The 57,671-nt window shown below is 54.0% G+C and carries 55 protein-coding genes and 1 pseudogene (2 of these 56 only partly in view); 7 read left to right on the top strand and 49 right to left on the bottom strand.

Annotation, left to right across the window (positions count from 1 at the left end; genetic code table 11):
- Both J2I46_RS25710 and J2I46_RS25705 read left to right on the top strand, forming a co-directional pair.
- A protein-coding gene (locus J2I46_RS25710) for a DUF3500 domain-containing protein (RefSeq protein ID WP_207331953.1) crosses the window boundary here: on the top strand, positions 1-1,033 show its 3' portion. It extends 368 nt beyond the left edge of the window; only the last 1,033 of its 1,401 coding nucleotides appear in the window; its start codon lies beyond the left edge, outside the window; it ends in the stop codon at positions 1,031-1,033.
- Between the two features lie 123 nt (positions 1,034-1,156).
- Positions 1,157-3,442, top strand: coding sequence for a TonB-dependent receptor (locus J2I46_RS25705; RefSeq protein WP_207331952.1), 2,286 nt, complete (start codon positions 1,157-1,159; stop codon positions 3,440-3,442).
- 13 nt (positions 3,443-3,455) lie between these two features.
- On the opposite strand, the gene J2I46_RS25700 is transcribed toward J2I46_RS25705, so the two are convergent.
- From J2I46_RS25700 to J2I46_RS25600, 21 genes are all read right to left on the bottom strand, one after another.
- The gene (locus J2I46_RS25700; RefSeq protein ID WP_207331951.1) at positions 3,456-4,160 is read right to left on the bottom strand and encodes a pirin family protein; all 705 of its coding nucleotides are present in this window, start codon (positions 4,158-4,160) and stop codon (positions 3,456-3,458) included.
- 86 nt (positions 4,161-4,246) lie between these two features.
- On the bottom strand, positions 4,247-4,759 hold the full coding sequence (locus J2I46_RS25695; protein WP_207331950.1) for a hypothetical protein: 513 nt from the start codon (positions 4,757-4,759) through the stop codon (positions 4,247-4,249).
- 19 nt (positions 4,760-4,778) lie between these two features.
- Positions 4,779-6,605, bottom strand: coding sequence for a cytochrome c peroxidase (locus J2I46_RS25690; RefSeq protein ID WP_207331949.1), 1,827 nt, complete (start codon positions 6,603-6,605; stop codon positions 4,779-4,781).
- 221 nt (positions 6,606-6,826) lie between these two features.
- Positions 6,827-7,849, bottom strand: a complete 1,023-nt coding sequence (locus J2I46_RS25685; RefSeq protein ID WP_207331948.1) for a hemin-degrading factor — start codon at positions 7,847-7,849, stop codon at positions 6,827-6,829.
- Between the two features lie 15 nt (positions 7,850-7,864).
- On the bottom strand, positions 7,865-8,662 hold the full coding sequence (locus tag J2I46_RS25680; protein ID WP_207331947.1) for a heme ABC transporter ATP-binding protein: 798 nt from the start codon (positions 8,660-8,662) through the stop codon (positions 7,865-7,867).
- A gap of 3 nt (positions 8,663-8,665) precedes the next feature.
- Positions 8,666-9,754 carry a FecCD family ABC transporter permease gene (locus J2I46_RS25675; protein WP_207331946.1) on the bottom strand — a complete coding sequence of 363 codons (1,089 nt, stop codon included), beginning with the start codon at positions 9,752-9,754 and terminating at the stop codon, positions 8,666-8,668.
- A gap of 2 nt (positions 9,755-9,756) precedes the next feature.
- Positions 9,757-10,617: a heme/hemin ABC transporter substrate-binding protein gene (locus J2I46_RS25670; RefSeq protein WP_207331945.1), complete on the bottom strand. Its 861-nt coding sequence runs from the start codon at positions 10,615-10,617 to the stop codon at positions 9,757-9,759.
- 75 nt (positions 10,618-10,692) lie between these two features.
- Positions 10,693-11,043, bottom strand: coding sequence for a hypothetical protein (locus J2I46_RS25665; RefSeq protein ID WP_207331944.1), 351 nt, complete (start codon positions 11,041-11,043; stop codon positions 10,693-10,695).
- Between the two features lie 5 nt (positions 11,044-11,048).
- Positions 11,049-11,513 (bottom strand): DUF6686 family protein, encoded by a 465-nt coding sequence (locus tag J2I46_RS25660; protein ID WP_207331943.1) that lies wholly within the window; start codon positions 11,511-11,513, stop codon positions 11,049-11,051.
- A gap of 7 nt (positions 11,514-11,520) precedes the next feature.
- Entirely contained in the window at positions 11,521-12,156 is a 636-nt protein-coding gene (locus J2I46_RS25655) for an HmuY family protein (RefSeq protein ID WP_207331942.1), read from the bottom strand.
- Between the two features lie 48 nt (positions 12,157-12,204).
- The gene (locus tag J2I46_RS25650; protein ID WP_207331941.1) at positions 12,205-13,404 is read right to left on the bottom strand and encodes a PepSY-associated TM helix domain-containing protein; all 1,200 of its coding nucleotides are present in this window, start codon (positions 13,402-13,404) and stop codon (positions 12,205-12,207) included.
- Positions 13,401-15,497: a TonB-dependent receptor plug domain-containing protein gene (locus tag J2I46_RS25645; protein WP_207331940.1), complete on the bottom strand. Its 2,097-nt coding sequence runs from the start codon at positions 15,495-15,497 to the stop codon at positions 13,401-13,403. Before J2I46_RS25645 ends, J2I46_RS25650 begins: the two co-directional genes overlap by 4 nt.
- Positions 15,498-15,672: 175 nt before the next feature.
- Positions 15,673-16,209, bottom strand: coding sequence for a ferritin (locus J2I46_RS25640; protein WP_207331939.1), 537 nt, complete (start codon positions 16,207-16,209; stop codon positions 15,673-15,675).
- A gap of 65 nt (positions 16,210-16,274) precedes the next feature.
- Positions 16,275-16,640, bottom strand: coding sequence for a hypothetical protein (locus tag J2I46_RS25635; RefSeq protein WP_207331938.1), 366 nt, complete (start codon positions 16,638-16,640; stop codon positions 16,275-16,277).
- A gap of 272 nt (positions 16,641-16,912) precedes the next feature.
- A complete protein-coding gene (locus J2I46_RS25630) occupies positions 16,913-17,683 on the bottom strand; it encodes a dioxygenase family protein (protein ID WP_207331937.1) in 771 nt (256 codons plus the stop codon).
- Positions 17,684-17,724: 41 nt separating this feature from the next.
- Positions 17,725-17,892 carry a Sec-independent protein translocase subunit TatA/TatB gene (locus tag J2I46_RS25625; protein WP_207331936.1) on the bottom strand — a complete coding sequence of 56 codons (168 nt, stop codon included), beginning with the start codon at positions 17,890-17,892 and terminating at the stop codon, positions 17,725-17,727.
- Positions 17,893-18,022: 130 nt separating this feature from the next.
- Positions 18,023-18,727 carry a LytR/AlgR family response regulator transcription factor gene (locus J2I46_RS25620; protein ID WP_207331935.1) on the bottom strand — a complete coding sequence of 235 codons (705 nt, stop codon included), beginning with the start codon at positions 18,725-18,727 and terminating at the stop codon, positions 18,023-18,025.
- A gap of 76 nt (positions 18,728-18,803) precedes the next feature.
- A complete protein-coding gene (locus J2I46_RS25615; RefSeq protein ID WP_207332002.1) occupies positions 18,804-20,066 on the bottom strand; it encodes an alpha/beta hydrolase family protein in 1,263 nt (420 codons plus the stop codon).
- 84 nt (positions 20,067-20,150) lie between these two features.
- Entirely contained in the window at positions 20,151-21,263 is a 1,113-nt protein-coding gene (locus J2I46_RS25610) for a sensor histidine kinase (RefSeq protein WP_207331934.1), read from the bottom strand.
- A 170-nt stretch (positions 21,264-21,433) separates the two neighbouring features.
- The gene (locus tag J2I46_RS25605; RefSeq protein ID WP_207331933.1) at positions 21,434-21,787 is read right to left on the bottom strand and encodes a winged helix-turn-helix domain-containing protein; all 354 of its coding nucleotides are present in this window, start codon (positions 21,785-21,787) and stop codon (positions 21,434-21,436) included.
- Between the two features lie 51 nt (positions 21,788-21,838).
- Positions 21,839-23,065, bottom strand: a complete 1,227-nt coding sequence (locus J2I46_RS25600) for a tetratricopeptide repeat protein (RefSeq protein WP_207331932.1) — start codon at positions 23,063-23,065, stop codon at positions 21,839-21,841.
- Between the two features lie 118 nt (positions 23,066-23,183).
- Between J2I46_RS25600 and hpt the strand changes: the two genes are divergently transcribed.
- A complete protein-coding gene (gene hpt / locus J2I46_RS25595) occupies positions 23,184-23,717 on the top strand; it encodes a hypoxanthine phosphoribosyltransferase (protein WP_207331931.1) in 534 nt (177 codons plus the stop codon).
- 138 nt (positions 23,718-23,855) lie between these two features.
- A complete protein-coding gene (locus J2I46_RS25590) occupies positions 23,856-25,502 on the top strand; it encodes an ArnT family glycosyltransferase (RefSeq protein WP_207331930.1) in 1,647 nt (548 codons plus the stop codon).
- Positions 25,503-25,504: 2 nt separating this feature from the next.
- On the opposite strand, the gene J2I46_RS25585 is transcribed toward J2I46_RS25590, so the two are convergent.
- The 7 genes from J2I46_RS25585 to J2I46_RS25555 form a co-directional block, all read right to left on the bottom strand.
- A complete protein-coding gene (locus tag J2I46_RS25585; RefSeq protein WP_207331929.1) occupies positions 25,505-26,083 on the bottom strand; it encodes a GNAT family N-acetyltransferase in 579 nt (192 codons plus the stop codon).
- A gap of 154 nt (positions 26,084-26,237) precedes the next feature.
- On the bottom strand, positions 26,238-26,642 hold the full coding sequence (locus tag J2I46_RS25580; RefSeq protein ID WP_207331928.1) for a ketosteroid isomerase-related protein: 405 nt from the start codon (positions 26,640-26,642) through the stop codon (positions 26,238-26,240).
- Between the two features lie 107 nt (positions 26,643-26,749).
- The gene (locus J2I46_RS25575) at positions 26,750-27,052 is read right to left on the bottom strand and encodes a Dabb family protein (protein ID WP_207331927.1); all 303 of its coding nucleotides are present in this window, start codon (positions 27,050-27,052) and stop codon (positions 26,750-26,752) included.
- A 50-nt stretch (positions 27,053-27,102) separates the two neighbouring features.
- A complete protein-coding gene (locus J2I46_RS25570) occupies positions 27,103-27,825 on the bottom strand; it encodes an RluA family pseudouridine synthase (protein WP_207331926.1) in 723 nt (240 codons plus the stop codon).
- A gap of 117 nt (positions 27,826-27,942) precedes the next feature.
- On the bottom strand, positions 27,943-28,980 hold the full coding sequence (locus tag J2I46_RS25565) for a sensor histidine kinase (RefSeq protein ID WP_207331925.1): 1,038 nt from the start codon (positions 28,978-28,980) through the stop codon (positions 27,943-27,945).
- A 163-nt stretch (positions 28,981-29,143) separates the two neighbouring features.
- Positions 29,144-29,833, bottom strand: a complete 690-nt coding sequence (locus J2I46_RS25560; protein WP_207331924.1) for a response regulator transcription factor — start codon at positions 29,831-29,833, stop codon at positions 29,144-29,146.
- A 115-nt stretch (positions 29,834-29,948) separates the two neighbouring features.
- Positions 29,949-30,839: a YjiK family protein gene (locus tag J2I46_RS25555; RefSeq protein ID WP_207331923.1), complete on the bottom strand. Its 891-nt coding sequence runs from the start codon at positions 30,837-30,839 to the stop codon at positions 29,949-29,951.
- A 104-nt stretch (positions 30,840-30,943) separates the two neighbouring features.
- Between J2I46_RS25555 and J2I46_RS25550 the strand changes: the two genes are divergently transcribed.
- On the top strand, positions 30,944-32,095 hold the full coding sequence (locus tag J2I46_RS25550; RefSeq protein WP_207331922.1) for an AI-2E family transporter: 1,152 nt from the start codon (positions 30,944-30,946) through the stop codon (positions 32,093-32,095).
- Between the two features lie 73 nt (positions 32,096-32,168).
- Here the strand turns inward: J2I46_RS25550 and J2I46_RS25545 are convergent, their stop codons facing one another.
- Entirely contained in the window at positions 32,169-32,807 is a 639-nt protein-coding gene (locus tag J2I46_RS25545; protein ID WP_207331921.1) for an LON peptidase substrate-binding domain-containing protein, read from the bottom strand.
- A 73-nt stretch (positions 32,808-32,880) separates the two neighbouring features.
- Positions 32,881-33,357: a gliding motility lipoprotein GldH gene (locus J2I46_RS25540; protein WP_207331920.1), complete on the bottom strand. Its 477-nt coding sequence runs from the start codon at positions 33,355-33,357 to the stop codon at positions 32,881-32,883.
- A gap of 93 nt (positions 33,358-33,450) precedes the next feature.
- On the opposite strand from J2I46_RS25540, the gene J2I46_RS25535 reads away from it, so the two are divergent.
- Positions 33,451-34,095, top strand: coding sequence for a DUF1345 domain-containing protein (locus J2I46_RS25535; RefSeq protein WP_207331919.1), 645 nt, complete (start codon positions 33,451-33,453; stop codon positions 34,093-34,095).
- Positions 34,096-34,592: 497 nt separating this feature from the next.
- The gene (locus J2I46_RS25530; protein ID WP_207331918.1) at positions 34,593-36,113 is read left to right on the top strand and encodes a DUF4301 family protein; all 1,521 of its coding nucleotides are present in this window, start codon (positions 34,593-34,595) and stop codon (positions 36,111-36,113) included.
- Between the two features lie 149 nt (positions 36,114-36,262).
- On the opposite strand, the gene J2I46_RS25525 is transcribed toward J2I46_RS25530, so the two are convergent.
- From J2I46_RS25525 to J2I46_RS25435, 19 genes and pseudogenes are all read right to left on the bottom strand, one after another.
- Positions 36,263-36,469 (bottom strand): hypothetical protein, encoded by a 207-nt coding sequence (locus J2I46_RS25525; protein ID WP_207331917.1) that lies wholly within the window; start codon positions 36,467-36,469, stop codon positions 36,263-36,265.
- A gap of 274 nt (positions 36,470-36,743) precedes the next feature.
- On the bottom strand, positions 36,744-37,232 hold the full coding sequence (locus tag J2I46_RS25520; RefSeq protein WP_207331916.1) for an RrF2 family transcriptional regulator: 489 nt from the start codon (positions 37,230-37,232) through the stop codon (positions 36,744-36,746).
- 159 nt (positions 37,233-37,391) lie between these two features.
- Positions 37,392-38,699: a flavin-containing monooxygenase gene (locus J2I46_RS25515; RefSeq protein WP_207331915.1), complete on the bottom strand. Its 1,308-nt coding sequence runs from the start codon at positions 38,697-38,699 to the stop codon at positions 37,392-37,394.
- Positions 38,700-38,998: 299 nt separating this feature from the next.
- Positions 38,999-39,289: a hypothetical protein gene (locus tag J2I46_RS25510; protein ID WP_207331914.1), complete on the bottom strand. Its 291-nt coding sequence runs from the start codon at positions 39,287-39,289 to the stop codon at positions 38,999-39,001.
- A 92-nt stretch (positions 39,290-39,381) separates the two neighbouring features.
- Positions 39,382-40,158 (bottom strand): TIGR00266 family protein, encoded by a 777-nt coding sequence (locus J2I46_RS25505; RefSeq protein ID WP_207331913.1) that lies wholly within the window; start codon positions 40,156-40,158, stop codon positions 39,382-39,384.
- A gap of 141 nt (positions 40,159-40,299) precedes the next feature.
- Positions 40,300-40,656: pseudogene (locus J2I46_RS25500) on the bottom strand (DUF6855 family protein); the annotation flags it as partial.
- A 113-nt stretch (positions 40,657-40,769) separates the two neighbouring features.
- Entirely contained in the window at positions 40,770-41,285 is a 516-nt protein-coding gene (locus J2I46_RS25495) for a GNAT family N-acetyltransferase (protein ID WP_229379947.1), read from the bottom strand.
- Between the two features lie 29 nt (positions 41,286-41,314).
- On the bottom strand, positions 41,315-41,905 hold the full coding sequence (locus tag J2I46_RS25490) for a hypothetical protein (protein ID WP_207331912.1): 591 nt from the start codon (positions 41,903-41,905) through the stop codon (positions 41,315-41,317).
- 42 nt (positions 41,906-41,947) lie between these two features.
- Positions 41,948-42,841 carry an NmrA family NAD(P)-binding protein gene (locus tag J2I46_RS25485; RefSeq protein ID WP_207331911.1) on the bottom strand — a complete coding sequence of 298 codons (894 nt, stop codon included), beginning with the start codon at positions 42,839-42,841 and terminating at the stop codon, positions 41,948-41,950.
- 93 nt (positions 42,842-42,934) lie between these two features.
- Positions 42,935-44,014 (bottom strand): endo-1,4-beta-xylanase, encoded by a 1,080-nt coding sequence (locus J2I46_RS25480; RefSeq protein WP_207331910.1) that lies wholly within the window; start codon positions 44,012-44,014, stop codon positions 42,935-42,937.
- 108 nt (positions 44,015-44,122) lie between these two features.
- Positions 44,123-45,169, bottom strand: coding sequence for a glycoside hydrolase family 43 protein (locus tag J2I46_RS25475; RefSeq protein WP_207331909.1), 1,047 nt, complete (start codon positions 45,167-45,169; stop codon positions 44,123-44,125).
- Between the two features lie 69 nt (positions 45,170-45,238).
- Complete coding sequence (locus J2I46_RS25470) at positions 45,239-46,090, bottom strand: pirin family protein (protein ID WP_207331908.1); 852 nt, start codon at positions 46,088-46,090, stop codon at positions 45,239-45,241.
- 57 nt (positions 46,091-46,147) lie between these two features.
- The gene (locus tag J2I46_RS25465; RefSeq protein ID WP_207331907.1) at positions 46,148-46,960 is read right to left on the bottom strand and encodes an SDR family NAD(P)-dependent oxidoreductase; all 813 of its coding nucleotides are present in this window, start codon (positions 46,958-46,960) and stop codon (positions 46,148-46,150) included.
- Entirely contained in the window at positions 46,960-49,083 is a 2,124-nt protein-coding gene (locus J2I46_RS25460) for an alpha-glucuronidase family glycosyl hydrolase (RefSeq protein ID WP_207331906.1), read from the bottom strand. The genes J2I46_RS25465 and J2I46_RS25460 overlap by 1 nt, the downstream gene beginning before the upstream one ends.
- Positions 49,084-49,257: 174 nt before the next feature.
- The gene (locus J2I46_RS25455) at positions 49,258-50,634 is read right to left on the bottom strand and encodes a glucuronyl esterase domain-containing protein (RefSeq protein WP_207331905.1); all 1,377 of its coding nucleotides are present in this window, start codon (positions 50,632-50,634) and stop codon (positions 49,258-49,260) included.
- Positions 50,635-50,754: 120 nt separating this feature from the next.
- Positions 50,755-53,655, bottom strand: a complete 2,901-nt coding sequence (locus J2I46_RS25450; RefSeq protein WP_207331904.1) for a glycosyl hydrolase 115 family protein — start codon at positions 53,653-53,655, stop codon at positions 50,755-50,757.
- 113 nt (positions 53,656-53,768) lie between these two features.
- A complete protein-coding gene (locus J2I46_RS25445; RefSeq protein WP_207331903.1) occupies positions 53,769-55,046 on the bottom strand; it encodes a mandelate racemase/muconate lactonizing enzyme family protein in 1,278 nt (425 codons plus the stop codon).
- Positions 55,047-55,177: 131 nt separating this feature from the next.
- Entirely contained in the window at positions 55,178-56,128 is a 951-nt protein-coding gene (locus J2I46_RS25440) for an RraA family protein (protein ID WP_207331902.1), read from the bottom strand.
- A 276-nt stretch (positions 56,129-56,404) separates the two neighbouring features.
- Positions 56,405-57,671, bottom strand: the 3' portion of a protein-coding gene (locus J2I46_RS25435) for a sialate O-acetylesterase (RefSeq protein WP_207331901.1). 659 nt of this gene lie beyond the right edge of the window; only the last 1,267 of its 1,926 coding nucleotides appear in the window; its start codon lies off the right edge, out of view; the stop codon is at positions 56,405-56,407.

The raw sequence follows: 57,671 nt of genomic DNA, 5'->3' as shown, positions 1-57,671 counted from the left end.
CGCCCTCACCTTCGGCGGACAGAGCTGTTCTTTGTCGTTACCCGTATCGGCACCTGGCAGCACCACCACAACCACTACCGATTGCAGCACGGCAACCACAAGGGCCGCGAAAGTAGCCTGTGCAGCTGATGCTTTTCTGGCAACGCTGACAACTGCACAGAAAGCCACCGTTCAACTTGCGCTGACCAAAGCAAACGCCATCAAATGGTCGAACCTACCGGGCGGTGTCACCATCCGTAATGGCCTCGAATTCAGCACACTGACAGCTGTGCAGTTGGCGGCGGCCAAAGCTGTTATTGCGGCGGCGGCTGGTACTACAGCCAACGAAGGCTACGACGAATTCTTGCAGATCAACGCAGCCGACGACGTGCTGGCCACAAAAGCGGGGAGCGGGTATTCATCGGGTAAATACATCATCGCTTTCCTGGGAACCCCCAGCGCCACCGGCACCTGGATGCTCCAGTTCGGCGGTCACCACTATGCGCAGAACATCACGTATAACGCAGGGGCAGTAGCCAGCTCCACTCCATCGCATCAGGGCGTTGAGCCAAAGACCTGGACAACAGGCACAACAACTTACGCGCCGCTGAACACCGAACACGACGCCATGATTGCCATGCTGGCTTCGCTGTCGAGCGCACAGTTGGCTGCTGCCAAACTAAGCACCACGTTCAGCGATGTGTTGCTGGGGCCAAACAAAGACGGCCAGTTTCCCGCAACGAAGTTAGGGCTAGCCGTGAGCACGTTGACCGCTGCGCAAAAGCTGCTGGTACTGGCTGCCATCAAACCCTGGACCCAGGATGTTGACGATGCCACCGGAACGGCTATGCTGGCGATCTACGAAAAAGAACTCGACGCTACTTACATCGCCTATTCGGGCAACGCCGCGCTGACCAGCAACGCCGATTACGTCCGCATTGATGGACCAAGCGTTTGGGTTGAGTTTGTTTGTCAGTCAGGTGTCGTGTACCAGAACGAGATTCACTACCACACCGTTTACCGCGATCACACCCGCGATTATAACGGCCTGTAATTGGTTGTTCAAGGCACTAAACGGACAACTTGTCCTATATTCGTAATGGTGTTTGGGCGTAGGCTTCACGGACGATGCGTGAGGCCTACGTACCTGGCGAAGCGCCATTGGTAATTTTTTACGATGCGTTATCTTCTGCTTGTCTGCTTTCTTTTCAGTTTTTCAATGGCAGTGGCTCACCGGGGTGGGCTTGTCGGAACGGTTTCTGATCATGCAACGGGTTTACCGATACGTGGCGTGAATGTGACGTTGTGGGGCCTGGCTAAAACGGCCGTTACCAACGAACTGGGGCAGTACCGCTTTGCTAATCTGCCCGCCGCGCCGTATCGTATCGAAATATCGCACGTGGGTTATGCCCCCGTGAGTGTTACGGCGACCGTGCAGGATGATCGCCTAACGAGCGTTCAGACGCAACTGACAAGCGCCACGGTTCAACTCGGCGAAGTGACCGTTTCGGCCGGCCGGGCGCACGATCAGCAACTCATCAGCAGCCTGGATATCAAGCTTCGACCAATCACCAATTCGCAGGAGATCCTTCGGCTGGTGCCGGGGCTGTTTATTGGTCAGCACGCGGGTGGCGGTAAAGCTGAACAGATTTTCCTGCGTGGGTTCGACCTCGACCACGGTACCGATATCCGCCTGACAGTTGATGGCATGCCGGTCAACATGGTGTCGCACGCCCACGGGCATGGGTACGCCGATCTTCATTTCGTGATTCCTGAACTGGTCGAAGGGGTTGATTTCAAGAAAGGACCCTATCAGGCAGATAAAGGCAATCTGGCTACGGCTGGCTGGGTCGATTTCCGAACACGCACCGTGCTCGATCGATCGTTTGCCAAGCTCGAGGTGGGCCAATATGGAACGTACCGGGCTGTGGCGGGCGTCAATCTGCTGGGCAAATCCCATGGTGAGGCGTCGCAAAAAGAAAAGGATCAGTCGGCTTACATCGCTTCGGAGTATTCGTACAGCGACTCGTATTTCGACAATCCGCAGCGGTTCAACCGGTTTAACCTGACGGGAAAATACCATGGTCATCTGTCAGACAACACGGTGCTTACGCTTACCGGCTCAACATTCTGGAGCAAATGGAATCACTCCGGCCAGATTCCTGACCGCGCTATCGCTTCGGGTCTAACTGACTTCTTTGGTTCGATTGACCCGACCGAAGGCGGTGAAACCAGCCGAACCAATGCGAACGTCCAACTGGTGACCGTCACGCCGCGCAACCACGTCATTAAACAGCAGATCTTCTACAGCCATTACAATTTCGAGCTGTATTCCAACTTCACGTTCTTCCTGAAAGACACTGTAGATGGCGACCAGATCCGGCAAAAAGAACATCGCAACCTGTTTGGTTATAACGGCAGTTATTCCACCCAAACCGCATTGGGTAAGAGCCAATGGACCACCACGCTGGGAGCCCAATACCGGCAGGATATTACGAACGGAACCGAACTGTCGCACACCAGGAACCGCACCGAAACGCTAAACCGCATTCAATACGGCAACGTGAATGAGTTGAACGCCGCGCTGTATGCCGACGAGTTGGTTCAACTATCAGATCGGTTCACGGTCAACGCGGGGGTACGTTATGACTTGTTCCGAAGCCAGTACACCGATCTACTAACGGCCACGCCAACTACCAGACAGGCCACTCAGGGCATTTTGTCGCCCAAGCTGAACTTGTATTATACGGTTAACCCTGCCTGGCAGTTCTACCTGAATACAGGACGTGGTTTCCATTCCAACGATGCGCGGGTAGTGGTTGCGCAGCAGGGTCCGCTCGGGCGTACCGGCGAAATTTTGCCCGCCGCCTATGGTTCAGACCTGGGGGTGATTATGAAGCCCTTTCCGAAACTACTTATCAACGCAGCCGCCTGGTACCTGTGGTTGCAACAGGAATTCGTGTACGTAGGCGACGAAGGCGTTGTGGAACCCAGTGGCCGGTCGCGCCGGATGGGGATCGACCTGTCGGCGCGGTACCAGTTAACCCCGCACCTTTACGCCGACCTGGATCTGAACACGGCCAAACCCCGCGCCATTGATGCCGAAGTGGGCCAGAATTACCTGCCGCTGGCACCGGTCTTTACCTCAACCGGTGGCCTGTCGTTACAAACAAACTCTGGTCTGAGCGGCTCATTGCGGTACCGGTACATGGCCGACCGACCCGCCAACGAGGATAATTCGATTGTAGCGAAGGGGTATTTCGTCAATGACCTGCAAGTCAACTACGCCAAACGTACCTACACGCTGGGATTGTCGGTACAAAACCTGTTCAACGTGCGTTGGAAAGAAACGCAGTTTGCTACCGAAAGCCGCCTGAAAGGCGAAGCGGCCCCGATTACCGAAATTCACTTTACACCCGGAACGCCCTTCTTCGCCCGCCTGAGCTGGACGTATTTCTGGTAACGCGCAAATCATGTCAACACGTCGTAATCAGCAGTACGGCGTCGTTTGAGAGGGCTTCAAATTCCAGCACGTCGTCTTCCTGATAGGTCAGCGATAAGCCGTCTTTCTCGTGCATGAGCCGGTTCGCTACTTCGAAAGCGCCCTGCAACACAAAGACAAAAACGCGTTTAGGCTCGCCAGCCTGCACCGACTTGATCAGGTACGTTCCGTCGACCCGGCCCGCAAACCGACCAATAAAGCCTTGCGGTTCGCCGGGTACGTTGGACAGGAAAGGCAGCAATGTATTGGGCGTTGTCAGATCGAACACTACCTGGCGGACGGCTGGCGTCGTGCCGGTTTCTGAGCTGGCAAACCAGAGTTGCAGGTAGTTGATCAGTTCGGTCGGATACGGATTCGTGACGGTGTAGGTCATGCCCGCCCGCAACGATACTATGCCTGCCTGGCCAGGTTCCAGGAAATGCGTTTCCCCTTCGCTGACATACTCCAATCCGCCCACAATAGGCATCAGCACCACATCAGTTGGTTGTTCGACCGTCAGCGACAGGCTGGTTTCGGGCCGTAGCATGTCGTCATTCAGCAGGTAGAGTTTACCAAATGGCTCACGTCCTTCGGCAACGTATCGACCAAAATTGAAGGTGTGGTAACTTCTGAACGTATCGGTTTCCGAACGTCCCCGCCCATCGGCCAGAAAGATTTGTGCCTGCGATTGATTGTTCACTAGTTGATTGGTTAATTGGTTGACTGGTTGATTAGTTGACTGGTTCATTGGTCAGTTAACCGATCAACCAGTTAACCAATCAACAATCAGCTCTGAAATGACCAGATGCTTAGGTTGGGCTGCAGAGCAATCAGATCGGTTTGCACCAACTGCCCGGCCTGTAGGGCGTCGCGCTGATCACCGTAGGCAATCAGCAGTCGTCCGTCAATGGTATCGATCCAGGTGAGTGGATCGCTGTAGAAGAAGATAGCCACCCGATGCGCTTCCTTTTTTTCTATGTGCGAAGCCAGTATCTCGAACTTGAATTCAGTAAAGGGCAGGCAAAGAGACCCTAATTCGTTGGTCACGTCGGGAATTTGCTGGTTCAGCTGTTTCAAGTAACCCATGGCCACGCGGCTGGTCAGGTAGTGCAACTGTTCGGCTTTGGGTACGTTGTCGAGCAGTTCCTGAAAGGTCAGATGCGCGCTGTCGGGATTGTACAACTGCGCCTGCATGAAAAACTCCTGATATGTTTCGTCGAACACCGTTTTGTCCCACGGCTTCTGCGATGACGCGTCGATTATTTTTCGGTACGTCAGCCGGATGATTCCTTTACGCATACGTTGGTTTACAAGTGGTTTAAAGCGATTTCATGAACGCGACTAAAGCCCGTTTTTCGGTGGCCGTCAGGTTTAGCTTCTCTGGGGGAAGCGTCTGGTTCGGAAGCAAAAAGCCCAGACCGATGCCTCCACCTTTGTCATAAAAATCAACGACCTGTTCCAGCGTTTTGTATGCGCCGTTGTGCATATATGGTGCTGTTTGCCCAATACGGCGCAACGTCGGAATTTTGAACGCGCCCCGGTGAAAGTCGATCCCGGTAAAACTACCTCGGCCCGAATCAGGGCTCAACCGTGTGTTTGCGCTGCTGGCCGGCACACCGATCACTTCACTTTCAGTACGGCGATAGGCCGGCGGAAGCGTCCCGTTATACAGCGGAAAATAATGACAGGTGGCGCATTTACCCTTGCCCATAAATACGTTGAATCCCAGCTTTTCGCTAGCCGAAAGCGACGAGGGCAAGCCGCGTAGGTACCGGTCGCTGCGACTATCCAGGCTGATTAGGGAACGAACGTAGGTGGCCAGTGCGTGCCGAACGGTGTAGGCGGTCAGGCCATTGGGGTATTGCGTGGCAAACTGAGCCCGGTAATCTGCCTGCTTGTTCAGTTGAATCACGGCTTCAGCCAATGAACCACCCATTTCGAGCGAATTATGGATTACGTCGTTCAACTGCTGTTCGACGGAAAACACCCGCATATCCGAAAACTGGGCTGATTGCAAACCCGCGTTCCAAAGCGTGGGCGTGTTACGAACAGGATGAGTCGCTGCCGTTTGCCGGGCGGCGGGCGTCAGCAATTGAGGGGCCACCAGCCCATCCTGAAAGGCCTGGCCTGGCTGGTGGCAACTGGCGCAGCTACGGCCGCTGCCTGCCGCCGCCAGCATAGGCTCGCTGAACAGCCGTTTACCAAGCGCAATTCGGGCGGGGGTGATGGCCGGGTCGCTGTGATTGGCGAAATAAGTCGGGTCAAAGGCGTCCGGATCAGACAATGTTCGGGCCGACTGGCGGAGTAGCCGTTTTCCATCAACGGGTGGCAGGCCGAGCGCGCGGTACGCATCGAGCAACAGCCCGGATAAGGGATGAGCGCAGGTACGTATGAACTGCAGCCGGTCAAAATCAGTAAACGTTCGGGCGTTCTGCAGCGCCCGCTGAGCTTTTGTAATAGCCTGATCAATGCGGGTTGCTAAGGCGACGTTCCTCTCGGCTAGCGGATAACAGGCCAGGGTTTGGCGTATCCCATCGAGGGCCGCAACGGCCTCGGGCAATGACTGCCCGGCAACCGGCGAGTCGAACCCGGTGATGCCCAGCGTTTCCATCCGATAGACCTCCTGCCGCAGCGCGTCCATGATAAAGGCTTCATTCAACGGATTCTGCGCCGTTAGCGATCGAAGCTGGCTCATCGTCTGGTGCATGGCTTTCAACTGCTGTTGCACCTCGGCCCGGCGACTGGTATCGAACGGAAAGAGGAGCGGCTCAATGACCTGAAACCCTTCGGGCTGGAGAATTAAGGCAACACCATCGTCGATTTCGCCTTCAGGTACGTTAGGACCGTTCAGGTTCTTTGCCGACTGCAAAAAATAATACTCCGTCAGCGGCTCAATGTATTTATACGCCAGCCTTGCCCGACGAAACGACGCCTGTACAGCGGCAGCGGGCCGGTGAGTCTCGACCAGACGGGTCAACTCAGCCAGCGCCGAATCAAGATGCATCAGATTTCGCTGGTACAGGTTGCCGACCAATTGGACGGGTGGTACTTCTGAAGCAGGACGAGACACGCTGAAAAGCAGTGTGCTCAGGCTAACCAGCAGGACAGACCAGCACCGGGCTCGCCGTGAGAACGAAAGGGTCATGAAACAACTGTTAACGGACACGCTGACTAGTCTGTAAAAATAAACCAGAACAGGCTTGTTGGCGCTGGTTGGCTTTCGATAGAACGATTTACCTCAATTACCCCCAACCCCCTGAAGGGGGCTAACGCTCCGCAAGAGCAGGCCTGTAGCGCATTGGCCCCCTTCAGGAGGTTGGGGGTAATCGGGGTAAGCCTACGTCCGCGAGATTGCTTAATTAAACGCTAGATCACCTCGTCAATCACAGCCCGCCAGCTGTCGAGTTCGGGCTTACCGGGTTTGCGTTCACCGAATACCAGTGCCACGTTCTGACCGTCTTTATCGAATAGCTCCAGCGCCGTCACCACTCCGTCGGCAGTTGGCTTTTTGGTTACCCATACCTGATCGACGAGCGTTTCGTTGAGGTGCAGGTTAAATTCAGGGTCCAGTACATTGTACCAAGGCCCCATCTGCACCAGTTTTTTCACCAGCCCGGTATGAATCTGAATGCACCCCGGATTGGAGACAAACACCATGATCGAGACGTCGCGCTCAGCAACCGTGGCAAACACCTGTTTCAGCACATCCATCGATAGCCGTTGAGCGTGCCCTTCGGGAGCCAGCCGTAACCCTTGCAGCCGCCCGACGCCATACTGCCGAAGCAATCCGAAAAATTCGTGCGTGTCCTGCATAGCCAGCCAACTTGCCTGGAAACCAGCTACATCGATATCCGAATCGGCCTTATCTACGACCTTTCCATCAGGAACCGTAACGGATATACTGTCAGATTGATCGTCGGACCAGAAGTCGGTTACCAGTTTTCCGTAGGCAATCAGGTCTGAGTCGTCGGTCAGGTAAATTTTGTGGACAGCTTCGCCCTGCGCATCAAAAAATTGAAGGCTTCGGCGGTCATTCTCATTGACGGCGAATCCCCACTGCCAGCGCTGCATGAACAGGCGCAGGTCAATATCAGGCCCCAATACCAGGCCTACGTGGTTGGTAAACGATACGTTTTCGTACACGCCTTTGCGTTCATGCACCAGTGCATCGTTACGGGTCAGGGCCATCACCTTCCCCAGCGTCGGCACCTGTTTGAGCAGGTCACGAAAATCGCCCGCCAGCCGCACAACCGTTTCGCCGACGCCCGTAACGAGCAGTTCGGCTTCACTGACGCCTAGTTGGTTCGCCGCATCGCGGATACGAGATTTAGGGTTTTGCTGGCGAAAATCAGCCCAGCGCGTTTTGAGTGAGAGTGTGTCGGTAGTCATAATGTAATGCGTTGTTTAGTGGCTAAAAGCAGCCTGGAAGTTGGGTATAGGAACAATCAGTGGACACTGATGACAAGGGTTATCGAGCAGTTGTACAGGTAAACCAAACACCCGCTCGATCAGGGGTGCCGTTAGCACCTTGCGTGGGGTGCCGTAGGCTTCGCGTCGGCCAGATTTGAGCATCAACAGCTGGTCGGCATATTGAGCCGCCATGTTCAGATCGTGCAATACGGCTACCACCGCGTGGCCCCGGCGAGCCATCTGGCGGGCTATATCGAGCATATGGTGTTGATGAAGCAGGTCTAGTCCGGTGGTGGGTTCATCGAGCAACAGCAGAGCGTTGGGTACGTCCCAAACCTGCGCCAGCACCCGGGCAAGCTGCACCCGTTGCTGTTCGCCACCCGATAGAGTCGATACAATCCGGTCGCTGAACGCGCGCATGCCTACAAGGTCAAGGGCGACTTCGGCAATTGCATAATCGGCCACGGCCGGGTGTGCTCCGTAGTGTGGATAGCGCCCCATCAGCACCAGTTCACCCACCCGGAACGGAAACGTCATGTTGTTTTGCTGATGAAGCATGCCCCGGAGCAAGGCCAGTTGTTCGCTGGTATAACGCAGGAGCGGTTTTCCCTGCAGATCGAGTGTGCCGGAAGCCGGGCTGAGCTCACGCGCGCAGAGCTTGAGCAAGGTAGATTTACCCGCGCCGTTGGGCCCTACAATGGCGAGCAGTTCACCCGCCCGTGCCTGCAACGAGACACCGTTGAGCAGCACTCGGTTTCCGATTCGGTACGACAGTTGATTGGCTTGCAGCATGAGTTAAGTCGTTGCGCGTTCCTTGATCAGCATCCACAGAAAAACGGGCGTACCCAGCAGCGCGGTCAGAATGCCGATGGGTAATTCGGCCGGAGCCACGATGGTACGAGCCAGTGCATCGGCGGCGGTCAGCACGATGGCCCCGCCCAGCGCCGAGCCGATCAGCAGGCGCCGATGGTCAGAGCCAGCCACCAGCCGGATCAGGTGCGGAATAACCAGGCCGATGAAGCCAATGATCCCCGCCACGGCGACCGACGTACCCACGGCCAGCGTAGCCAGCACAATGACCCGGCGTTTCAGACTGGTCACGTTGACACCCAGCATAGCGGCCTGACTTTCGCCAAGGGCCAGCAGATTCAATGACTTGGCCAATCGGGGCAGGCCCAGCAGCACTACCATGGTAAACGGTAGTATGGTCAGCACGGTAGTCCAGCTGGCACCGCCGAGGCTTCCCAATGCCCAGAACGTAATGGTGCGCAGTTGCTCGTCTGTGGCCAGGTACGTTAACAAACCCGTCAGCGCCCCCGCCAGCGCGTTAATGGCAATGCCCGCCAGCAGCATAGTTGTCACGACCGACCGCCCTGCCACCCGCGCCAGCCGGTACACGAGCAGCGTAGTGCCACAAGCGCCGGCAAAAGCCACCAGCGACAGGGCATAATAGCCGAGCAACCCGCTTAATTTCTGAAACAGCGTTACTTCCAGCACGATCATGCCCACAGCCGCCAGCGACGCACCCGACGAAATTCCGATCAGGCCCGGATCGGCCAGCGGATTTCGGAATAATCCCTGCATGGCCGCCCCCGCCACCGCCAGTCCGGCACCGATGAGTAAGCCCAGGCATACGCGTGGCAGACGAATCGTCATCAGAATAGCTGTCTTCGTTTCATCGGCAGCCGCTGTTAAGCCCACCGAATGGCCCAGAATAGCCAGCACTTCGGAAGGGAGAATAGCCACGGCTCCTACCCCAACGGATAACAGGATCGTTACAACCAGCCCACCAGCCAGCACAGGCATCAGCCAGGGGCGATGCAGGGTCGCTATGGGGCTGGTTTGCCGGATTATCGTCGGAGCCGTGAGCGTGTTGGCTTCCATGATTACAACGTACCTGTTGGGCCAATTTTACGCGCCAGTTCGCCGAGGGCTTTGCCTAGTCGGGGCGTAAATCCGGTTAGTAAATGACCATCCATCGTTACGAATCGATTGGTTTTGCCCGCGTTGGTTTGGGCCACGCCAGGTACGTTCAGCAGACCATTGGCACCGCCCAAGCTCTCCAGGCCGCTATCGAACAGCAGAATGATGTCAGGATTGGCGGCTACCAGGGATTCGGTGGTCAGGGGTTTGAAGTCCTCGAACTGAGGTGTTGCATTTTGGCCTCCCGCCAGTTCGATCATCTTTTCGACCGGCGTTCCGCGCCCAGCGACAAACATGGTACCAGCCCCCCGTGCGTAGATAAACAGCACTTTAGGCCGCCCGGCCGCTTTCTGCACCTTCGCCAAATCGCCCTCCATCCGGCGAATGACCACGCGGGCTTTGCTGGGCACGCGGCAGGTAGTGGCGATGTCGGTGATCAGTTTTCGGGTGCCCTCTACGGAAAATTCCTGCTTGAACGTGATGACCTGCACACCGGCCGAACGCAGTTGATCGAGCACTTCGGCTTTGGTACCGGCTTTTTCGGTGGTCAGTACGAGCGTGGGTTTCTGAGCCAGTACACCTTCTGCCGAGATGTTCCGGTTGTGGCCCACTTTAGGTAGCTTTTGCAGGCTTTCCGGGTACGTGCTGGTCACGTCGACGCCCACTAGCCGGGCCTGCAGCCCCAGATCACACAGGATTTCGCTCACGGTGCCGTCGAGCGAAACGATTCGGGGTGGCGTCTGTGCATGGGCAATTCCGGTAGCAATCAGCAAACTGAAGGAGACGCGCAGCAGAGTACGCTTGATTTGACGTAAATGGCTCATTGGTAGTGATTTTGTGAAAAATAGTTTCGTGTTTGAAGGGCGCGAAGCAACCTACAGCGTGAAGCACATTACTGATCAGTTTGGCGACAGTCTGCCGCGCATGAGCAAATCCAGGTCAAGGCGCAGGCAGGCCAGGTTGAGGCCGCGGGCCAATTGGTCGCGTTCGCCTTCGGTCAGTTGCAGGCCGATTGCCTGGAATCCCGCCCTGACCGTTGTATCACGTACATCGAGCAGGCCAACTATATACCGGCTGGCCGTAGCCAGGTTATCGAGCCGCCGAATCAACGCGTACAAATCGATCAGGTTCAGGGCCATAGTGATGTTCCGGAAGTATAGTTCAATCTCTCCGCAGCAGCGGCATTGGGCGAGCAGTAAACCGGGTTCGTCAACCAGGATGTGGTGCGATGCGTGATTGGCAGCCTTCATACCGGTCAGTTCAGGCGTTGACTTAAGTTCAGAATACGCTCGGCTTCCAGGATGGGCGTCGCCTCGGTCAGCAGCGCACAGAGATTGGTCAGGTCGTCGTCAGAAAACAGCAGAAAGTAGTTCGGCATGGGTGTTGGCAGCATCAACTCTTTGCCATGCGTTGTGTTGATCGGGCGCATCGCTATCCGGTTTTTCATCATCTCAACGAAGGCCTCGAACTGATCGAGGGTGAGACAGAAGAGCGAATTCTGAAAAGCCACATTGATGGTGCGGCAACCGGCGCACATGCCAACGTACCCAAAACCGTTCTCGGCAAAGGTTCTAAAGCGGTGATTGTGATTCATAACGAGCGCAATAGCCGTATGGCCGGTTAGTTGAAAGATCGGGTTTACTGTAGTGCCTGTGGTGCCTGTGCGGGCGGCCGGGCCAGAAAACCAGCCGCCACGCCAGGACTTGGTTACCGCTTTCACGGCAAGATCAATTAAGCTTCATAGACCCGTCGGGCTGGTAGGCGTACCGGAAGGTGTAGAAACGGGACCGGCTGGTAGCGGTAGGCGTAGCGGGCGCGTTTTTGTAGTAGCTCAGAATCTCCACTTTGGCGTATTTACCATCACCCGTTTTGATTACCAGTACCCGGCCCGGAATTGGCGTAACGATGTTTGTGGACGAATTATAATTATACCAGCCTCCTCCTGAAACGGCTGGAATGGCTAATGCTGATGTGCTCTGGTCCTGCGCAAACGTGGCCGAAGCTGGCACGGTCGTCACTTCCTCAAACGTACCTGTGTGCACATAAGCTCCTCCCTGACCACTCCGGATGGGGCCACCGTTCACGATGATCGTCGTCCCTCGGAAACCGATATCCCATTTGTTACTGGCCGAATCGGTATTGGCAATAACCTTGTTCTCACGAAGGCTATAGAGTGCATATTTACCGGTTGTTCCCAGCGGTTGACCAGTTGTTGGATTCACGCCCGTAGTTGTGTCGGCGGCTATATTCGTCACTGTCTGCGCCTGAACGGGAACAACGACTGGTGTAGCCTCCTCTTTCTTACAGGCAAATGTGGTGGCAAGTGTAGCCGTCAGCAATAGGATGTGATAGGTGATTTTCATTGGCGTAAATCAGAGTAAATGGATTGAGTAAGATTGGTGCTGTACCGGTCAGATACGTACCCGCAACGGATACTTAATTGGCGTTTTACGCCTCATCGTAGATCGGGGTGCTGAAACGGGTAGGCTTTTCCTGGCTTTTCTGCGGCGACCCAGCCAGATCAGAAAACCCGTGACGGGTAAGCTGGCGGCCATCAGGCTGAAACAAAAGGCAATGACTTTTCCGGGTAATCCCCAGATCGCCCCTACGTGGATGTCGTAGTTCATGCGCAGGAGCTTATCAGCGCGTTTCGCCTCCTTGAAGCGGCCGTATATGTGGTTAACGGGTAATTCTTTCAGCGTGTACTGATCAAAATAGCGGTAGTCTATTTTCCAGAACGTGCCCTCTTCCGTATTGATATTCACCGCAATGGAGGCCGTATCGGTATCCGGGATGTGGACTTCCATCGTTTTCGCCGTTGGATTTTCTGCCTGCATCCGGGCCCAGATGCGGTCAATAGCGGGTGTTTGCTCTGTAGCAACCGGTTGCTTCGGCCGTGCCGACACCGCCTCCTGAAACAGGGTGGATTTGGTGCCCCCCCCCAGCGTATAGACCGATGTTGAAAACCATTGAAACCCCCACACAAGCCCGGTCAGTACCAGAATGATGACGACCCACGACGAATAGAAGCCAATGATGTTGTGCAGGTCGTAGTTTTTCCGTTTCCATTGCAGGCCTTCTTTCCACTTGAACCAGAACCGTTGATTAGCCGCCGCTTTGTTCTTGGGCCACCACAACACGATACCGGAAATCAGCATGAACAGAAAGATCAGCGTAGTGTAGGCAACAACGGGCTGACCAATAGCGGGCGGAAGCCAGAGGTAGTAATGACCATTGAGCACGATCCGGAAGAAATCCTGATCCATATCTTTCACTTTCAGCACTTCACCCGTGTATGGATTCAGGTACACCAGAAAGTAATACGACGGATCGAACTGGAAGAAAATGGCCTGTGCCGCCTTCTCTGGTCCCGAATACATCACGGCGTGCAGGTGCTTGCCCGGCAGCTGCGCCGTAGCAATAGCCTGTAGTTTTGAGGGCGGCAAGAAGGCGTCCTTCCGTGCGGCAACGTACCTGAACGGCTGGGTGGCGTTCTGAATTTCCTCCTGAAAGGCATACAAACAGCCCGTGATGCTGATAATAAACACCACCGCCCCGGATACAAGACCGAACCAAAGATGAAGCAGCCGTATGGTTTTTTTAAGCGTCATACTTGTTTGTTGGTAAGCTTACGCACCCAGTCCCAGCGGAGGCTGGCGTACCAGAGCCGCCCGGCCAGTGAGGGGATGTGTTGTGGATCGGTGTAGCCCGTCAGGTTATCAATACCCGCCTGAACGGTGAATGCTTTTATCGTTTTAGAGGCGGTAACGTGCCAGGTAACGTACCCAGGTACATACTCACCCGCTTCGTCAAGAATCAGATTGCCATTGGTATCCGCAAAGCCGTAGCGACTCCGGTACACGCCCCGCAATGACGCCGATATGCCACGTTTGGGCAGTTCGTAGAAAAATTTCAGGTTAGCCATGTGCCGCGACCGGTTCAGTAGGCCACCGTAATCGGCCAGTTGAACGCGCTCGGTGAGTAGCGTGGTTGGGTTTCGCCGGAATACCTGCCCACGCCGAATATTGTCGATAACGGCTTTGTCTTTGGCTTCCAGAAACTGGTAACCACTGCTGATCGTCAGCTGGCCCGCGCCCAGCACCGCTCGGTAGCTGCCGTCCAGTTCAATCCCCTGCGTAAAGACCCGGCTCAGGTTGGTGTAGCTGAACACATTCTGGCCGTTGGTTTTGCGGGCTACCACCTGCGTTTCAATCAGGTCGCGAATGTCGTTGCGAAACAGGTTGATCGACAGGCGTAGCGGGCGGTCAAATTTCTTCTGAAAATCGGCTACAGCGCCCAGGTTAACCGCCACTGAACTTTCGGCTTTGATGTCACCGAAGCGCGAGGGGTCAAGCAGTATCTCCGCGATCTGTCCCTGTTGCTGCAACCGGGCAATACCAGCCGAAACCTCCTGGGTGCCAAAAACACTGTAGCCCGCTACGGCATTGTCGAAGTTGAGGTAAAGCTGGCGGAAGTCGGGCGCTTTGAACCCCACACCCGCGCTTCCCCGTAACGCTACCGTTTGGCTTACTTCGTACCGTGCCGACAGTTTGGGGCTGAGTTGGGCCGCATATTGGCTGTGCGCATCGAACCGTCCACCCGCGATGATCGTGAATCGCTGGCTGGGTACCCATTCAAACTGGGAAAATCCGTAACGAGTTGTAAACCGCTGCCGACCAGGGTAACGGGTAGCCTCTACACTTTCGCCGATGAAGCCCGCGCCCACGGTCAGGAAATGGCGGTTCCGGATAGTGCGTTCGGTAACAATTTCGGCCCGGTCGAATGTCTGCCGGAAGTAGCTATCATCGTAGGCTTCGCGGGTATCCTGATAAGCCAGTCCGGTGGTGGTCTGGTAGCCGGTGCGGTAGTATCGGTAAGTCAGTTTCCACTTGTCAGACACCTGATGCGTCAGCACCGGATTGATCGTGTAGTCCCGAACGGTGCCTTCCCCCGAGACAACGCGCCGATCGGTCAGGCTAAATAGGTTGTCCTGCTGTTCAGTAAAAAACCGGCCCGATACGCTCAGTTTCAACCGCGCCCCAAACGCTGTTGTTAGCCGCCCACTAAGCGTGTGATTTAAAAAAGGAGAAACGGTATTGCCCGTCGTTTCCGGATTAAGGTTGTAGCCGCCCGACTGGTACCGATTCCCGAACAAATAAAGACCGGTTTTTCCGGCTCGCAGCGACACGTCGCCTGTCAGGTCACTCGTGCGGTTAGCGCCGTAACGCGCCGATAGGCTACTGTTTGTCCGGCCTGGGTTCTCGGTGATGATATTAACAACACCCGCCAGTGCTTCAGAACCGTACAGGCTCGACGATGGCCCCTTCACGACCTCGATCTGTTTGATGTTTCCGACTGTGAGGCGGCTCAGTTCGAGTGTTCCGGCTGTGCGGCCCACCAGCGGTTCGCCATCGACCAGAATCAGCGTGTAGTCGGGGCCGAATCCCTGCACCTGAAGGCCCTGCCCATGATCATTGACGATGGCCAGCCCCGTCTGTTCACGCAGAATGTCGTTGAGTCGCAGACTACCCGATTGACGAATCTGCGGCTGACCAATAACCGTCACGGGCATAGGCAATGCCCCCACCCTGCGTTCGGTTCGCGTTGCCGTAACCACCACGGCATCAAGCTGTTTCGCCCCTGATGAATCAGGTAGTTGCGCAGGCAGTTGGTGAACCGACAGGAGGAATAACACAGCAAGCATCGTTGAGCAAATCAGAAAGTATGCTGCAAACGTATACCTTGTTTATATTTATTCCAAATAAAAACTAGCCTTGTTTAGATATTTTCTAAATAAAAGGAGCGACTGGCTGGCCAGTAAACGGAAAAAGGCACCCATCTGGATGCCTTTTTTTACCTAACGATAGGTCACTTTTCGTTTATGCTTCGTCAAATGGATTCTCGTCGTAGGTTACGCTGGCGAGCTTTTTATCCAGGTAATAGATCTGGTCAGCCGGAATCTGATCGATCAGTTCGAGGCAGCGTCGGGCAATGTATTCTTCTTCTACCTGCTCTTTCACATACCATTTCATCAGCTCTTCGGTAGCGTAATCCCCTTCGCGGCGGCAAACGCCAATAATTCGGTTGATCGAGTCGGTCACGGTGATTTCCTGCTCAAGCACTGTTTCAAACACCGAGCGTAGCCCGTCGAACTCTTGAGGAACGGCAGGTATTTCAGGCGTATAGGCTATTGCGCCCTGATCGCACAGGTAGTGAAACAGCTTCATGGCATGTTCGCGCTCTTCTTCCGACTGTTTGTAGAAAAAGCCCGCGCTATGGTCGTAGCCGTTACGGTCGCACCAGCCGGCCATCGCCAGGTATTTCGACGAGGATACCAGTTCCATTTGAATCTGTTGATTCAGCACCAGTTCAACCGGCTCTTTGATCAACGTGCGGAGTCGTTCTAAATCTTTCATTGGCAACTATTTTGGTGAAATCACTGCGTCGTCGGGCGCTGGCATACCGTGTCCTCGCCGATCGCTTATACGTTTCCTGACAGGGTAGCGCACCCACATTCACGCAACATACTGTTTAATTCCAGCATCAGATTGGCCCCGCTGAGCAGTTCGCGCAGGTGAATAACTTCACAAAGCGTCAGCACATAGCAACGCTCCGAGCGCGGCAGGGTCAGTATTTCCACATCGTCGGCGGCATCGGTACTGAGCGCCATCTGGTGAATATTGACGGTTTCGACCATGCGCCGGAACTGCGCGAAATCGCGGGCCGACAGGGGCGTGTGACTGCCCCAGAACGACAGGATCAGCCGGTTCGTCTTATCACACTGATACACGACCCCTTTGTCGGTTCTGAACACCTCCTGATACGATGCGGGCACGCTTCCTTCCATATTCTGTAGAATGACCGGGCAAATATACAGGGATTTTGATTTATTTATAGAGAGTCTAAATAAATTTAAAAGACAGGCGTGAGTCAGGAAAGATTGGCCTTTCCGGTCAATCACACGATTTTACGGACTGGATCGCCGTTCGGATTCGGAAAAGCCTTTCCAAAACCGCTGTAATAGGCCTTTTGCTATGGATAAAGATAAAATTGCCTCTTGTGCCAGCTTCTGGCAACGATAGGCCCCTCAATTGATTTTCGTTATAAGTGTAACAACCACTATGCATTCACTGTGATCGCGTGCGTGAGCACGTACCCAGCGGCAACGCTTCCGGTTACGGTAGCCAGTTCGGTCGTGAATCCGTCAGAGAACACATTGTCGCGTTCGTTTAGGGTATCCTGTGCGCCTTTGGTATAGCCATACGCGCTTGCCGTGGTGTACACTGTATTCGACACGGCGTAGGGGAAAGCGATCTGGGTGACCAGCAAAGATTTGCCCGCCGAATTATAGATGTGCACGTGGATGTGCGGTGCGCGACCCGAATACCAGCCGGGGAAGATCGACGTGAAGCTGACCAGCCCGTTGCTGTCTGTCGTTTGCCGACCGCGCAGGAAATCAACATTCTGGTAGTTCACGCTCTGCATGCCCGACCCACCATATTCCGAATAATAACCGTCTTTATCACAATGCCACACGTCGACGATAGCACCCGCCAGAGCGGCACAACTGGCGCTGGCATTGTTGATGGTGATGTTCATGGTGAAGGGCACGCCCGTCCGATCAGCCCGGATGTCTTTGCGCACAAAATTGGCGGGCACTTTGGTCGGGAAAGGCCCTTCCGTTTCAGAGGGAGTTACGGTGCAGCTTCCACTGGCAGCGGTTGTGGTTGCGCTGGGTGTAGTAACCGTTGAGCTACCGGGCGTGGTGGTTCCGGTTGTGGTGGTTGGGTCTATAGAGGTGCTGTCGCTACAGGCGTCGATTATGGGTAAAATGGCTGTGATACCCAACAGGCTGCCGAATCCACGTTTCAAAAATTCGCTACGTTCCATACGTTCAGGGTGATTTGACGAAGAGTTAATTGATCAGATACTTAGTTGGATGGGCCGTTGATGGTTGCTTTCGCTTCCTGGGTAGCCTCTTTAAATTCACGGATACCGGTACCGAGTCCACGCGCCAGTTCGGGCAATTTCTTGGCGCCGAAGAAGAGAAGAATGACCGACAGAATGAGGACGATTTCGGATGTGCCTAAGCCTAGCATAGTTTGCGCTGTTTACGATGATATACCCCTGTAGCGCACGAAAAAGGCCTTTCGTTGCGTCGAAAGGCCAGTTATCGGTTAACGGGGACAATGTGTCGGTGAAACAGGACGTACCTGTCGAAAATGCTTCTTACGATCGGAATCGATTGAGCAGCGCGGCTTCGTAACTGGCCCCGATAGGTACGTCCCGATCAGCCAGACGAATGGTCTTATTCCGGATTCCTTCGATGCGTTTGAACGGAACAATGAATGACCGGTGCACCCGGATGAACTGATCGTCGGAAAGCTTTTCCAGGATGGCCTTCATCGTCAGGCGGGCCACGATAGGGTGGTTTGTCGATGCGAGGTGAACCTTCAGGTAATCGTCTAAGCCTTCGATCAGCAGGATATCGGCGTAGGCAATCTTATAAATGGTATAGTCGGCCCGGATATAGAGGTAATCGTCGGCGGGTTTACTACGCTGCTGCCAGTTGCTATAGTCATTGGCCTTCGTTACGGCTTGCAAAAACCGCTCGAACGTAAACGGCTTCAAGAGGTAATCAAGGGCGTTGAGCTCAAACCCTTCTACGGCATATTCGGCATAGGCAGTCGTGAAAATGACCATGGGCGGTGTTCCCTCAGCGGCGCTTATAGCCCGGTAAAAATCTGTTCCGGAAATGAACGGCATATTGATATCCAGAAACAGAAGGTCTACCTCCGACTGCGTTATGTGCTGCTGCGCCTCGTCGGTACGCGTGAACGTCTGTTGCAGATCAATGAAGTCGACCTGCTGGCAGAAGTGGGTCAGCACGCGCAGGGCAGGTGGTTCGTCGTCTAGCGCAATAGCCCGAATCATGGCGGTGTCAGAGAAGTGTTGAGCGTATTCTAGGTGATAACGTTAGGCAGGTGAATGGCGCTGTTGGCTTTGCGAACTAGGGCTTTGCATGGCGCATTTCGAGTCCAACGGACGTGCGCGGTTTGAAACCTTTCCAGGCGCCACGATCGTCTGTTTCGGGCACGTTCAGGTAGCTGGCATAGTCAAGCTTTTTAAGGTGAACACCCAGAAAAGCCGTTACAAAGTGCTGGTTGATGTTGTTGATTCGGCGCTCATTCCAGGCGGGCTCAGCATAATGATTGTAGTCGTCAGCCGGGGCGCCGGGTAATAATGATGCTGCCGGCGGCGGGTTAGGCGCTACATTGTGCCGGGCGTTCTCGTAGGTCAGCATGTACCGATCAGCGTTCACTGCCCCATCATAAATGGCTTTTACCCCCTTTTCGTAGCCCGATATATCATCTTTGCTACCCGCCACAAAGAGCATTGGCAGGGTCAGACCGGCCAGCCCGGCGGCATCCCATACGCCATCGACCATACCCCAGGGAGCAAACGCAACTACGGCTTTGATTCGGGGATCAAGCGTGGGTTTGTAGGCTGGCGAGGCCATGGTGCGCGGCTCAAGTGCCGTGCTACCGCCAGACACCTTGCCGAACAGCGTCATGGCTTGTGGGCTAAAACCGGCCCCTGTAGTATTAAGCACCCCGTAGCCACCCATCGAATAACCGATCAGAGCGGTATTGTCGGCGTTGAGCAGCCCCGCTAAAAAAGTGTTACCGGCCTTAGCGCCCAGCCGGGCCATTTCGTTCAGAACAAACAAGTCATCGAGTGGTCGATTCAGCAGGGTGCTCGGAAACGCAGCCAGATCGCGATAGGTCGATTCGGTATGGTCGATGGCCACCACCACATATCCTTTCGAGGCCAGGTTTTCAGTCAGGTACGTCAGCAGTAATCGAGAACCGGGATACCCATGCGAAACGATAACCAGCGGATAAGCCCCGCCGCTGTTATCCGGCTCGGCATCGCGGCTGGCCCGGCCCGGAAACGTGAACGGAATCAGGGGGCGTTTGGGGTCGTTGGCCCGGCCAAACACGGATTCGTACTGTATGATGGCCGGCTTATTCGCCGCCACCCGGGCCGGATACCAGATTTCGAGCGTCAGCGGGCGGTCGTAGAGCGGGTGTTTCCCTTCTTTCGTATGCAGAACATCGACTTGCCCCTTGTGTACGACGGTCATGGTTCGCACGCCCACTGCATACGTTCCCCGGGCCGCCAGCTCGGGCGCATTGGGCAACGGGTCGCCAGTCACGAAGGCATCACCGGGCGTTTGGGCAGTTGTGTTAACGGCTACCGTCAACGTCATGAGCAGCGTTAGCAGGAAATAGGTCAGGTTACTTTTCACGGGTATCAGGAGTAGGAGTTGACATTGCCGGTACCGACGCCCGGCTTAGGCCAGGGTCAGGTAGAGGTTTACCGTAAAACTAGCCGGTTCGTCCTGAATCTCCAGCTTGTGCCGCCCCGGATACAACAATTGCAGACGGGCTTTTGTGTTCGTCAGGCCAATACCACTGCTGGCCGCCGTAGCATCTGACACCCGCACTTTCTGATTAAAAACCAACAGATGAAGATCCTTCCCCGTCACGTTGATCTCAACCCTGATCTGCGATGGTTCCTGCGGACTGGCCCCGTATTTGAATGCATTTTCAATAAATGAGATCAGTACCAGCGGTGTAATCTGCAAACCATGACTAGTCCCTTTTGTATCGTATTGAACAGGAACGGTATCGTCGAGCCGTAGCCGCTGCAACGCAATGTAGTGTCCCACGTAGCCTAATTCGTGGCTTAGGGCCACGCTATCTTGTCGGCCTTCGGCAATAACGTACCTGAGAAAGGAGGAAAGCTGCACAATGGCATCGGCCGTAGCGGCCGATTGCTCGATGGCCAGCGAGTAAATGCTGTTGAGGGTATTGAACAGAAAATGCGGATTGATCTGCGCTTTCAGGTACGACAGTTCGGTGCTGAGCCGCTGCTGCTCGGTTTCGCGCCAGCGGCTGTTAATCCGGATCGCCAGTGACAGCAGCAGGCCAACCAGAAACAGAAAAAACGTCTGGCTAATTTCAGCCGGCAAACTGCTTTGTGGCGGCCCACCCCGAAATGAACCACCGGGCGGCATGGATGGTGGTAGCCCTGGCTGGCCGTTCTGCGCATACGGCGGCGGGCCATGATCAGGTACGTGCTGTGGCGGCACGCCGTTAAACGTCGGATTCGCCCGCTGGTTGATGACCGTCAGTGTTCCCTGCACAAACAGGAAACAGATCAGCACACACAGGCCGTACAGTACGTACTTTTTGCTGAAAAACAGCCGGGGAATCAACCAGTAAAAATTGGTATAAAAGAAAGCGATGGTGAGCAGATACGAGGCCAGATTTCGCTGCTCGTGGGGATTAACAGGCAATTCGGCCAGCTTGGCAAACCCATCCTGCGCAAAGACATAGGGTAAGGCCAGAAAAGCCAGACAACTCAGCAGGTGAATCAGGACAAGGTAGGCACTCCGGCTCATGCGCGTTCATGAAATGACCAAGGTACGATGGTGCCCATAGCAAGGGCAACAATAGCGGTAAAGGCGTAAATTTTGCCGGTGAAAGTGGGCTTGTCGCTCTAAGCGGAGTTGAGGCGGTCCTGCGTCCGGGCGGCGCGAAGAAAACCAGCGCAACTACCCCAACGACGTACCTACGCCTCCGAAAACCGGGCTAGTTCATCTGCCAGAAACTGGTGGAAACGTACCTGGAGTGCCTGATACTGGGCGAGGTATTTTTCACCTTCGGCCGTAACAACAGCGCCACCGCCTGTTGAGCCACCGGTTTGCGTAACGACCAGCGGTACATCGGCCAGCTTATTCATAGACTGCACCAGTTCCCACGCCCGTTTATACGACATGCTCATGGCTTTGGCGGCCTTGTTGATAGACCCTGTCTGCTGAATATGGCCCAGTAGTTCCATCCGACCGATGCCTAAAAATCGTTCCGTTTCGCCTTCCGACGTCGTTTCGAGCCAGACCCGGCCATTAATACGGAGATTTTTCATATTGAAACGTCAGTAATGTGGCATAACGATGCGAATCTACTGACGTTTCTTCTATTCCCGGCGCTTGCGGCGCTCTTCACGGCGCGACTGTTTACCTTCTTTTACGGCCTTCTTGGCTTCCAGGTATTGCGCCGATTTATGGTCGGCGTTGTCCATCACTTCGGTATAGTAGGCCCGCGCCTGATCGTAGTTTTTCTCGGCATCGGCAATGCGCCCCAGCCCCAGCAATGATGACCAGTAGTAGCCCGCATTCTTCGAGTTGGTGGCCAGCGCAAAGTCAATCGATTGCTGGTAATATTTCTTGGCCTCGGCCGTATTCCGGTAGAAATTCTGATTAATGTACGCCAGGATGTAAGCCGCCGTTCGGCCGCTCACCCCCTCGTAACCATCTTTACCGGCGGCGATTTTAGACAGAATATCTTTCGAGATGCTTTCGGCCTCGTTCAACCGGCCCTTCACGAAAGCCGACCGGGCATAGTAGCGTTCGAAGAACGGGTTATCCGGGTATTGCTCCGTCATGAACTTCGACATATCGTAGGCCTTGTCGTACTGGTTTTCCATGCTATAGATCTGCAACAGAAAATACCGGGCCTCGACCCGCGTGTAGAACGCATTATTGGCTGTTTTTTCCAATTCTTTGATTCCCTGCTCTTTGTTTCCCTTCGGGAAGAACATCAAGATCGGCTTTAGCAGCGCGTAGTTTTCCGGAATCCATTTGGCGTAGTAGTTATACAGGCCATCGCCAAACATCAGTTCGGGCATCAGATCGCCTTTGCCTTTACACTGCTCGAAGTATTTCAGCGCATTTTTCCCGGCAAACGTTGCCTTCGTCCACTTCTTCCGCTCAGAGTAAATACGGGCTTTGAACGAGTAGGCCGCCGCCAGAAAGAACGCGGGCTCACTCTTATTCTCGCTCTTGTCATACAGTTCTTCCGACAGCGTAATCGTGGTGTCCATCAGGGCCAGACAGCGGTTATCGTAGTCTTCCACGTCGGTATTGGGCACGATCTTCCACCACTCGGCCATGCCCATCAGAAAGTACGGCATAGGGTGGCTTGGGTACCGGAGCCGCAGCCAGCGAAACTCCTTGTCGGCCAGCGCAAACTTGTAATTGTACATGTTATTGATCGCCTCGGCCGATTCAATCTGCACGCCGGGATGATGCAACAGCCCATCGTATTTCTTATCAAAATCGGCGGATGAGTACAGCTGTGCCCGGGCAGACGAGGCAGCCAGCAGCAAAAGCGAAACAAAGAGTAACTGAATGCGGAACAACATAGTATAACTGGTATCTGACAGAACCACAGGGGATAGTCACCGTGGATGGTCGCCTATACAACGTATGTACGCTCATATCCGTTTAACAGACGTTCATTTTCTGCCGTACCTTTGGCCGATGCTGACTGTACTCGACAAAACGTTTGTGCCATTTATTGGCCGTGAACCTCTTCAGGCCCGCATTGCCGAACTGGCCAACCAGATTAACCACGATTATGCCGGTCGTTGTCCACTGATCGTAGGTGTTCTGAATGGCGCTGTCCTGTTCACCGCCGATCTGCTCAAGAACCTGACCATCGACTGCGAGATTACGTTTATCCGGGTGGCTTCGTACGAACAAACGGCCTCGACGGGTACCGTGAAGGAAATTCTTGGGCTAACCGAAGCCATCACCGGGCGCGACCTGATTGTGGTGGAAGACATCGTCGATACCGGCACAACCATTGCGCACGTTTGCCGGCAACTGGCTGAGAAAGAACCAGCTTCTATCGCTATTGCCACCCTCCTCTTTAAGCCTGCCGCCCTGAAAACCCCGGTCGATCTGGCATACGTTGGCTTCGAAATAGATAATAAATTCGTTGTTGGCTACGGCCTTGACTACGATGGCCTTGGCCGGAATACAAAAGATATTTTTGTACTGAAAGAATCGTAAATACCCCACCCCCGGCCCCTCCCCTTAACCAAGGGGAGGGGAGTCGCTTTTGCGCAGCTACGCGATACAGCGAAGCTACTCTAGTACGGCTCCCCTCTCCTCGTTTTAAGGAGAGGGGTTGGGGGTGAGGTAAAGCCTATGCCTGCTCCGCGTTATTACCCGATCATTATTCTGGCCCTTGGTGCCTTTTTCTTTCTCCCCTTTCTGGGGCGGGTGCATCTCTTCGACTGGGACGAGATCAACTTCGCCGAATCGGCGAGGGAGATGCTGGTGACGGGAAACTTCAGCCGCGTACAGATCAACTTCGAGCCGTTCTGGGAAAAACCACCGCTGTTCTTCTGGCTTCAGGCCACGGCGATGAACTGGCTCGGCGTGGGTGAATACGCTGCCCGCCTACCCAACGCACTCATCGGCATTGTTACACTCCTAACGTTCTTTTTCGTTGGAAAACGCCTGCACGGCCCGCAGTTTGGTATGCTCTGGGCGCTGGGCTACCTGGGCGCGCTCACGCCGCATTTATATTTCAAAACCGGCATCATCGACCCCACCTTTAACCTGTTCATCTTCCTGGGCGTCTGCTACGTGTATGAAGCCGTTCAGAAATACGGGAAAGTGGGAGCCTGGCAATCGGCTGCTGTGGCTGGCCTGTTTGTAGGGCTGGCCGTGCTGACGAAAGGCCCCGTCGGCGCGTTGCTGGCCGGCCTGACCTTTGCTATCGTCTGGGCCATTGCCCGGTTCCGGCCGCTTCTGCGTTTGTCTCATGCCTTGTTGGCCGTAGCCGTGGCGCTGGGCGTGGCGTCGCTCTGGTTCGGGCTGGAGATCATCCGCAACGGGCCGTGGTTTTTGGAAGAGTTCATTACCTACCAGATCCGTCTATTCAGTACGCCCGATGCGGGCCACGGTCAGCCGTTCTACTACCATTTTGTAGTAGTACTGGTTGGCTGTTTTCCCCTCTCCATCTTCGCCATCCGGTACCTGGTGGCCGCCCGCGATCCGCGCGATTTCCGGCTGTGGATGGTCGTGCTGTTCTGGGTAGTCATGATCCTGTTTTCCATCGTAAAAACCAAGATCGTGCACTACTCCAGCATGGCCTGGTTCCCCGTTTCTTATCTGGCCGCCCGCCACTTACACGACCTGCTGACGGGTCGCGCCGCCTGGCCGCGCTGGCTGACAGTTGGGCTGCTGGTTATTGGCGGGTTGCTGGGTACGTTGCTGACGCTGTTGCCGGTGGTTGGGCAGTTCAAAACCACGCTGATCCCCTACATCAAAGACCCGTTTGCCGTAGCAAACTTACAGGCAAACGTTAACTGGGGCGGTTGGGAGTGGGTTATCGGCGCAACGTACCTGGCGGTACTACTAACGGCCATTTTGCAACTATCAGGCGTTGCACAACGCAGACGATTTTCGCCTGGCAACGACCTGCCAGGCTCCGTTTGGGCCTTGTTTATGGCAACAGCCGGCTGCCTGTGGCTATACCTGAGCATCGTTGTGCCGAAGATCGAAGAGTACGTACAGGGAACGGTTGTGCGTTTCTACGAATCGAAACAGGGGCAGCATGTTTATGCCGAGCCAATCGGCTACAAAAGCTACGCCCAGCTATTCTATTTCCGTAAACAGCCCCCGGTGAACCCGCTCACCAAGCAGGAAACGTACCTGCTCAACGGCCCCGTTGACAAGCCAACGTACCTGATCACCAAAATCACCAGCGCCAACGACTACCGCGCCAACCCGAATCTGCGGGTGGTTAAAGAAGAGAACGGGTACGTGATTTTTGAACGGAAGTGAAGTTACCTCGTCCAGAATTGCATCACTTTCGCAGAATCGGTTGTCTCGCCAAGGTCGGGCCAGCTGAATGTAGTTTGCAGCGCCGGGTCAAGGTGGTAGCCGCGCTGTTGCCAGAACGCATCAAGCGGGCGATAGTTAACCGGGCGAAGCGGGTGATCGGCAGGGCGTTGTACGGCGCAGAAAGTCGTGGTCAGGTACGTTCCGAACGAGCGGACGTGAGCTTCCCGCTCATCGAAAAAGCGGTGACCTAGCCCGAGGCCCCGGTACTGAGGTAATAACAGGCTTTCGCCGAAATAAAAGACCGTATCGAGGTCGTAGCCTTCCCGAATGAACGGAGCCTGAACCTCGTCGGTCTCATCGTGGAGGGGCAGGCAGGTGGTGCCGCCAACCATGCGTTCGCCATCATAGACGGCAAACAGCATGGCCCGTTCGGCATTGGCGTACGTTTCGAGGTACATCTTCTCATACGCATCGGAACCTTCATACAGGTACGGAAACTCCCGAAAAACGGCAATCCGTAACTGCGCCAATCCGTCGAATGCAGATCGAATATCCGAACCGATATAGTGCCGATGTGTCATAGGAGAACTAATGCCGCAACGGCGAACCGTGCGGATTAAAGCCTGACCCGTTGCATTTGTTGACTATCGTAAACCAGGCAGCGCTTTTGTCATCCCTCCCGGCGTTGGAGAACAAAAGCGCTGCTTATCAATGTGTTGATCTTAAACTGGCCGACTAGTGGCCAAGTACCAGTGATTCCCAGAGGGGCAGGTTGTAGTAGGTTGTCACCCGCGTAATCTGACCGTTGGCTACTTCCAGGAATGACCCGGCGGGGAGCACATACGTCTGGTTTTTGGCTTCGGGCAGGTCGCCGTCGGTTTTCTTGTAGGTTCCATTGACGATGAATTCGCAGGCTACGCGCGTGCCGGTTGGCTCGGTCATGATCACCATGTCGGTGAGCGTTTCGTCGTAGCAATCGTCCATATGCTGGAGGAACTTCGTGAAGGCATCTTTACCAATCCGGGTGTCGCCCTGATTACTGTCGTGCCGGATGTCCTCGCTCAGAAGCGAGAGCATTTTCGACCAGTCTTTCGCGTTGAAAGCACTGTAATACGTAGAGGCAGTATCGTGTGCGGTCATAAATTTTCTGTTTACCGTTTTCTGTCTACTGTTTTCTGTTGCGCTGCTAACGTACCTAACTTTGGTTTAGCAGCACAACAGAAAACGGTAAACAGAAACCAGTAAACTTATTTTGTTGCTACGTCATAGATCTGAACCCGTGACCAGAGGTGCTTGCAATGTTCTACAAACGCCAGGTGAATCGGGTGAACCTGATAGACGTCGTGCGCGGCTTCGTCGGTAAAGGTCATCATCAGGGCAAAGTCGTAGGTATGGTCAATGACGGGGCGACGCGTGGGGGCGGCCACACCGATCTCTACATGATGAATGGCGTCGACGCTACGCAACGATTCCAGACCAGCTTTCAGGGCAGCGCGGTCGTCGTCAGATTCAGGCTTGGCAAGCCAGAAGTAAACAGAATGAATGAACATATTTTTTCAGTTACCAATTAACAGTTGTCGGTCGACAATTGATCATTGCATTAAAGATTCTTTTCCAGTTGCTTCACCAGCGCGCCGAAATCTTTGGGATACGGTGCCTCTACGGTGAGGGGTTCGCCGTTGAGCTGGTTGAAGGTCAGCGAATGGGCGTGCAGGGCAACGCGCTGAATGAGCGGTTGCTCGTCGGTGTCCATTTTCAGGTTGAAATCGCGCTTGATCTGCGAGAGGTACACCGGTTTGCCGCCGTAGGTGGCATCACTGACGATGGGCGCCTTCAGGCATTGCAGGTGCACCCGAATCTGGTGCATCCGGCCGGTAATGGGCATGCACTCCACCAAGGTCGTATTCCGGTAAGCGCGCAGGGTGTTGAAGATCGTTTCGGCCACCTTACCCTTTTCCCGGTCAATCTTCACGTAGGTACCGTCGCGGCTGGGGGCGATGGGAAGGTACACCGAGATGTCCTCGAAATTGTGCACGCCATTGGTCACGGCATGGTATCGCTTGGCCACTTCGCGGTGCTCAAACTGCATGGCCAGATGCCGGTAGGCTTCGGGGTTCTTGGCAATGGCCAGTGCGCCCGATGTTTCTTTATCAAGCCGGTGCCCCAGTTGCGCATCGTCGCTGTACGCCTTGGCCAGGCGCAGGATGCTCTGCCCCGACCGGTCGGGGGTACGTTCATCCAGCGCCGCCACGTAAGGCGGCTTGTTGATGACTATATAATCGTCGTCCTCAAACAGGATGAGGTCTGAGAAATTCAGTTTCATGGGGCAAAGATAGTCGATAGTCAATAGTCAGTAGCCGATAGTCGCGTTGCTGATTATCCGTGTCGTGTTTTTGCCGCACGACTATCGACTTACGACTATTAACTATCGACTACCAACTTACCCCTCCTTATCCAGCTTGAACCGAAATTCGGTGCCTTTTTCGAGGCGGCTCGTGACGGTAATCTTTGTTTTGTGGGCGTTCAGGATATGCTTTACGATGGCCAGGCCAAGTCCCGTACCGCCCTGCTCTTTCGACCGGCTTTTCTCAACCCGGTAGAACCGCTCGAAAATGCGGCTCAGGTGTTCGGGCGGAATGCCGGGGCCATCATCTTTTACGGTAACCTGGATGTGTTTTTTACCGTCTTCTTCCAGCGACACAACCACCTTTCCGTTCTCATTACCATACTTGATAGCATTTTGAATAAGGTTAGTCATCACCTGCGTAATTCGCTGACGGTCAGCTTTTACCCAAACCGGGCCCAGGTACGTTGTCTTGATCTTTAGCGTGGTTTGCCGGGCATTGGCCAGACTTTCCAGCTGTTCAAAAATCTCGTCGATGATCTGCCGGATGTCGAGGCGGTCGAAGTGCATTTTCAGTTCACCGGTTTCGAGTTGCGACAGGGCCACCAGGTCCTGCACCAGCGCGTCGAGGCCATCCAGGGAGCGGGCGGCTTTGGCCAGAAATTTGTCGCGCACAAACTCATCATCGACCGCCCCGTCGATCAGCGTGTGAATAAACCCCTGCGCGGCGAAGATGGGCGTCTTCAACTCGTGCGACACGTCGGCCAGGAATTCGCGGCGGAACTGTTCCATCTTCTTCAGCTCATCGATCTCTTTCTGCTTACGGGCTACATAAACGAAGATCTCGTCGTTGAGCTTCTTGAACGGATTGCCCGTTTTCAGAATGGATTTCCGGGAAATAGAAAAGTCGCGCACCTTCAGTTTCCGAATGGCGTCGTAGAGCTTGGTGATCTCGCGATACACCAGAATATCGATGGTGTAGAGCACCAGAAAGAACGACAGCAGAAACGACGACGTACCCACCACAAACAGCATGTTGCCGTTGGTGCCCGGCACAAACGCCAGAAACGTTATGGTTAACCCGGCAATTAGCAAGGCCAGAATCAGGGCAATAAACCGGGGGGAGAGCGACATGGAGAGAGGGGGAGGAAAGGGAATAGAGGGAGGAACGGAGGAAGGGGAGAACGGAGGAAAGGGAGCTTCGCCAGGTTAGAATCGCTACTAAGCGAAGCTCCCTTTCCTCCGTTCTCCCCTTCCTCCGTTCCTCCCTCTATTCCCCTTTTTTCCTTCCTCCCTTTTATGCTACCTCAAACATATACCCAACGCCCTTTAGCGTACGGATATAGCCTTCGCCGATCTTTTCGCGGAGTTTGCGAATGTGTACGTCGACGGTGCGTTCGAGCACGTAAATATCGGCACCCCAAATCTTTTGCAGCAATTCTTCGCGGCTGAATACTTTATTGGGCGTTTGGGCCAGGTGGAAAAAGAGTTCAAACTCTTTCTTGGGCAGAATAATACTCTGATCGCCCCGGTTCACGGAGTAATTTTTCCGGTTAATGGTCAGGTCAGCGATTTGGATCAGATCACCGGTCTCTGCTTTCTGGGCCTCACGGCGGAACAGCGCATTAATACGGCTCATCAGCGCGCGGGGCTTAATGGGTTTAGTGATGTAATCATCGGCCCCTACATCAAAAGCGGCCACTTCCGAATACTCTTCCGAGCGGGCGGTGAGGTAAAGAATGTAGGTCTGCCGCAGGTCGGGCAGGGCACGCAACTGTCTGCCCGCTTCAATACCGTCGAGGTGCGGCATCATAATATCGAGCAGGACCAGTTCGGGGTGAAACGTCCGGGCGATCTCAACAGCCTTACGGCCGTCGGGCGCAGTACGTACCTCGTAGCCTTCTTTCTGGAGGTTGTATTCCAGCAACTCAACGATGTCTGGATCATCATCAACAACCAGTATGCGATGGGCTTTTTCTGTACTCATGGTTGGCAACTAACTTCTTTGGCCGAAAGTTAACGGGCATTGTCAGCAAGTTATGCCCAATATCAAACTGTTAACACAAAGATAACGTAGCCCATACCCCGAAACGCTCCGTTTTCTATCGCCTCGTGACCCGGTACATTCGCCCACGCTCGTTTGTAATAAGCAGTTCATTATCAGCCATGAATACAATACCCTCGGCCTGGCCACGCGGTAGGCGAAGGCAAGCTGCGGGGCGGTTCAGGCGAGTGCTGACGGGACTGGTCAGGTCGAAGAACAGCACCTTCCCGTACGTCAGGATCGCCAGCGTTTTCGCATCCGGGCTTAACGTAGCTCCTGTCACCATCGACTTAATAAACACGGAATCCAGCGGGTTCAGCACATAATCGCCAGCCTGGGCCGGCAGGCCATATAGCCGCACGATATGCCCCGACCGATTTTTTGATAGCAGGAAAAGGCTATCGCTCCGGAAGAAGACGGCCTCACAATCGAAGTTGCGTTTCCGGGCTGGAAACTCCGTTTGGTCGGCGTAGCGCAGCCGTATGGTTTCCGGCGATGTTACCCGCTTTGGATCAACGATATAGATGGCCAGGTCACGGCGGTTGTTAAAGTTGTTGCCCAGATCGCCGATAAACAGCCGCGCATCTCCTTGCCGGGATGAATCCTGCCGTGCCAGATCCTCCCAGTCAACGTTCCTGAGTTGGGGCAACGGCAACGAGTCCAGCAACGTACCCGGCAGCGTTGACGTACCTGCTTTTGTGGTTGAGATGGCGTAAAGTGTAGGGCGCCCGCCACCATCGTTGTGGGTCCAGACGCTGGTGGTCGTGCGCCGTGCCAGGCCCGAGCTTTCGTTGACAACCGCCGGTAGCCGATAGGCGGGGGCAGCGCCAAGCCGCTCAATGCGGTAATCTGAACGCACCCGGCGCACACCAAGCCGATGAACTTCAGGCGTACATGAGCAGAGTCCGACCTTTATACCGATTAATACGTTAATGAGCCAGTGAAGCATTATTTTAGTTATGCAGTAAAACAGTTACCACTACCCCGAATAGTGATTTATTCTTACACGAAACCAGACTACCTACTGATTAATACGTTCGCTTAACACTACCTATGACAAATCGTGCTACCGAAGTACAGCAATCATTTCCAGTTCGTTTAGCGGCAACGCTTACGTCGATGGTGATTCTGGTCTACGCTTTTTACGAACTTAAGGAAATACTGATTCCGCTGGTATTTGCCATCTTGTTCTCCGTCTTGCTCTTTCCCCTCTGTTCACGCCTGGAGAAATGGCGTATTCCCCGTATCCCGGCCGTTCTGATTTGCCTTGTTCTGATGCTGGCTGTCATCGTAGGCATCCTGTATGCCGTTACAACGCAAATCAGCAGCTTTGCCGAGGTTCTCCCCCAACTGGTTAAGAAAGCAAACATTGTGCTCAACAACCTGCAACTCTACGCTGATGAGCACTTCAACATCGACAAGAAACGGCAACTGACCGAAGCGCGCAAATACATGAGTACGGCGCTGGAAACGGGCGGCACCCTGCTTACCACTACCCTTCTGGCTACAACCAGCACCCTGACCGACGTGTTTATTGTGCTGTTATTTGTTTTCTTCTTCCTGCTCTACCGCGACTTCTTCCGGTCGTTCTTCTACAAGGTATTTGGCCATACCCGTCGCACGAAGGTTGATACGGTCCTGGCTAAAATCTACGATGTGGTTAAAGACTATCTGGCCGGACTCGTGCTGGTGATTCTGGTTACGGGTACGTTAATGACCGTTGGCCTGATGATTCTTGGGGTAGACTATGCTGTATTCTTTGGCTTTTTCGGCGCCAGTCTGGTGCTCATTCCCTACTTCGGTATTTCGCTGGGGTCACTGCTGCCCGCCGCCTATACGCTTGTTACGCAGGATAATCCGCTGAAAGCACTGGGTGTCATCGGCGTCTTCTTGTTCGTGCAGGCGCTGGAAGGGAACTTTATCACGCCTTACATCGTGGGGTCGAAGGTAAGTATTAACCCGCTGGCGGCCATTGTGGCACTGTTGCTCTGGGAATCGCTCTGGGGATTGCCCGGCCTGATTCTGGCCCTGCCGCTGACGGCCATTCTAAAGGTACTTTTCGATTCGATCGAAGACCTGAAGCCCTACGGATTTCTGATCGGAGAGGCCGAGAAGCCCCGACCACCAATCAAAAATTTGCAGGAACTAGCCGATCAACTGCCCAAACGGGCCAAAAAAATGGGCAAGGTAGAAGAGAAAGACTAGTTCCCGGATGTCGGATACCGGACGTTGACTGTCCCAATCTCACGTCAAAGGTCCGGAACCCAACATCCAGTGCCTAAAACGTTAACGGGTCCAGATTTTTGAAATGCCCGTTCATTCTGATTCGTTCTTTGGTGCGCTCCATATCGGCCACCACGGGAATAACCTTATCGAGGTGGCGGATCAGGAATTGCTGACGTTCGGCTTCTGTCTTTATCGTCAGCAGTTCATATTCCTGTTCAATAGAAAGGCCAACCTTGTGGGCAATCCGGTAAGAGAACAGCGGCGATTTGGCCGGGTCGTAATCGGTCTCGATCTGCATCAGATCGTATAATCGCCCCAGCCGGTCCAAGAGCGGTATCAGGAACGTACCTGAAGCCGTTACGTCTTCTGGTTCCAGCAGTTCTACCCGACCACCAGCATATAACTTATCGGGCACCGGGTTTACGAAATCGACCAGTTTGAAGATACGCAACCCCTTGGTTTTCACGTCCATTCGCCCATCGTCGTACCGTTTGTGCATGGTCGTCACGTGCACTTCGGTGCCGTAGCCGGGTAATTTATTGTCGATAAAAGCCGGAATACCAAAGGTCTTTTCTTCTTCGATACACTCGCTGACCAACTGACGGTAGCGCGGCTCAAAAATGTGCAGGTTTAAATCTTCGCCCGGATATACGACCAGGCTAAGCGGAAAAAGGGGAATCAGGTTTTCCATAGAAAGGAATCAGGATGATGGATAGCCGCTGAACAAGGGCATCAGTCAGTTGCCCGCGGTAATTTATGTATGCTTACTGCCCGCTTTTCTCGACGCTGATGCCCACACTAACGACATCGGGCAGGGGATCTTGCCGCATATACTGCTTAATGCGCATCACGTACGTACCTGGCTTGGCAAATCGATAGGCTCGTTTCATCAGCACCTTGTTGTCGTACAGATCGCCAAGCCCTTTGCCGCGAGGCTCACCCGTTTTGGGGTCCATCAGGATCAACTCATCCAGCCGGGATTCGATCTCATGCCCCCGCTCATCGGTGAGGTAGCGTGTCAGGTACAGGTTGTAGTACGGGTAGGTGAGGTTGTGGCGCAGGGTGTAATACAGATCGTAGGGAATGCTGGCGTCGGTGATCGTGAATCGGAACGAAGGCGTGTTTTTCACAAACCACTTCCCGTTTTCGATATCGGCATTTTCCTTATACACCACGTTAGGGTCCTGCTCGCAGGAAAAAAACAGGACCATCAGCCCCACAATCAGGCAAAAACGTTTCATAAGCTATTATTTCAACGCGACCGCTACCTTTAGTCGGACCGGCTAACTACATTTCCAGCAAAGCTACTCAACGATGAAGTAGCCCCCTACAGTATGCTTAAGCAGATTGCCCGTTTAGATGCCCACCACCGCCTTGCCATTGGGTTAGGCATCGCTTTTCTATCGTACCTGTGTAGTCGCCCGTTTGTGGTGTGGCCCACTCAGATACTGATCATGTACGTCAGCTATGCGCTCACCGTGAATGTGCTGGCCTGGATCACAATGGCATATCTGGAGCCGCACGAAACCCGACAGACCTATAAACTTCAGGATTCGAGCCGGTTGTTGATTTTGCTCTTTGCCGTATTTGCCGCTATCGCCAGCCTGTTTGCCGTCATTTTCCTGCTCAATACCGTTAAGGAAATGGACCCTGTTCATCTACGGGCTTACGTTATCCTGTCTGTACTGACCGTTGTTAGTTCCTGGACTCTGCTCCACACGCTATTCACATTACGGTATGCCCATTTATACTATAAGGGTGAACCGGCTGATGGCCTGAATTTCTCAGACACAAAAGAACCCAGCTACACTGATTTTGCCTACGTTGCGTTTGGTATCGGAATGACCAGCCAGGTAGCCGACGTTGGCCCAACAAACGAACAGTTTCGGGGCCTGATCCTGACTCACAGCCTGTTATCATTCGGGTTCAATACGCTAATTGTTGCCCTGAGCATCAACATTGTGGCGAGTTTATTGTAATACAGCCTGAGTATGACCCGTCCTAACGGTGTTGATTGGTTTATGCCTTGCCTGCCGACCTGCCCCGGAGCAGGCCAATCCGTAAAACGCACCTAAAGTAACATCGCGTTGCTGCCCGATGATAACTAACGGAAACGCTACGGCAGCAAACAGCGCAATAGTCAGTATTACCCTGTTTGCCGCCCTTTCGCGAAAAGCGCAAAGCGGGTGCGGGTAGCGGCCCGCACAAGCACCGTCCGCTGAGTTACGCCGACTATTACTTCCCGGAAGCGCTGATTTGGCAAAAAACGCTAAACGAGGAAAGCCCCTTTTCCGAACAATCTCTTGGCTTCCTTTGGCTATGCCGACAAGGTGATCACCCGTTTGGGCACAAGCCCCGCCGGCGAGCCCGGTTGAATTGCCTTACCGTACAATTAGAAACACAACCTTTTCGGAATTACTCTTGCGATACTTAGTTGAAAGGGGCAATTTGCTCACCTAAAACTCTTACGTTCCGCATGTTTACCTCAACCGATCTCGACCAGATTGCTGCCCAGGGCACTTCCACCCAAACGGTCGACCAGCAGATTCAGCATTTTATCGACGGATTTCCTTTTCTGCATGTAATCCGGGCGGCCACCGTCGGCGACGGCATTATCCGCGTTCCCGAAGAACAACTGACACGCTACATCCGGCAGTTCGACGAGCAGGCCCCCGATCTGGCGCTAATGAAATTTGTACCTGCCTCTGGAGCCGCCACCCGGATGTTCAAGTCGCTGTTTGCAGCGCTGGAAGGCAAATCAGACAAAGCTACCGACGGCTTTTTTGCCCAGTTGTCCGACTTTGCTTTTTACGACGACCTGAAAGCCGCCATGAGTCGCGATGGGCTCGATCTCGACAAGGCCGTGGCCGACAATGACCGCAAAACAGTACTAACGTACCTGCTTACCGACAAAGGACTTGAGTACGGCAGCCTGCCTAAAGGACTACTGAAATTCCATAATTATGCCGATGGGCCACGTACCCCGGTCGAAGAGCACCTCGTAGAAGGGGCTGCCTATGCCAACAGCGACGGCCGGGTACGTCTCCACTTCACGGTATCGCCCGAACACCGAAGCCGTTTCGAAGACCTGATCAAACACGAACTGGCCGACTACGAATCGTGGCTCGGCGTTGAGTTTGAGGTAACATTTTCGGAACAGAAAAAATCGACGGATACCATTTCAGTAAACCTCGACAACACCCCCTTCCGCAATGGTGACGGTACGCTGCTGTTCCGCCCGGCAGGTCACGGCGCGCTGATCGAAAACCTTAACGACATCGACGCCGATCTGGTATTCATCAAGAACATTGATAACGTTGTGCCCGACGAGCTGAAGGAAACGACCGTTACCTACAAAAAAGTGCTGGCTACGGTATTACTCGACGCTCAAAAGCAACTCTTCCGCCTTCAGGAACTACTCGACGCCGACGAGGTCAGTGAAGGGTATCTGGCCGAAGCCGATGCGTTTCTGCAAACGACCCTGTGCGTTACCCCGCCCGCCGATTTCGCCAGCCTCAGTACATCCGAAAAACTGGCATACTACCGGCAGAAACTCGACCGGCCCATCCGGGCGTGTGGCATGGTTAAGAACGTTGGCGAACCAGGGGGCGGGCCTTTCTGGGCCAAGAACGCCGATGGGTCACTATCACTACAGGTGGTCGAGTCGGCGCAGGTTGATATGGACGATGCCGAACAAAAAAACCTGTTCGAACAGGCCACCCACTTCAACCCCGTTGATCTGGTGTGCAGCCTTAAAAACCGGGCTGGTCAGAAATACAACCTGCCCGATTTCCGCGACCCGCTGACGGGTTTCATCACGGCTAAATCGAAAGACGGCAAAGACCTGAAAGCGCAGGAACTGCCCGGCCTTTGGAACGGCGCCATGGCCGACTGGAACACGCTGTTCGTTGAGGTACCGCTCATTACGTTTAACCCCGTAAAAACCGTAAACGACCTTCTCCGCGCCGAACATCAGCCAGTAGGGATCGTTGATTAGTTGACTGGTTAATTGGTTGACTGGTTTATTAGTTAGCTGGTTGACTAGAGTATTAGGCAAATTCTAGTCAACCAGCTAACCAATAAACCAGTCAATCCAAAAGCGTTTTCTGGGCCTGTTGCCGACCTGCCACAGCACAGGCTTTGCGCCTATTCGCCATCTATGTACCCCTGCTGCGGCTCATCATTACCCATACGGCCAATGAAACCAAGGCCATTACTGGCGTTCCCTGGACAGCACCCGCTCCCTGTCGGCACATAGGAGATAGGATAGGTGGGCCCGTTCTCCTGATATCCACATTGGCAGGCATACGCCTTGGTGACGGCATGATGGCTGATGTCCGCCAGAACGGGCATCAGCAAAACGGCAATAATTTTCACTTAAGTCAATCAGTTTTTTACACGATCCAGCATAATTGAGTTTACGTTTACCGTTGACATTCATGCGGTCTCCGATCAATAATCGTGCAAGACAATTACAGTTGTTGATTTAATCTATCGATCAACGCCATTTATATAAAGCACGAGCTACACGACTCCTTTTTGCTAAAAAGTAAAGCCCCGACAAGGGCTGACGGGGCTTTACTTTTTAGCAAAAAGGAGTATTAGTTGCGCATACGCCTCTCTTTATTTAGGCAGACATCAACCCAGCATCAGGGACAGCGCTGGTTGATGCACCGATTGAAATTTCTTTCGTTTCCAGCGATTCCAGGTTTTGGAACGTCAACAGCGTTGTGTTTTCGTATACCCCCAGATTCGCGTCACGTACCCGCTCCATAATGGGTTTCAGGGCACAGGTCACTTCGTCTTCGCAATCATCACATTTCACATAGAAATTGTGTGATACACAAGGGGTTGGCGCGATAGGACCGTCAATAACACGAAGAACCTGAGCCAGGTTAACCCGGGCCGGATCAATACGAAGCAGGTAGCCGCCACCTTTCCCTTTCTGGCTTTGCAGAATGCCGTGGTTACGAAGTTCGAGGAGAATTGCTTCCAGAAATTTTTTCGGAATGTTCTCGCGAGCCGAAATGTAAGAAATCAAAACTGGCCCTTTGCCGAATTCTTCGGTGAGCACTTTCAATGCCTTGATGGCATACTTTGCTTTTTTTGAGATCATTTAGTTACGGTAGTAATGGCGGTTCATCGCGGTTAGGTAAAAGCGAGCCAATTTATAGACTTACTTACAAACTGCCAAGTTAGTAACCAACTCTATATCAGTCAAAATTTTCAGAACGGTATTTCCTTACACTATCAGTTATCAGGCCAAAAAAGTTCGCTATGGTCTATAGACATATGTCCGAAGTTCCTTTTCAATACTTCGTTTATACGGGTGAAAATCTACCTGAAGCGTATGCCGGGCCGATGGTTTATACCGCCGACTGTTCCGGCGAGCCTCTTGCCGGATCGACCTTAGCATGGTGGCGCGATCGGGTAGCCTGCACGCACCGGCAATCAAGCCGGCAATCCAATTGGCCTGTGCTTCGGCCAGCGGCATGATTGCCCCCAGCGGTTGTACCAGCCCCTGAAAGTATAGCCCCGGAAAATCGGGATGCACCACCCGCCGGTACAACTGCAGATCGTTGTTGGCTTCCACGTTGATAAAACCCGATTTGAAGAACGGGAACGACACGGAATAGCCCGTGGCATACACGATCATATCGAACGAGTCGCTGGTACCATCGGTAAAGGTCACGTCGCTTCCATCGAAGGTCTGAATGTTGGGTTTAAACCTGATCAGGCCCCGGCCAGCCAGGTTCAGAAGATCCTGTGAAATGGTTGGGTGCTCGCTGAGCAGCGGACGATCTGGTACAGGTACGCCATAATCCTGCTGCCGCCCCCGCGCCAATTGCAACGATACACGGAGTAACAGACGCTGGATGGCCAGTGGTAGATTGGCGGTAAAGGAATTGGCCAGCGAGTCGAAGGGCACGCTCATCAACCAGTTCGGAATGATATAAGCGCCGCTCCGCGTTGAAATCACCACGCGGTTGCCGCTGTATTGGCGAGCCGCTTCGCAAGCAATATCAACTGCCGAGTTGCCAATACCGACGATCAGCAGGTTTTTACCCCGTATCTGCTCGGGCGTCTTGTAATCGTGAGAATGAATGACCTCGCCGGTGAACGTACCTGGAAAAGCCGGGGCAGGGTAGCGCGGATGCCAGTGATGGCCATTCGAGACAATAACGTGCTGGTAAGTTCGGGTACGTCCGTCGCTGGTACGTATCTGGTAGGAGCCCGACTCGCTGCGGCTGACGTCCTCTACTGACGTGTTGAATGTAATTTTATCGGCCACGCCGAAATGCCGTACATATTCCTCAAAATAGCGGATGATCTGGCTGTGATGCGGGAACATGGGATAATCGGCTGGCATCGGGAAATCGCTATAGGCCATCACGTTCCGGTTTGTATTGATATGCAGTGATTTATAAGCCGACGACATACCATTATCATTACCGTACCGCCAGTTTCCACCAATAGCCGACCCTTTCTCGAAACAGTCGAAAGCAATGCCATGCTGGTGCAGCACTTTAGCCGCCGAAATACCAGACGAACCCGCCCCGATTATACAGGCAGTAGCGATCATACGTGCGTCTTTAAGCAGGTAAATTTAACCTGATAACCATGCAACAAACAGTGTACCGAAAGCCACACAAAATAGCCTTATTTCAAGAAACCATTTTCCATTTAGACGATCAAAGGTACAACTTTCGCTATATAAGTCTATAGAGCAGCTATCTGTTTGCTTACGTATTTTTCCTTATAACGGCTTCAAAGCCATCACGCCATGTACGTCGGGGCGCAGCATGATGGCTCTGGTAAACGCACAAAAAAGCCGGATCGACGACCCGGCCTGGTACTTATGAAACGCTATGCATTTCCTGTTTACACATTCACATCGGCCAGTTCTTCTTCCCGAACAGGCTGCCCCATCAGCGTGGCAAACCGGTTGATATTGAATGTCGGCTCAAACCAGATCTCGCCCAGTACCGGGTGTTTAACAGGTACGTCGGGGTTCTGAATTTCGGCCAGTAGCACGCCGGTGTCGCCAGTTGTATGTTGTTTTACCTGCCGAATGGTGTACAGTGTATCACGCTTCGGCGTTTTCACGCCAAACTCAGCGTAAAAGGCCAGTACCGGGGCCGGAAAATTGTCGTTCGTGCAAATAACTTCCATTACAATGTATCGATATGCTCTTAAAAACGGAGGGAATGGCCCGAAAGTTCAGGCCGGCGCGCTGGCAGACGATAACACACCGGCTTATGAACTTATTCAAACAGGTTGCCTAACTGACCCAGCACAGAGCCTGCTTCCTTATTGGCCTGACCACCCGCCGGCGACAGGCGTTGCACCAGTTTCGAGATCGGCATCGACTGGATCCAGACGCGGCCGGTACCACGCAGCGTGGCCAGGAACAAGCCCTCACCGCCAAATACCATGCTGCGCAGCCCGCCAGCCCGCTCGATGCTGAAATTGATCTGCGGCTCAAACGCCACCACACAACCGGTATCCACCCGCAGGGTTTCGTTGTTCAACTGCTTTTCCATCACTACGCCGCCCGCATGTACAAAGGCCATTCCGTCGCCCATCACTTTGGCGAGAATGAACCCTTCGCCTCCAAACAGGCCGGTGCCAAACCGCTGATTGAAGTGAATACCCAGCCGCGTTCCCAATGCTGCGCAGAGGAAACCGTCTTTCTGCACAATCAACGTATTCTGGTAAATGCTGCCCAGATTGATCGGCATTACCGTGCCGGGATAAGGCGCTGCAAAGGCCACTTTTCGCTTGCCAGTTCCCCGGTTGGTGAAGTGAGTCATAAACAGTGATTCGCCCGTGATGAGGCGGGTACCTGCCTGCAATAACTTGCCCATGAATCCCTGATCGGGTTGTGAGCCATCGCCCATTTTGGTTTCGAAAACGATGCCGTCTTCCATGAAAAGCATGCTGCCCGCTTCGGCAATCACGGTTTCGTTGGGGTCGAGTTCAATCTCAACCACCTGAATGTCTTCACCAATGATTTTGTAATCAATCTCGTGTGAGGTCATGGTCTGTGCCAGGATTTATTTGTGTATTCGAAAACTACCTGCCTTTCTCTAACAGACCGCCAAAATCTTGACAAACGGGCAAAATAAAATCCGCAGCGGTTTCACGGCGGTTCTGTATAAGCGGGTTAGCGAACGCGCTCATTACAGAGCGCGCATTTTGTTGCCTTTGGGGTTGTGGGTTAGTTTAGCAAGCCCCAGTTTCTCCATGAGCGGCGGCACATACATACCAAACCGGCCACGGAGGCCCTTTTTCAGGCCATACCACCCCCCAACCGGATTACTTTCAGACCGTCCCCAAGCCTCTACGGTGCCTTCTTTGGCGGGCTTCTGCTCATCGGCGCTACCGAGTTCCATCCAATCGCCGTGCTGTTTCAACATGGTGTGCAAGTCAGCCAGGCATTGATACTCATAAAGTAATACCGTTTTCCCAACGGTGCATACCAGCACGTCTTTGCCGTCTTTCGCATCGCGGTGCATGGTGTAGTCAGCTGATTGCGGGGGCGTTTTTAGCCGCTACGGGTTCTCTTTCGTTCCTTCTTCGATTGCCATAAGCTGGTAGCGTTGGGAGGTAATACTCCTGAAAGCACAGGCGCCAGCTTATTTCATCGTGGCTAAACCCGTTGATTATCGAACAGCATCAGTTCTTCATTTGTAGTCGGCGCCTGAATCATTTGCCTGAAAGTCAGCCCAATCTTCTTCAACAGCTTTATGGATGGCTCATTGGCCGGCAATACGATTCCGGAGATAACGGGTATGTTCAGCGTGTGTGTCGCATAATCTATTGTTGCCTCGGCGATCTCGAAGGCGTAGCCTTTTCCGGCATAATCGGGCAAGAGGGCAAACCCAATATCGGGAGTTTCCAGCGTATCGCGTTTGATGATACCGCACATACCGATAGGCGTCTGATCAACTTTCCGTTCGATCAGATACAAACCAAACCCGTTGGCTTCATAGCTGGCCAGCGGCCCGTTCAGCAGGTACGTCTCTGCCTGTGCCACTGTTCTGATCTGTCTGTCGCCAATGTTTTTCAGCCAACCGGGACTGTTGACAAGTTCAACAATAAACGGCGCGTCGCTTGTTGCCAATCGACGAAGCACCAGCCGGTCTGTTTCTAAGATGTGGGTCATGGTAGCGTTTTCGATTGCGCCTTTTCCGGTCAATCCCGGTACTCTTCAGAGAAATGATAGACCGTCTCCGTCGCTTTATCAAACGCCAGAAGATGACTGAACGGAAATCGGTTACACCGATAATAAGCCAGCCTATTACCTTGTCTGACCTTATAAAAGAAGTCCAGTTTATTTCTAACGGCTGGAAATTTGGCTTCAATATACACCAGGTGTTTGTTCATCTCAGACGAGTCAGTTTTGACATATGACTTATCGGAGATACTGAGTCGTTGTGTTGGTAAGGTTTCGATGAACTTCAGCAGCGTGTCCTGATCCGCTTTATAGGTCAGAAAGCGTTGGTAGAAGCCGGGGGGTATGTCAATCAGCAGACCATCTATTTCCTGGATATGCAGGCTGTCCCGTTTCCCGAAACAAGCCTGGAAACTAAACGTTTGGGTTGTGGTCAATTTGCCAGCTACTGCTTCGGCCCCCGATTGCAAGGCCGCGCTGCCTTTCTTTTTAGCCTTTGCAATAGACGCCTCAAGCATTTCACGCCCTTTATCTTTTGCCCGCTGGCACGACGTCAGAACGATCACCAACATTAACAGGGTCATCCATTTCACCATCATACGTTTCGCCACAATTTGCAGAACGGTGCCAGGCCAGCCATTAGCGCCTGTTATTTACAAATTTTTCTGATGCGCCGTTAGCACGTCTTTGATCGTTGTCCAGCGGATCGATGGATACCGGTCGTTATCGAGTCCATCGAGCCGGGCGCGTTTATCGATCATGTTGCGCATGTACTGCATGCCCTGCCAGGCGGGATAGAGTTCGCCTTCGCCGGGGGCTACCGTTTGGGCAACTTTGATTAGACCACTCAGCACGATTGGACTACCAGCCCGGAAAAGCCGGTATTTATCACCAGTCAGGTTGCTCACCACGTCTTTAATTTGCCGGGGACTGATCTGATCGCCAGCGATATAGAGATAGCGCGGCGTAGTTGAGTCGAGGGCGGCGTTGGCAGTAAACTCGGCGGTGTTATCCATCGTGGTAAAGCCCATCCGGTGGTCAGCATCGCCCCAGTACAGCACCAGTTTGGGCTTGAACAGAATGAGCGGCATCGCTCCGGTGATCAATTCGGCAAAGGCACCGTTGAAGATGGTTGTGGCCTTGATTGGCGCTTTGGCCAGGTACGTATGAAAGTCGCGACGAAGGTCGAGGTTGCGGTTTTCGCCGTCGGAAAAGCGGGTAAAGTCTAACGAATAATCGGAAGGAATAAAGCGCGGTACACCCGCCGCCACGGCCGCATCGAGCAGTACGTTTTGGGTGCCGATGATCGTATCGCGGAAGCCAGCTAAGACCGAAACAACGCAGGAAACTCCTTTACAAGCGGTGGTAACCTCGGCCAAGTTGTTCATATCGACCCTAAATACGGTCACGCCCAGTTGCTCCAGCGCCTTTACTTTATCAGGATCGCTACTCGTCCGAACAACCGCCCGCACGTCAGCCCCTTTAGCCAATAACGCTTTCACGATTCGTCCACCTAAATCGCCCGTTGCTCCTGCCAGTAGTATCATGCTTCCTTTTGTTTGCTCTTATAACCCTGTCAGGTACGTTATGGCTTATTAAAACCTATAAGGTCTCTAAAGACCTTATAGGTTTGGCTTTTCTTAGAACTTCACAACCTCAGCAAATGCCTTTTTGGGTTGGTAGTTCTGATCGAATAACAGCGGGAAATCTTTGCGGTTGGGCACAGGGAATGAATCGAGCCACGAGTACTTGTCGGAGAGGTTCCAGAAGGTGACGCCGGTGAGCTGATCTTTGTGCTTGCGGAACACCTCGAACAACATCTTGTACTGAGCGGCCTGCTTATCGTTCATCGCCGAGGTAAACTCGCTGCGGTCAGTATCTCGCCGCTCACGACGTTCGTGCTCTTTCGGGTAAACCGACATATCCATTTCGGTGATCTGCACCTTCAGGCCCAGACTGGCGAAGCGATTGATCGACTCTTCCATTTCCTGTTTCGTGGGTTCGTAGATCGACCAGTGGCCCTGCAAACCAACGCCGTTGATGGGCACGCCTTTGTCTTTCAGCCTCTTTACCAACTGGTAGATCTTGTCCCGTTTCGAGGCGCTTTCGGTATTGTAATCGTTGTAGAACAGCTGCGCCGACGGGTCGGCGGCGTGGGCGTATTCAAAGGCTTTTGCGATGTAATCTTCGCCGATGATCTCGTAGAATTTCGATTTCCGGTAGATGGCATTACTGGTGTCAGGCACGGCTTCATTTACAACATCCCAGGCGTAGATTTTGCCTTTGTAGCGCCCAACGACGTCGGTGATGTGCTGCTTCATCCGGGCCAGCAGTACCTCGCGGGTTACCTGCTTACCGGTCGAATCGGTGAAGAACCAGCGTGGCGTCTGGTTATGCCAACACAGCGTATGGCCACGAACCAGCAGTTTGTTTTGCTGGGCAAAGTCGACAATGGCATCAGCGTCTTTCCAGAAGTAGCGTTTTTCTTCCGGGTGGATCGGCCCCATTTTCATGGCGTTTTCGGGCGTCAGGCTACTGAACTGGGCCTTGATCAGATCGGCATCCGGGCCGGGCTGCACCATCCGCGGGTTCACGGCCACACCAATCGGGAAGTAGTTGGCGTAATAGTCTTTCAACCCCTTCTGCGACTGCGCGGGCGCTACACCAATAGAACCAGCCAGCAACAGGGCGAAGCAGCGGAATGTCAGTTTGTTTTTCATAGCCGGATTTGGGATTTGGGACGTCGGATTTGGGATTTGCTCCGCTTGATACAGTTCCGAACCTAGCGGAGCAAATCCCAAATCCGACATCCCAAATCCGACATCTTATTACTTATACGCTTCAATCGTTTTGATCGTGCCGTCGGCGTTATAAGTCAGCTCGGTCACTTTCACGTTGCGCAGGTGCGTTTTGCCTGAGAGTTGTACATCATGGTAAAAGATGTACCATTTAGGACCGATTTGCACAATGGAGTGATGGTTGGTCCAGCCCTGAACGGGTTTCAACACTACGCCCTGATACTTGAACGGACCGTATGGGTTATCGCCGATGGCGTAGCAGATGTTGTGGGTGTCGCCAGTCGAATACGAGAAATAGTACTTTCCGTTGTATTTGTGAATCCATGCGGCCTCAAAAAAGCGCTTGTCATTGTCTTTTTCGTGGAATGGCTTTCCGTTAGCGTCAACAACCTGCAGTTCACGCACAGGCTCGGCGAATTCCTTCATATCGGCGCTTAGGCGGGCAACGCGGGGTTGATAAGCCAGTTCATCGGGCTTTTTCAAGGCCCCTTTCGCATCGTATTTATTGCCGGTCCAGCGCTGAAGCTGACCACCCCAGATGCCGCCGAAATACAGGTACGATTTGCCGTCGGTATCCTGAAAAACAGTTGGGTCGATGCTATAGCTGCCTTTGATCGGCGCTGGCTCAGGCTTGAATGGCCCGGTCGGCTTCTTGCTCGTGGCTACACCGATCCGGAAAATATCTCCTTTGTCTTTCACCGGGAAGTACAAGTAGTACGTCCCGTTTTTATAGGTTGCATCGGGTGCCCAAAGCTGCCGTCCAGCCCACGGAATATCTTTGATATCCAGCGCCACACCATTGTCGGTGACCTTGCCACCAATTTTATCCATCGACAGAATGTGGTAATCCTTCATGGCGAAGTGCCCCCCTTCGTCATCTTCTTTTATGGCCGCATCGATGTCGTGCGAAGGGTAGATGTAGATCTTCCCGTTAAAGATATGGGCCGACGGATCAGCCGTGTAGATGTGCGATACAAGCGGCTGAGAGATCGGTTTCTTACCAGCCGACTGGCCAAATGAGGCAACCGTGCAACCCATCAGGGCTGCTGCAATGAGTAATGATTGGGTACGTTGCATAAGGGTTTTGTTTTACTTGTTTTTTTGAGGTGGGTTTCGTCATTCCGAAGAATGAGGGATGACAAAAAATCATTCACTCCAGACACCAAATTTACCGGCCTGATAATCCTGATACGCATCCATTATTTGCTGATCTGTGTTCATTACGAACGGTCCGCGCGCTACGACGGGCTCATTGAACGGCAGGGCATGACCAAACAGAAGCAGCGAATCAGTAGTGGCCGTAACATCGAGTGAATTGCCGTCGTGGTTAAACTCGGCCAGTTCACGCTGCTTCACGGCTTGTCCGTTGACGGTCAGACCACCCCGGATAAGGTAGAAGAGGATATTGCGGTTCTCAGCAACGGGCAACGACACAGCGCCGCCCGCTTTGAGGGCAATGGTGCTCAGAAACACGTCAGACAATGTGTTGAACGCGCCGGTCTGTCCATCCCACGTACCTGATACGAGGTTGACTGTCACCTTATCATTTACGGCAATGGCAGGAATGTCGTCTTTTTGCAGTCCCGAATAAGCGGGATCAGTCATTTTCAGGCGGGCGGGCAGGTTCACCCACAGTTGCAGGATTTCCAGCGGGCCTCCCTCCTTTTTGAACTCATCAGACGATACCTCGGCGTGAATCAGGCCACGGCCGGCGGTCATCCACTGCACACCGCCCTCGCTGATCACGCTTTTGTAGCCCTGCGAATCCTTGTGCATGATATCACCTTCAACAATGAACGTGACGGTCTCCATACCCCGGTGCGGGTGCGGGCCAAACGGCAGGCCGTGGTTGTTCGGGCGGTATTCCTGATAGCCGTGGTGGTTCAGAAACAGAAACGGGTCGATCTGCTGCAACTGCCGCGATGGCAACGGCGAATACGTGATCAGATCGGCGATGGGCCGGTACTCGGCCTGGTGAATTTTCCTGATGGTACGCATGGTATTGAGTTTGTAACAAACCTATAAGGTCTTTGAGACCTTATAGGTTTACATCGCCTAAAATCCAATCGAGTTGCCGCCGTCGATGGGTAGCGAGACACCGGTAACGTACCTGGAGGCTTCAGAAGCGAGGAAAACGGCCGCCCAACCAATATCCTGGGGCCTACCAAATTTCTGCATGGGCGTGCGGCTGATCACGCGCGCAAACCGGCTGGGGTCGCCGCCCATCGCCGTTTGCGTCATGGGTGTTTCGATGAAACCCGGCGCGATAGCGTTAACCCGAACACCTTTTCCCGAAAACTCAGAAGCCAGCACTTTCACCATGCCCTCGACCGCCGATTTCGACGCCGCGTATGCTACTACCCGGTCGAGGCCATAATAAGCGGCCATCGATGAGATCATGATGATCGACCCGCGTTGCCGTTCCAGCATCCGGCTGGCGCAGATTCGGGTCAGTGAAAAAACGGAATTCAGGTTGGTGTGCACAATACGATCAAAATCCTCATCTGATACGTCTACAGCGGGTTTTTTCATATTAATGCCCGCATTATTGACCAGAATATCAATTGGACCGTGGGTTGCCTCAATCGAGGAAACCAATTCTTTCAGCGAAGCCCGTTCGGCCACGTCATTTACCATATAATGGCCTTTGTCGCCAAGCTCCGCAACGGCATCGCGCAGGGGCTGCTCGCGCCGACCCGTGATCACTACCCGCGCCCCCGCCGACACCATAGAGCGGGCAATAGCGAAGCCAAGCCCCGTACCGCCGCCCGTGATGAGCGCGAGTTGGCCTTCGAGCGAGAAGACGGTGGATGCTTCTTGATTGGTATCTGGAAGGCTGATAATCTGAACTGTTTCGGCAGGAGTCATTAGCGTAATAAATAGAGGTTTACAGATTGTTTGACGTCGTCAAGCGTGCGTTCCGGCTGTTTAAAGGGCGCGGGTACGGGTTGCTTAGCAAATGATTGAAGATACAACACCCAGGCGTCGCGCCACCAGATGGCTTCGCGTTGTTGGGTAGCCAACCGGGCCGAAACATCGGCATAAATTCCGGGGTCAACAGCGCTTTTTACCGCCCCCCACTCATTCTGCATCCAGCGTACCGAGTCGGCGCCGGTGTAGAAACGGGTGCAAAGTTCGGCCCAGAGCGTACGGCCCGACGTCAGCTTTTTGTTCCAGGCCACGTGGTGAAACCAGAGCAGGTAAGGCAACGGGCAGGTTTCGGGGTTTTCCCACTGCGCGCGAACCTCAGGGCGGTATTGCGCCAGGGCATTGCTACCCGTTTCGGTGCGGTTGAAGCCGAGGCCCAGCGAATCGGCTTTATGGTAATAAACGGCCGTCCAGTCAGGTCGCGGACTGCGGTTCTGCCAGGGTTCGGGCGCAAAATGAACGCCAGTCCATGGGCGCGACAGACCGATGGGCGTATTGTAATCGACGTAGATATCGCGCGATTTCAGCATCAGGTTCGTGATGCGTTTCGCCGCCTGCGGTTCGTGCGTCAGCGTCATGTTCACCCATTCATTGGCAATGGTTTCCGACGATAAGGTATGATCCCACGCCAGCCGCCCGAACGCGTACCAGTTGGCCTGCGCCATCGGGTGACCGGTCCAGTTGCGGGCCGAACCAGCGTTGGCGACACCCGCCATCAACGTGCGCGCATAGCCATGAACACTTCCGTCGATGACCTTCGCTACGGTTGAGCCCTTGCCATTGGCATACGTATCTGCGTCCAGACATTCCTTAAACAGCGGTGCTTCGTAGACCATGTGCGTAGCAAAGCCGAGGTACTCCTGCGTAATCTGGAACTCCATGCCGAGGGGTGTTTTGGGCATGTTGCCGAACAGCGGTGAGAACGGTTCGCGGGGCTGGAAATCGATCGGGCCGTTTTTCACCTGCACAATCACCTTTTTGTCGAAAGTGCCGTCGAGGGGCGTAAACTCGTCATAAGCCGCTTTGAAACGGTCACCGTTGGGATCGGCTTTATACACGAATGCCCGCCAGATGACCACGCCGTCGTAGGGTTTCATAGCCTCGGCCAACATGTTGGCGCCATCGGCGTGGGTACGTCCGTAATCCTGCGGGCCGGGTTCGCCTTCTGAATTGGCTTTTACCAGCAGTCCACCGAAATCGGGGATTGCCTGGTACAGTTCCTTCACCTTGGCTGTCCACCAGGCACGTACCTGCGGATCGAGCGGGTCGGAGGTTTTCAGACCGCCCAATGTTTTTGGGGCCGCCCAGTACACCGACACATATACCCGAATACCATAAGGCCGCAACGCTGAGGCCACCGCTGCCACTTTCTGAATGTATTCGGCCGACATAAACCGGGCACTGGCATTCACGTTGTTGACCGTCATGCCATTGATGCCGATGGAGGCGTTAGCGCGGGCGTAATCGCGGTAGCGCGGGTCGATGCGTTCGGGCAGTTCATACCACTTCCAGAGCGACTGACCGGCATAACCCCGTTCAACGGTACCATCGACATTATCCCAGTGATTCAACATCCGGTATTGCACTCTCGGGCTGCTCGTCACCGACAGTCGGTCGATAGGCTGGCCGGTCTGCATCTGACGGAGCAAGGCAAACGCTCCGTACAGCACCCCGGCATCGGTTTTGCCTGAGATCATGATGTTTCCGGCGTTGATGGCAATCTGGTAGCCTTCGTTATTCATCGCCGATCCTCCCGCGCCCGCCGAAACCGCGAGTACAATACCGCCTTTCCGACCGGCCGCGCTGGTGACTACTGGCACGGTCTTACCCAGCAGACCCGTCAACCCCAGTTGCAATTCGTCGGCCGCCGATTTCAGAATAGGCGAGTTGCCCGTCATGGCAATAAACTGCGCTGCCTGGGCATACGCCTGCCGTTTAGGTACGTTGGTGATCAGGTCATATTTCAGCCAAAGCCGGTATCCATCGTCGCCGGTGGGCGGTGTTTGTGCGTAGCTAAACGTGGTGGTTAGCAAAAGGGTGAATAGCCAGTGGTATCTTTTCATTAGAATGGGTACTTGTATTCATTGGGAATATGGATGGTGATTTGCGCTGTGTTGCTGACACATGGCCCTTCGACCGCAGCGGCGGACCGCTCCGCTCAGGGTGACAATCCCACTCAAGTTGGTCATTCACATTCATGCGTCAGCAACACAGCGCCAAAAGCAACTAAGCTATCGTCACTTCACTTTCATGTATCGATCGGCGTATTGCAGAAAGGCGGGCCAGTTGGGCACGGTGGTGTGACCGCCGCTATGTTGCCGGTACGCAATCTCGCCACTGTCTACGGCCACTTCCTGAGCGGGATATTCCGTTGTCCCCAGGCCTTTTTTGCCAAGCAGTTCGTAGACCGGACCCGCGTATACACCGCCTAAAAACATGCCTTTTGCATCGAGCCAACGGCCTTCCACGTCGGGTGAGCCAGAGCTGATGAAGACCGGACGAGGTGCGCAAAGGGCAACCAGTTCATGCGAATCAACGGGTAGATCGTTTGGCGTGAGTGGTCCGGCGTACTTGATGAAGTTGCCGGCCATCCAGTGATATTCGGCTGAACTGGCTACGTTCTCGACCTGCTCACCATAGAGCCGACGATGAAGTTTTACGCCTCCTTCGCCCGACGAGCCAATGAACCCGATGGCGAAGCGAGGTTCGTAGGCCATCGCCACCACTGCCGCCTTGCCGTAGCGCGACAAACCTTCAATGCCTACCTGCCTGGCGTCTACGTCTTTGTCGGTTTCGAAGTAATCAAGGGCGCGGCTCGCTCCCCACGCCCAGGCCCGCAGGGCACCCCAATCATCAGGTTTCCGGCGTCCCCCCTTGTTAACCAGACCGATAATGCCTTCGGTGAGGCCCGCGCCGTTATCGGCCTGGTAACTGGTTGGCACCAGCAAAGCGTACCCCCACCCTTTTTTCAGCAGTTGCTGCTGCCAGGTTAAGGCCACCGGCGCGGTAGACGATGTGGGCGGCTGTGGCATTCTGAAACCGGCCGGAAACTTGAAAATGAACTCCATCATGACGGGTACCTGGCCGGTGGCAGTGGCTGGGGTAGCCAACGTCAGATCGATATCAACGTTGATGGCTGGGTACGTTGCGTTATCGACGTGGCCAATCAGCTTTTTCAGCTTAATCGGGTAGCTGCCATCCATGGTATCTTTTGTGCTCACCACTTCCCAACGCACACCAGGTACGTTGGCGGGCATTCGGCCATACACTTCCCGGTCAAAATCCTCCACGATTTCGGGGCGGCGCTTCTGCCACCAGTCTTTCGCCGACTTTACCTTATTGCCGTTTTTCAGCACCAGCGGATCGGGCAGCGACGTGTAGGGACTAGCCTTGCTTTCATCGGCATTGGCAGCGTTGGGCGCTTTCGGATTACCCGACGGACCTGGCCGCAACTCCTTGATGTTGAGTTGCGCCATCATGGCCTGATGGTCGGCCTGCGTTTTGCGCTGCTGACGGGCCATAAGGCTATCCTGCTCAGGCGTTCGCGGGCCAAATTGAGCGAGCAGCGAGACGGGCAGGCTCAACAGCAGGCTACTGACGAGTAATCGCTTCATCGGATTCATGTTTATGTTAATTGTCATTAGGCTTTGCTGTCATTAAGTGGTCATTCGTTGTTAAATTGACAATCAATGACTGCTTAATGACGGCGAAGCCTAATGACCATCAATGACCATCTACTTGTGAAAACTTTCGGGTGGGCCGAGGTAACTGGGCTTAGGCACGCCCCGGCTGATGACCAGCTTCTGCACCACCACTGCCGGATCGACCAGCCAGATTTTCAGGGTATGCGCGCCAGCCGTTGCCAGTGTATGTTGCGACGGCAGAATACGGATATTGTCGGCCACCGATTTCTCCCACCGTTTGTCGGTCTCGTTTGCGTGAATATTGATCACCTGCGGCATTTCATCATCGAACGAAATGGCGTAGCGAAGACCTTTGTTGTCGTTGAAATTGAGCGAGGGCGACAGGTACGTTTGCACCTGCACGCTTCCGCTATCGGCTAGATTAACGACATATTCGAGCCGAGGCGACATGCCTGAAGGCGTCTCCACGCTCGGCGTCGTGACCGGCGATATGGTCATTCCGGAAGCAGTACGACCAACATCAGGAATCAACTGCCATTTCACCGACGCAGTTTCAACTACCCGGCTGGCGTGTTCGGCTTCAATGGAAACGTACCCATTACTTTCCACGAAACCCTTCACTTCAGCCGGTTTCGGCGACGCCAGGTTATTAGCGATGGCCTGCACCAATACGCGCTTCCCGTCTGCACTGCGAATAGCAATTTGGGTACGTTGCCTGCCTGCAGGTACGTTCTTCCAGTCGACGCTCACCAGCAGGCGGGTCTCTTTGGTAACGGTCCCGGTCGGAGCAGAGATTTTCAGCCAGGGAGCATCAGCCTGCGCCGTGTACGTAAATGGAGCCTGCCCCCGGTTGAACACGTCGATGTAAAACGATGGCTGATTGTACGGATCGAATACGGGCAAGACGGCCTGTCCCGACCTACCTGTAGCGGATTCGTCTGACGTGGCAGCACCCGGCCACCAGGCTTCGGAGCCTTCGATGGCTACGCCCATATCGGCGGTAGCCGGTACGTCGATCGTTTTTACGTCCGGCATTTTGTTCTTCTCAGGCTGCTGCCAGTAGGTGTAGCCAATGTGGGTCTGGTCCATCATGTGGCTCCACTTGCCGCCCGCCAGCGTGTCGTTGTAGAACCGGGTAATCTGCGCGTCTTTATCAAACAATTGCTTCACGCGGTCGGCACGGTCGTTGGTGATGGCGCGGCCTTGCTTAGCATACCATTGGTTCTGCCCGGCGGCCACATACAGGTCGTTCAGCGTGGCGCAGGCTTTCACCGGGTGTAGCACCAACTGGAAGTAAGCATCCTGATAGACGGCGGGCAATTGCTTACCGATCTGTTCAGCGTCGGCCAGTAATTTATTGTATTCAGCTACCACGGTTTCGGCTTCGCGGTAGTTGGTCAGGCTGTAAGTCGTTGGCGACAGCAGCTCGGGTTTCCGACGGGCGTTGTATTTCGTGTATTTCGCCAGGATATCGGCAATGGCCGCCGCGTGTTTAGATCCAAACTGTTTTTCGGCCCAGAGGCGGGTGTATTCGTCGAGTTTCGCAGCGGGCCATTTGTTGGGGTTCCAGGCGTAATCGAGGAAGAACTCGATTGGAAATTCCATCGGCTTTATGTCGCCGACGTTTACGATCCAGATACGGTCAACGCCATGTTCGTAGGCCAGGTGCATCTGCTCCCAGGTACGTGATATCGGGTTGGTGTTGAGCCATTTGTAATTACGCGGCCCACCCACATAGTCGAAGTGGTAGTAGATGCCGTAGCCACCTGCCCGTTTCGGTGCGCCAATGGCGGGAAGCTTACGCAGGTTTCCCCAGTTATCGTCGCAGAGCAGCAGCGTCACATCATCGGGCACACGCATGCCTTTGTCGTAGTAATCCTGTACTTCTTTATACAGCGCCCAAAGCTGCGGCGTTGCCGAGGCCTCTTTACCGGTTACCTCGGTCAGGATTTTGCGCTGGTCAGCCACGATCTGTTCGAGCAGCGCGGTGTTGCTTTCGCGACTCATTGGTGCATCACCGTCGCCCCGCATCCCCACGCTGACGATGCTTTCGTACTTGCCCATCCGCTGGATACCGGTTCGCCAGAAGTCGCGGAGGGCCGCGTCGTTTTTCTGGTAATTCCAGACTTGCCCTTTGTTGTAGCGGCGCCACTCATCGTGGGCCCGCATCATCGGTTCGTGGTGCGTTGTGCCGATGACCACGCCGTACTCGTCGGCCAGTTTAGGGTTCAGGGAGTCGTCATCGTAAAAGGCGTTTCCCCACATGGCGGGCCAGAGATAGTTACCCTTCATCCGGAGAATCAGCTCGAAGACATGCTCATAAAATTTATGGTTAACCCCACCAAATTTCGCCTTCGTCCAGCCCGAGAGCGCGGGGGCTTCGTCGTTGATAAAAATGCCCCGGTATTTCACGGCGGGTGTTCCCTGCGTATGCCGTCCGGGCAGTACATACAGCGCCGACTGCGATCTTACCGGCACATCGGCCCACCAGTTCCAGGGCGACACGCCGATTTGCGCCGACAGGTCATAGACGCCGAAAATGGTGCCGCGTTTGTCGCTGCCCGCAATGACCAGCGCCCGGTCAACGCCGGGAAATGGTTTCTCAACGGTTTGCGTCACGAAGGTTTCCCACTTGCCAGCCACATCGGCCACGTTGAGTTTTTTCGCCTTCACCAACTGGTCGATCAGCGGACTTTTTCCTAACGTACCTACCAGCACGATTTCCCGTCCAGCCGAAGTCGCCTCCGTCAGCAAATTAGGCTCAACGTTGGCTACTTTTTTGATGTCTGCCTGAAGGTTTTTCAGCGCCCGCGTCACGCCCGAAAAATCAGCGCTGCTGGCAACGAGTGGCGTAGCCTTTCCACTGGCAACGAGCGTAAAATACCCTCTCCCTTTCTGGCCCGACACATAAGTATCGGGGTCGATAGCAACCGCCGGGGTAAGGATGGCCAGGCCTGCCGCAAGCAGCAAAAGACGAGTTAGAAGTAGCATATAGAAAGTTGATATGTAACGTTGTATTGTTGTCACGCTCCAGGCCCATCGATTAGACGGGTCTGCCGGTGCGGCCTCCGACAGGCCCAGGACCCAGAGCGTGAAGCACCGCTTTACACGAAAAACGGCACGTCTTTCGGAGCATATTTCCGCATGCCTTCTTCGTTTATTTCTACGCCGATACCCGGTTTGTTCGACAAGGGAATGAATCCTTTTTCCACCATTGGCCCGTCGAACGTGACGATCTCTTTGAACATCGGCTCTTCATGGAAATAGATCTGCCACTCCAGAATCAGGAAGTTGGGCACCGACGCGCACACGTGGCTTGAGGCCATGGCACCCAGGTACGAGGCCACCATGTGCGGCGCGAACGGCACGTAATACAGGTTAGCGAGGTTGGCAATGCGCTGACCTTCACCCAGTCCGCCCGCTTTTTGCAGATCGGGCATGATGATATCGACGGCCCCTATTTCGAGCAGCTTCCGGAATCCATGGGCCAGGTAATGGTTTTCGCCCGCGCAGATCGGTGTGTTCGACGCCTCCCGAATCTGCTTGTAGGCTTCGGCGTTTTCGGCAGGAATCGGTTCCTCCAGAAACAGCAGGTTCAGCGGCTCCATCATCTTCGCCACGCGCCGGCCGGTAGTCATATCGTAGCGACCGTGCATGTCCACACAGATATCGACCTTGGGGCCAACGGCTTTCCGGACACCGGCAATCTGGTTGTACATCCGCTCCAGCTCACCCTGACTGGCGGTCCAGTTATAGGCGTCGTATTTGTTGGGGTCGTTGCGCTCGTCGATGTCATATTTCACGGCGTTGAAGCCCATATCGACCGCTTTTTTGGCACTTTTCCCGAACGCATCCGGGCTGGTGTCTGTCTCGCGGTAAGCGCCCGTGTCGCAGTATACCCGAATCTTGTCGCGGTATTTGCCACCCAAGAGCTGGTATACCGGCAGGCCAAGCGCTTTGCCGGTCAAATCCCACAGGGCCGTTTCAATGGCCGACAATACCGAGATGTAGATACCGGCCTGAGCGCCTTCGAAAAAGCCCGATTTACGCACATCTTCGAACAGCCGATTCACATTCAGCGGGCTTTTGCCTTTGATGCGTTCGGCCATCAGTTTCACGAGATGATACGTACCTACCGACGCATCAACGGCCTCGCCGCAGCCCCAGATACCCTGGTTGGTGTGCACTTTCACGAACAGACTATGCCCGTTGCGGGTGTAGCCACATTTAATATCGGTGATTTTAAGGTCAGACGGAGCCGACGAAAGAGGCGCGCGCTGCACGGCTGTTTCCAGCCCTTCGCCAAAGGTTGAGATCGACGTGGCAGCCAGCGCACTGGCAATAGCCCCCTTAGTTAGAAAAGAACGACGAGAAGTAGTCATGATGGTTTGCGGGTTTAGAGGATATTGGATATCGGATGTCGGATTTGGGATTGCGGATTTGCTCCGCTTAGGTTTGGACCTGTATTAAGCGGAGCAAATCCCAAATCCGCAATCCCAAATCCGACATCCATCTACCAGGTACGTGTTTTCAAAAAGTCCTGAATCTGTTCTTTCGCAACGGGTAGCTCGCTGATGTGATCATTGAGCCATTTCGAAAAATCCTTCTCAATCTCCTCCGACCAGCGGGTGTCGATCTGGCCTGATGTGTATTTGCCTTCGCGCAGACGCATATGGCTGAACATATCCCGTAGCCGAACGATCTCTGAGGTCTTGACCACCTTTTCGGCCAGATGGGGCGGAATAAAGATGACCCCGCCATCGCGACCCAATACCACGTCGCCGGGTATAACCGTTACCCGCCCAATGCGCGTCGGGTGATTCATGGCGACCAGCGTCGTGTTCAGCGCACCAGCGGGATCGTTGAGGTGGTGCGAGGGGTGGTACGACCGGAAAAACGATGTAAAACCACCCAGCTCTTTCAACCCGTCGATGTCGCGAATAGCGCCTTCATACACGATACCGTTGCCGGTTCGGGTGTAAATGTCGTTACCGAGGTTGTCGCCGATGGTAGGCCCGTCTTCATGCATGCCAAACTGATCCACCACATAGACATCGCCCTTAGTAAGCAGTGCGATAGGCCATGTATTTTGCGCCTTTATTCGACCGTCTTTCTCATGTCCCTTTTTGTCGAGAGCCCGGTGAATGTCGGGACGACCGGGCATAAACGTTGCCGTAACGGCCCGGCCCACCAGCACACTATCGGGGTTAATGAGCTGCCAGCCATCGGCATATTGAAACTTATAGTTTTCGTTACGAAGCACCGCCCACGCTTCTTCGTGCGTAACGAGCTTCATGCGTTTCAGCAGCGCGTCCGGTACTTTCGGGCGGCCATCAGCATACCGTTCGCCTTTCCATTCCGGGGTTAAAAACAGCAGTTCTTCGCGGGAAATCTGCTGCGCCAGTGATACCGTGGCAGATCCGAAGAGGCATAGCAGAAAGGCAGAGAGAAAAAATCGTTTCATAAAAGGTATAGAGGAGATTTGAATTAGTATTATCGGAAGAAAGAAATAGAATTAATACATATCTACCCTACTAAACTAACTGATTGTCAATACACCACACTTTTATGATAATCCTGTCTATATATGCTTATCCAACTGTACCGGTGACTACGCCTTGCCAGTTCTTACAGGGCATGCCATCATGAACGCATTGTCTTATGTGCATTTTAAACACGTATTTGAACTGCTTACAGACGTAACCTGCCAGCACCCGTGCAGTAACCGTCAGAAGATGGTCTACTGATCTGTTCGGAACGGCGAAGCAGGCAGGCCCTCTTTATTGTACAGATTAGCGTTAACGGGATTGTCGGCCCAGGCATAGCGTACGTATTTCGGATTGGCCACATCATCGCTCCACACTACCACTTTCCCGCCTTCTATTCTGGCGTTGGCCCACACAAATTTTTTGTCGCTACCGGCAATGGCAAATTCACCCAATGGTTCGCCATCGTTAGTGATCAAGCCACCGCCTTCGTTCGTGAAGCTGACCACGATCTTGTTGCCTTCTACGGCAGCCGACTGATACTGCGGGCCCGAATACACCAGGTTCTCGTGATATGCCGTTTTGAAAGCCGCCAACGCAAGCCGGTCACCAACGGCCTTTTTGTTGTCGGGGTGAATGTCGTTCCACTCGCCCAGATCAATCGCTACGACCATCGCCGTGTTGGGCACCGATAAGGCTTTAAGCTGTGCCTCCCGCAAAACGGCCCAACCACTTTCCGAGGGCAGGTAATTGTAGTCCATGTAGCCGGGCAGTTGTACGTACAGAAACGGCAAATTGCTTTGTTTCCATCTGGCCCGCCAGTCATTGATCAGGGCGGGCATCAACGCGGTGTATTCCTGCGGACGACCAGCGTTGCTTTCGCCCTGATACCAGCAAAACCCTTTAAGCGCGTACCCAACCTCGGGGGCGACCATGGCATTGTATAACGCCGTGGGCTGATTTTGTGCCGAAATGCCGCCACCAAAGCCACCGCCAGCCAGGGGTTTGTAAACTGTCCCAACTCTATACTGCCAGGTTCCTTTCAAGTCAACCGTATCGGCACCAGCGAACACGTAGTAGGGTTTGTCGGGCACAAAACCACCTTTACCAGCGGTGTTGGTTACCCGCACCACAAGCACGTTTTTGCCCGGCTTCAGTACGTCGGCAGGTACGTTGTATCGGCGTTGCGGATATTGGTAGGTATATCTGCCAATCTGTTTTCCGTTGATGTACAGCTCATCGGCATCCACAATCCGCCCCAGAAAAGCGCGGGCAGGTTTACCGGTCATCGAGGCCGGGATAGTGATTTCTTTCCGGTACCAGACCACCCCGTTCAGATCCTTGATACCCTGATCTTCCCAGTAGCCAGGTACGTTGATCGGTCGCCAGCCTTTAGGTACGTAGGCCGGATCATACCACTTCGTATCGCCCGACGTACCCAGATCAACCGGGGGTTGCGGGCGGTTGACACTAGCAGGTCGGCGCGACAGGCTGTTGATGTATGTCGTGTCTTTGTTCTTC

Origin of the sequence: Fibrella forsythiae, assembly GCF_017353175.1 — a bacterium.
GTDB lineage: Bacteria > Bacteroidota > Bacteroidia > Cytophagales > Spirosomataceae > Fibrella > Fibrella forsythiae.
Note: the sequence above shows the minus strand (reverse complement) of the source record. Positions and strands in the feature narration are given on the sequence as shown.

Bases quoted from the DNA above. Each gene is read 5' to 3' on its own strand.
- J2I46_RS25705 (WP_207331952.1), top strand. From the start codon at position 1,157: ATGCGTTATCTTCTGCTTGTCTGCTTTCTTTTCAGTTTTTCAATGGCA.
- J2I46_RS25695 (WP_207331950.1), bottom strand. From the start codon at position 4,759: ATGCGTAAAGGAATCATCCGGCTGACGTACCGAAAAATAATCGACGCG.
- J2I46_RS25690 (WP_207331949.1), bottom strand. From the start codon at position 6,605: ATGACCCTTTCGTTCTCACGGCGAGCCCGGTGCTGGTCTGTCCTGCTG.
- J2I46_RS25685 (WP_207331948.1), bottom strand. From the start codon at position 7,849: ATGACTACCGACACACTCTCACTCAAAACGCGCTGGGCTGATTTTCGC.
- J2I46_RS25680 (WP_207331947.1), bottom strand. From the start codon at position 8,662: ATGCTGCAAGCCAATCAACTGTCGTACCGAATCGGAAACCGAGTGCTG.
- J2I46_RS25675 (WP_207331946.1), bottom strand. From the start codon at position 9,754: ATGGAAGCCAACACGCTCACGGCTCCGACGATAATCCGGCAAACCAGC.
- J2I46_RS25670 (WP_207331945.1), bottom strand. From the start codon at position 10,617: ATGAGCCATTTACGTCAAATCAAGCGTACTCTGCTGCGCGTCTCCTTC.
- J2I46_RS25665 (WP_207331944.1), bottom strand. From the start codon at position 11,043: ATGAAGGCTGCCAATCACGCATCGCACCACATCCTGGTTGACGAACCC.
- J2I46_RS25655 (WP_207331942.1), bottom strand. From the start codon at position 12,156: ATGAAAATCACCTATCACATCCTATTGCTGACGGCTACACTTGCCACC.
- J2I46_RS25650 (WP_207331941.1), bottom strand. From the start codon at position 13,404: ATGACGCTTAAAAAAACCATACGGCTGCTTCATCTTTGGTTCGGTCTT.
- J2I46_RS25645 (WP_207331940.1), bottom strand. From the start codon at position 15,497: ATGCTTGCTGTGTTATTCCTCCTGTCGGTTCACCAACTGCCTGCGCAA.
- J2I46_RS25640 (WP_207331939.1), bottom strand. From the start codon at position 16,209: ATGAAAGATTTAGAACGACTCCGCACGTTGATCAAAGAGCCGGTTGAA.
- J2I46_RS25635 (WP_207331938.1), bottom strand. From the start codon at position 16,640: ATGGAAGGAAGCGTGCCCGCATCGTATCAGGAGGTGTTCAGAACCGAC.
- J2I46_RS25630 (WP_207331937.1), bottom strand. From the start codon at position 17,683: ATGGAACGTAGCGAATTTTTGAAACGTGGATTCGGCAGCCTGTTGGGT.
- J2I46_RS25625 (WP_207331936.1), bottom strand. From the start codon at position 17,892: ATGCTAGGCTTAGGCACATCCGAAATCGTCCTCATTCTGTCGGTCATT.
- J2I46_RS25620 (WP_207331935.1), bottom strand. From the start codon at position 18,727: ATGATTCGGGCTATTGCGCTAGACGACGAACCACCTGCCCTGCGCGTG.
- J2I46_RS25615 (WP_207332002.1), bottom strand. From the start codon at position 20,066: ATGACGTTGACGGTAGCCGTTAACACAACTGCCCAAACGCCCGGTGAT.
- J2I46_RS25610 (WP_207331934.1), bottom strand. From the start codon at position 21,263: ATGAGCCGGAGTGCCTACCTTGTCCTGATTCACCTGCTGAGTTGTCTG.
- J2I46_RS25605 (WP_207331933.1), bottom strand. From the start codon at position 21,787: ATGAAAAATCTCCGTATTAATGGCCGGGTCTGGCTCGAAACGACGTCG.
- J2I46_RS25600 (WP_207331932.1), bottom strand. From the start codon at position 23,065: ATGTTGTTCCGCATTCAGTTACTCTTTGTTTCGCTTTTGCTGCTGGCT.
- hpt (WP_207331931.1), top strand. From the start codon at position 23,184: ATGCTGACTGTACTCGACAAAACGTTTGTGCCATTTATTGGCCGTGAA.
- J2I46_RS25590 (WP_207331930.1), top strand. From the start codon at position 23,856: ATGCCTGCTCCGCGTTATTACCCGATCATTATTCTGGCCCTTGGTGCC.
- J2I46_RS25585 (WP_207331929.1), bottom strand. From the start codon at position 26,083: ATGACACATCGGCACTATATCGGTTCGGATATTCGATCTGCATTCGAC.
- J2I46_RS25580 (WP_207331928.1), bottom strand. From the start codon at position 26,642: ATGACCGCACACGATACTGCCTCTACGTATTACAGTGCTTTCAACGCG.
- J2I46_RS25575 (WP_207331927.1), bottom strand. From the start codon at position 27,052: ATGTTCATTCATTCTGTTTACTTCTGGCTTGCCAAGCCTGAATCTGAC.
- J2I46_RS25570 (WP_207331926.1), bottom strand. From the start codon at position 27,825: ATGAAACTGAATTTCTCAGACCTCATCCTGTTTGAGGACGACGATTAT.
- J2I46_RS25565 (WP_207331925.1), bottom strand. From the start codon at position 28,980: ATGTCGCTCTCCCCCCGGTTTATTGCCCTGATTCTGGCCTTGCTAATT.
- J2I46_RS25560 (WP_207331924.1), bottom strand. From the start codon at position 29,833: ATGAGTACAGAAAAAGCCCATCGCATACTGGTTGTTGATGATGATCCA.
- J2I46_RS25555 (WP_207331923.1), bottom strand. From the start codon at position 30,839: ATGCTTCACTGGCTCATTAACGTATTAATCGGTATAAAGGTCGGACTC.
- J2I46_RS25550 (WP_207331922.1), top strand. From the start codon at position 30,944: ATGACAAATCGTGCTACCGAAGTACAGCAATCATTTCCAGTTCGTTTA.
- J2I46_RS25545 (WP_207331921.1), bottom strand. From the start codon at position 32,807: ATGGAAAACCTGATTCCCCTTTTTCCGCTTAGCCTGGTCGTATATCCG.
- J2I46_RS25540 (WP_207331920.1), bottom strand. From the start codon at position 33,357: ATGAAACGTTTTTGCCTGATTGTGGGGCTGATGGTCCTGTTTTTTTCC.
- J2I46_RS25535 (WP_207331919.1), top strand. From the start codon at position 33,451: ATGCTTAAGCAGATTGCCCGTTTAGATGCCCACCACCGCCTTGCCATT.
- J2I46_RS25530 (WP_207331918.1), top strand. From the start codon at position 34,593: ATGTTTACCTCAACCGATCTCGACCAGATTGCTGCCCAGGGCACTTCC.
- J2I46_RS25525 (WP_207331917.1), bottom strand. From the start codon at position 36,469: ATGCCCGTTCTGGCGGACATCAGCCATCATGCCGTCACCAAGGCGTAT.
- J2I46_RS25520 (WP_207331916.1), bottom strand. From the start codon at position 37,232: ATGATCTCAAAAAAAGCAAAGTATGCCATCAAGGCATTGAAAGTGCTC.
- J2I46_RS25515 (WP_207331915.1), bottom strand. From the start codon at position 38,699: ATGATCGCTACTGCCTGTATAATCGGGGCGGGTTCGTCTGGTATTTCG.
- J2I46_RS25510 (WP_207331914.1), bottom strand. From the start codon at position 39,289: ATGGAAGTTATTTGCACGAACGACAATTTTCCGGCCCCGGTACTGGCC.
- J2I46_RS25505 (WP_207331913.1), bottom strand. From the start codon at position 40,158: ATGACCTCACACGAGATTGATTACAAAATCATTGGTGAAGACATTCAG.
- J2I46_RS25495 (WP_229379947.1), bottom strand. From the start codon at position 41,285: ATGACCCACATCTTAGAAACAGACCGGCTGGTGCTTCGTCGATTGGCA.
- J2I46_RS25485 (WP_207331911.1), bottom strand. From the start codon at position 42,841: ATGATACTACTGGCAGGAGCAACGGGCGATTTAGGTGGACGAATCGTG.
- J2I46_RS25480 (WP_207331910.1), bottom strand. From the start codon at position 44,014: ATGAAAAACAAACTGACATTCCGCTGCTTCGCCCTGTTGCTGGCTGGT.
- J2I46_RS25475 (WP_207331909.1), bottom strand. From the start codon at position 45,169: ATGCAACGTACCCAATCATTACTCATTGCAGCAGCCCTGATGGGTTGC.
- J2I46_RS25470 (WP_207331908.1), bottom strand. From the start codon at position 46,090: ATGCGTACCATCAGGAAAATTCACCAGGCCGAGTACCGGCCCATCGCC.
- J2I46_RS25465 (WP_207331907.1), bottom strand. From the start codon at position 46,960: ATGACTCCTGCCGAAACAGTTCAGATTATCAGCCTTCCAGATACCAAT.
- J2I46_RS25460 (WP_207331906.1), bottom strand. From the start codon at position 49,083: ATGAAAAGATACCACTGGCTATTCACCCTTTTGCTAACCACCACGTTT.
- J2I46_RS25455 (WP_207331905.1), bottom strand. From the start codon at position 50,634: ATGAAGCGATTACTCGTCAGTAGCCTGCTGTTGAGCCTGCCCGTCTCG.
- J2I46_RS25450 (WP_207331904.1), bottom strand. From the start codon at position 53,655: ATGCTACTTCTAACTCGTCTTTTGCTGCTTGCGGCAGGCCTGGCCATC.
- J2I46_RS25445 (WP_207331903.1), bottom strand. From the start codon at position 55,046: ATGACTACTTCTCGTCGTTCTTTTCTAACTAAGGGGGCTATTGCCAGT.
- J2I46_RS25440 (WP_207331902.1), bottom strand. From the start codon at position 56,128: ATGAAACGATTTTTTCTCTCTGCCTTTCTGCTATGCCTCTTCGGATCT.